Source organism: Curtobacterium sp. NPDC086286, assembly GCF_044746255.1.
In the GTDB taxonomy this organism is placed as follows: Bacteria; Actinomycetota; Actinomycetes; order Actinomycetales; family Microbacteriaceae; genus Curtobacterium.
Genome location: NZ_JBIVBW010000002.1, coordinates 438,521 through 484,156, shown reverse-complemented (window position 1 = coordinate 484,156; position 45,636 = coordinate 438,521). Strand labels below are relative to the sequence as shown.

The following is a 45,636-nucleotide window of genomic DNA, read 5'->3' as shown; positions in this document are numbered from 1 at the left end:
CCGCGCGCCCGGCCAGCCCCGCCTCCACCGCCACCAGCGTCCCCGGCCCGGCCCCGGGGGGGGCCCGGGCCCCCCCCCGCCCCGCGCCCCCCCCCCCCCCCCCCGGCCGGCGGCGGGGGCCCCGCGGCCCCCCCGCCTCCTGTCCGTCGGGTTGTTCGGAACCACGAAACCGACATCGAACCAGCATCCAGGGCCGGTTCGACGTCGGTTTCGTGGTTCGACGCGCAGCGTGCCGCGCGGACCCGCTAGACCAGGTCGGGCGAGTCGAGCATCTCCGTCACCAGCGCCGCGATCGCGGACCGCTCCGAGCGCGTCAGCGTCACGTGCGCGAACAGCGGGTGCCCCTTGAGCCGCTCGATCACCGAGGCGACCCCGTCGTGCCGACCGACCCGCAGGTTGTCGCGCTGCGCCACGTCGTGCGTGAGGACCACCCGCGAGTTCTGCCCGATCCGGGACAGCATCGTGAGCAGCACGTTCCGCTCGAGCGACTGCGCCTCGTCCACGATCACGAACGCGTCGTGCAGCGAGCGCCCGCGGATGTGCGTCAGCGGGAGCACCTCGAGCATGCCCCGCTCGACGACCTCGTCGAGGACGTTGTCGGAGACCAGGGCGCCGAGCGTGTCGTACACCGCCTGTGCCCACGGGTTCATCTTCTCGGACGCGTCGCCCGGCAGGTACCCGAGCTCCTGGCCGCCCACCGCGTAGAGCGGCCGGAACACCATGATCTTCTTGTGCTGCTGGCGTTCGAGGACGGCCTCGAGACCGGCGCAGAGCGCGAGCGCCGACTTGCCCGTGCCGGCGCTGCCGCCGAGGGAGACGATGCCGATCTCCGGGTCGAGCAGCGCGTCGATCGCGAGCCGCTGTTCGGCGGAGCGCCCGCGGAGGCCGAAGACCTCGCGGTCGCCACGCACCAGCGCCACCGCGCCGGCGGTGTGCACCCGGCCGAGGGCCGAGCCACGCTCGGAGTGGATGACGACGCCGGTGTTGACCGGGACGCCGTCGAGCTGCGACGAGCGGATCTCCTCCTTCTCGTAGAGGTCGGACATCTGCTCGCCGGACACCTGCAGGTCGGCGATGCCCGTGTACCCGGAGTCGACCGCGAGCTCTGCGCGGTACTCCTCCGCCGCCATGCCGATCGAGGACGCCTTGACGCGCAGCGGCAGGTCCTTCGACACGACGACCACGTCGAGTCCGTCGTTCTTGAGGTTCGAGGCGACCGCAAGGATCCGCGAGTCGTTGTCGCCGAGCTGCAGCCCGGACGGGAGGACGGATTGGTTCGAGTGGTTGAGCTCGACTCGGAACGAGCCGCCGTCGCCGATCGCGATCGGGAAGTCGAGCCGCTCGTGCTCGATCCGGAGCTCGTCGAGGAGCCGGAGTGCCTGCCGGGCGAAGTACCCGATCTCCGGGTCGTTGCGCTTGGACTCCAGTTCGCTGACGACCACGACGGGCAGGACCACCGCGTGCTCCGCGAAGCGGAACAGTGCCCGCGGATCGCTGAGGAGCACCGAGGTGTCGAGCACGTACGTGCGCTGGGCGACCGATGTGGACGAGTCCGCGGTGTGCTGCTGCTGTGTTCCGCGAGAGACGTTCTGAGAGGTCACGACCACTCCATCCCCGGGCCGCGCTCGGCCCGGTCCATGTCCTCGAACGCGGCCGTGGAGCGGGTCTGCGAAGCACCGACTGTGGCCGCTTCGATCGGGCGCGGTGCCCGATGGGGACAAGCTACGTCCGACCCCCGACACGGCACCAGCGACACGCGGTTCCCCGAGTTACGGTCACGTGAACAACGCGGCCGCTACTGCATCGTGGCGTACGACAGGCAGGCGTCGCGGAACATGTCGAGCGTCTCGTCCGTGGTGGACGCGAACACCGACACCCGCGCGACCCCGAGCCGCGTCGTGACCGTCACGCCGTGGTTGTGGAACGCCGCGGACAGCGCGGTGAGCCGTCCCTGCGGCGGTCGGAGCACCACGATCCCGGCGCGCTCCCGGGGGTCGCGGCTGGACTCGACGGAGAGGCCGAACTCGTCGGCGATGTCGAACACCCGCTCGACCCGGTCGGTGACCCGCTCCTGCACGACGGCGACACCGACGGCCGTGAGCCGGTCGAGCGACACCGCCAGGCGTGCCTGCGACACCGGGTCGGTGCGGGTCATCTGGAAGCCGGCGGCACCCGGACGGACCGACGGGACCTCGGTCGGCCACCCGGTCGTGCCGTGCGGGCCGGACAGGGCGGGCCGGAGGCGGTTCAGCGCACGGTCGCTGAACGCGGTGAACCCGGTGCCCCACCCGGCGTGCAGCCACTTCTGGCCGCCGGTCGCGATGACGTCGGCGAGCTCGTACGGGGCGTCGACCACGCCGAAGCCCTGGATGGCGTCGACGATGAGGAGGCGGTCGCCGATGACCTCGCGGATGGCGGCGAGGTCGGCGAGGTAGCCGGTCTGCCAGTCGACGAGCGAGACGGCGACCGCGGTGACGTCGTCGGACAGGCGCGACTCGATGAGCGACGGCGTCATCCACCCGGCGCCGGACTCGACCACGACGGGCTGGACGCGACCGCCCGTGGCCGAGGCAGCACTCGCGAGGGCCAGCGGCAGCGAGGGGTACTCGTCGGCGGAGACGAGCACGCCGCCGGTGAGCCCGAACGCGGTGTGCAGGAGCCCTGGCGTCGTGGCGGTCTGCGAGACGACCTGGTCCTCGCGCCGGCCGACGAGCCGTGCGACGACGGTGCGGACCCGGGCGTCCTGCTCGTCGAGCGTCTCCATGGCGCCGAAGCGCATGTGCTCCTGGATCGTCCCGAGCACGCGCTGCTCCTCGAGGACCGCGGTCTGGACGGGACCGAACGCGGCGTGGTCGAGGTAGCCGGGCTCCTCGGCGAAGCCTGAGGCGTACTCGGCGATGTTCACAGGGGCAACCTTCCGTGGGACGAAAACCCTGTGAGTCTACTGGGATGAACGGCCGACAGCCGCCGCAGTGCGGGGAACGGCGCGACCCCGACCGCTCAGCCGCCGTACCGGCGGGACCGCAACCCGAAGTCGCGGACGGCGCGCAGGAAGTCGACCTCGCGCAGGTCCGGGTAGAGCGCCTCGACGAAGTAGAACTCGCTGTGCGCGCTCTGCCACAGCATGAAGTCCGACAACCGCTGCTCGCCCGACGTCCGGATGACCAGGTCGGGGTCCGGCTGCCCCTGGGTGTAGAGGTGGTCGCCGATGAGCTCGGGTGTGAGGACCTCGGCCAGGGTGTCGAGCGTGCCGCCGCCCTCGTCGTGCGCCTGCACGATGCTGCGCATGGCGTCCGCGATCTCCCGACGGCCGCCGTAGCCGACCGCGAGGTTCACGTGCAGCCCGGTGTGCTCCGCCGTGCGCTGCTCGGCGGCGGAGAGCGCGGCGACGAGGGGCTCGGGCAGGCCCTCGTTCGAGCCGACGTGCTGGACCCGCCAGTCCCGGTGGTCGGCCAGGGTGCCCGCGAGGTCGGCGATGATGCCGACGAGCTGCTCGAGCTCGTCGCCGCCACGACCCGTGAGGTTGTCGGACGACAGCAGGTAGAGCGTCACGACCTCGATGCCGAGGTCGTCGCACCACGTCAGGAACTCCGGGATCTTCGCGGCGCCCGCGCGGTGCCCGTGCGCGGCGGACTCGAGGCCGAGCTGCTTCGCCCAGCGACGGTTGCCGTCCACGATCATGGCGACGTGCTTCGGCATCGCCGAGCCGTCGATCTGCCGGCGGATCCGGTTCTGGTAGGCGCGGTAGAGGATCCCTCGTCCTGCCCATCCCACCCTGCCGGTCACGGAACGAACATAGTGCACGGTGCCTCGGAGCGAGCCGCGTTCCCCGGGCCGTCCGCCCGTGTTCGGCGTTCGTTCGGCATCGGCCCCTACGGTCGGACCATGCAGGCCGAGCACGACACCGGGACCCTCCCCCACGTCCCCTTCACCGACGAGGCCGCGAGCACCGCGACCGCCGGACGGACGACCGCCAGCGCGTCCGAACCCCGGCCCGCGTGGCGCGGTTGGATCCACCTCGGGGCGTTCCCGTTCGCCATCGCGATGGGCATCGTGCTCATCGTCCTCGCGGGCTCACCCGCGGCGAAGGTCGGCAGCGCCGTGTTCATGGCGACGTCGCTCGCGATGTTCGGCGTCTCGGCGACCTACCACCGGTTCCCCTGGGGCCCGACGGTCAAGGCGGTGCTCAAGCGCATCGACCACACGAACATCCTGCTGCTCATCGCCGGCACGTACACTCCCGTGGCGATCTGCGCCCTGCCGCACACCCTGATGGTCGTGGTGCTCTGGGTGATGTGGTCCGGCGCGGCGCTCGGCATCGCCTTCCGGGTCCTCTGGATCGGGGCGCCCCGGTGGCTCTACGTGCCGATCTACCTCGTGCTCGGCTGCGCGGCGCTCGGGTTGCTGCCGCAGTTCTTCGCCGCGAGCGTCCCGATGACGGTCCTCGTGCTCTCCGGCGGCGTGGCCTACATCCTCGGTGCGCTCGTGTACGGCTTCAAGCGGCCGAACCCGTCGCCGACGGTGTTCGGCTTCCACGAGGTCTTCCACGCACTCACGGTCGTCGCGTTCGCCGCCCAGTGGGCGGGTGTCCTCATCGTGGCGCTGGACCCGGTGCGCTGACCGCGACGGTCCGTCGGACGGGAGGCGCGGGTCGGGCCCGCACCGTGCCTCCCGTCCCGCACACACGCGGGTCCACCGCACAGATCGCGTCAGCCGCGCCGGTCGCGTCAGCCGCGCCGGTCGCGTCAGCCGCGCTCGGTGTCGTCCCCGACGTCGGCCCGGCCGTCCTCGGCCGCACGCCGCTCCGGCTCGTCCGTCGCGACGCCGTCGCGATCGATGCCGTCACGGTCGACGCCGTCACGCTCGCCACCCGCGGTGCCGTTCGCCTCGGCCTCGAGCCGCTCCCGGATCTCCGCCCGGTAGCGGGTCCGCCGGATGCGCCGGGTCATGTCGATCACGAGCAGGATCGTCACGATGGCCACGACCGCGATCGCGATGAAGCCCGCGACGCCGGGCGTCACGTCGACGTCCGGGACGCTCGAGGTCGGGCTCGGGCTGGGGGTCGCGGCGAGTGCCGCGTGGAGGGTGCTCACGCAGTGGTGTCCTTGTCGGCAGGGATCCCCGCGAACAGGTCGGACTCGGGGAGCTCGGTCGGCACGCGGGCCTCGACGAGCTGGTAGTCCTCGGTCGGCCACACCGTCGCGAGGAGGTCGTTCGGCCAGTAGAAGAAGGCGCTGTCCGGCGGCACCTGGCTCGCGTGGGCCCGGAGCGCCGCGTCACGCGCGTCGAAGTACTCGTGCACGTCGACGTGGGTCGTGGCGAGGTCGGGCCGGTCGGCGAACCGTTCGACCCACTCGCGCAGCTGCTCGACCGCCGGGCTGTCCGGGTCGCGTTCCTGCAGGGCCTCGAAGACCGTCCGGAAGCGCCGGGGGTTCATGGTGCGCTCGTAGTAGAGCTTCGCGACGGACCACGCGGGCCCGGCGTCGGGGTACTTCTCGGGGTCCGCGGCGTCGCGCCAGGCGGCCACCGAGACCTCGTGCGTCCGGATGTGGTCCGGGTGCGGGTAGCCGCCGTTCTCGTCGTAGGTGACGAGCACGTGCGGGCGGAAGCGTCGGATGACCCGCACCAGGGCCTCGGTCGAGTACTCGAGCGGCACCGTCGAGAAGGTGCCGGGGCGGACCGTCTCCCCCTTGTCGGCGTCGGGAAGGCCGGAGTCGTGGTACCCGAGCCACAGGTGGTCGATGCCGAGCGCCGCCTGGGCCCCGGCCATCTCGGTGCGGCGGTACCCGGCCATGTCGCGGTGCGCCCGGCTCGTGGCGGGCTCGCCGAGCTGGTCGTTGAGGATGTCCCCCGCCTCGCCGCCCGTGCAGGAGACCACGAGGACCTCGTTGCCCTCGGCCGCGTACTTCGCCGCGGTCGCCGCTCCCTTGCTCGACTCGTCGTCGGGATGGGCGTGGACGGCCATCAAGCGGTACGGCACTGGTCTTCCTCACTGATCGCGTGGCAGCACACAGTGTCACGTGAACTACCCTGGGATCAGGATAATCACCCCGGGAGCCCCGAACTGTCCGAACCGCAGCACCAACCGGCACCTCAGCCGTCCGCCAGCACCACCGCGACGCTGGACGACCGCTACGGCCGCACCCCCGGACGCGCTCGTCGCACGCGGCTGATCGGGATCGTCGCCGCTGCCGCCGTCGCCCTGGTGTTCATCGTCTGGGTGGTCTGGGCCGGTCCCGGGCAGACCAGCCACGGCCTCGACACCGACGACGTCGGGTACCAGGTCGTCTCCGACCACCAGGTGGTCGTGCACACGCAGATCTCCGTCGACCCCGGCACGGTCGCGAAGTGCGCCGTCCAGGTCCTCGACAAGTCGTACACGATCGTCGGCTGGCGCGAGATCCGGGTGCCGGCATCCGATCAGCGCGTCCGGAGCATCAGCACGCCCGTGAACACCGTGTCACGCGGTGTGACCGGCTTGATCCACGACTGCTGGGTTCCCTAGACTGCTGTGATTCGCGGACAAGACCGGCCACACCGGCCGGTCTTGTTCTTTGCTGAAGGGAATCACCATGAGCAACGACACCCAGGTCACGTGGCTGACGCAAGAGGCGCACGACCGCCTCACGGCCGAGCTCGAGACGCTGTCCGGTGAAGGTCGCCAGGAGATCGCGAACCGCATCGAAGCCGCTCGCGAAGAGGGCGACCTCAAGGAGAACGGCGGCTACCACGCCGCCAAGGACGAGCAGGGCAAGATCGAGGCCCGCATCCGTCAGCTCACCGAGCTCCTCAAGCACGCCACCGTCGGCGAAGCGGACTTCGACGGCACCGTCGAGCCCGGCACCGTGGTGACCGCCGTCATCGCCGGTGACGAGTCGACGTTCCTGGTCGGCAACCGCGAGATCGTCGGCGAGGGCTCGGACCTCACCGTCTACAGCCCGGTCAGCCCGGTGGGCGCGGCCATCGTCGGCCTGCGCGCCGGCGAGAAGGCCACGTACACCGCACCCAACGGCAAGGAGATCGCCGTCGAGGTGACGAAGGTCGAGCGCTACGAGCCGTAGACGCCACCCTTGACGGACAGGAGGCGCGGTGCCAGCTGGCACCGCGCCTCCTGTCCGTCTCCGGCTCGGCTCAGTGCCCGTCTCAGTGCTCGAGCAGCTCCGGCTGGAAGCCCACCTCGTGCAGGCGGTGGATGACCTCCTGCGCGTGCTCGGGACCACGTGCCTCGATCGACAGGTCGAGCGCGACCTCGTTGATGACGAGCCCCTGGCCGTGCCGGGTGTGGAGCACCTCGACGACGTTCGCGCCGGCGTCCGAGATGACCTGCGAGACGCGAGCGAGCTGACCGGGGCGGTCCGGCAGCATGATGCGGATGCCGATGTAGCGCGACGCCGCGACCAGGCCGCGGGTGATCACGCGTTCCATCATGAGCGGGTCGATGTTGCCGCCGCTGAGCAGGACGACGGTGCGACCGGTGTCGCGGACGGCACCGGACATGATCGCCGCGACGCCGACGGCTCCGGCGGGCTCGACGACGAGCTTGGCGCGTTCGAGCAGCACCAGGAGCGACCGGGCGACGTCGTCGTCGGACACGGTCACGATGTCGTCGACGAGGTCGCGGATGATCGGGAAGTTCAGGTCACCGGGTCGCGCCACGGCGATGCCGTCCGCGATCGTCGGCTTCGTGCTGACGGTGACGGGTTCGCCGGCCTCGAGCGAGCTCGGGTAGGCGGCGGCGTTCTCGGCCTGCACCCCGATGACCCGGATGGTGCGTCCGAGGCGCTCGGCGACGCCCTTGACGGCGAGGGCGATGCCGGCGATGACGCCGCCGCCACCGATCGGCACGATGACCGTGTCGGCGTCGGGCACCTGGTCGAGGATCTCGAGCCCGAGCGTGCCCTGGCCGGCGATGACAGCGGGGTGGTCGAACGGCGGGATGAAGACCGCTCCGGTCCGTGTCGCGAAGTCCTTGGCCGCGCTCAGCGCCTCTTCCACCGAGTGCCCGCGCAGGACGACCTCGGCGCCGTAGTGCCGCGTGGCCTGGAGCTTCGGCAGGGCGACGCCGACCGGCGTGAAGATCGTCGCGGGGATGCCGAGCTCGCGCGCGGCGAGGGCGACCCCCTGCGCGTGGTTGCCGGCGCTGGCGGCGACGACCCCCGCGGCCCGCTGCTCCGGGGTGAGGGTCGACAGGCGGTTGTACGCACCGCGCACCTTGTACGCACCGGTGCGCTGCAGGTTCTCGCACTTGAGGTGCACCGGCGACCCGAGGACCTCGGCGAGGAACTGCGAGGTCTCCATCGGGGTGACACGGGCGACCCCGGCGATCGTCACACGTGCCTTCTCGATGTCGTCGAGCGTGGGGATCAGCGGCGTGGTGGTGTCGGTCACGGGTCCATCATCGTCGCTCGCGGCACTCCTGACGAACCCGTGACGTCAGTTGGTGCTGGCAGTGCCCTCAGCCGCCGTCGGCTCCGGCTTGCTGCCCGGTGCGGGGACCGCGTCGCCGACCTTGTGCCGGCGGCCCCGCCGGAGCTGGAGCTGCCCGTGCTGGCCGCGCTTCGGGGTGGCCTCGAGCACGTGCTCGGAGTCGAGTCCACGCCAGCGGCCGCTCGCGATCGTCATGACCATCGTGTTCACGGTGGCGATGAGCGGCACGGCGAAGAAGGCACCGGCGATGCCCGCGAGCCCGGAGGCCGCCGTGACGCCGAGGACCACCGCGAGCGGGTGGACCTTGACCGCGTTGCCCATGACGAGCGGCTGGAGGATGTGTCCCTCGATCTGCTGCACGAGCAGCACGACCGCGAGGACGAGGACGGCCGCGAGCGGGCCGTTGAAGATGAGCGCGACGAAGACGGCCAGGAACCCGGTCACGATCGCACCGACGACGGGGATGAAGGCACCGAGGAAGACGAACGCCGCGATCGGGATCACCAGCGGCATGCCGCCGAAGAACAGCCCGACGATGAAGGCGCCGAGCCCGATGCCGACGGCGTCCACGAACGCGACGAAGATCTGCACGCGGATGAAGCTCGTCAGGGTGATCCACCCCGCGACACCGGCGCCGTCGACGGTCGCACGGGCCTTCTTCGGGAAGAGCCGCACGGCCCACCGCCACACGTTCTTGCCGTCGATGAGCAGGAAGATCGTGGTGAACAGGATGATGAAGAGCGCCTCGAACACGTGCGTGGCACCGGACCCCGCGCTCGCGACCCCGGAGAGGATCGACGCGCTGTTGTCCTGCAGCCACTTCGTGCCGTCGTCGAGCCAGCCGTTGACGTCGCCCTGCGTGATGCCCAAACCGGAGTTCAGGACGAGGTCCTTGATGTTCGCGTACTGGTCGACCGTGCGGTCGCGGAGCGACGGGTAGGACGCGATGATCTGGTCGACGACGAGCCACACCAGCGCGCCGATCGCCGCGAGTCCGCCGAGCAGGCTGATGACGACCGCGAGCCACTTCGGCACGTGGTGGCGCTGCATCCAGTTCGAGATCGGCACGAGCAGCGCCGAGACGACGATGCCGACGAGGAACGGGATGAGGATCTGGCTGAAGATCGTCATCAGCCAGATGAAGACCGCGATCACCCCGATGACGACCAGGATCCGCCACGACCACGCGCCGGCGATCCGCATGCCGGTCGGGACGGACTCCTCGACCACGGGGTCCGGATGCGTCGGTTGCTGCTTTCTGCCCCATGCCATGATCGCGAGTGTACCGATGTGCGGCCCGACAGGTACCAGATACGGCATACGTCACCGATCGCAGGGTGTCGGCGGCGATCGGTAGCCTTCGGGACATGGTCAGGACCACGCTCTCCGCTGCCGAGGCCCGCCGCGTCGCACTGGCTGCCCAGGGCTTCGGCCAGCCACCTGCCGACGCCGTGTCGACCCGGGCGCTGAACGCGGGGTTCGCGCGCCTCGGCCTGCTGCAGATCGACTCCGTGAACGTCTTCGAGCGCAGCCACTACCTGCCGCTCTTCGCCCGGCTCGGCGCCTACGACCGGTCCACCCTCGACCGTCTGACGATGTCGAAGCGCGGTCCCTACGCCGAGTACTGGGCGCACGAGGCCGCCTTCGTCGACCGCACCGACCTCCCCCTCTTCCGGTGGCGGATGGACGCGCTGCGCGAGCGCGACTCGTGGCCGAACCGGATCGACGGGGTCCGGCGGACCGAGGGGGTCCGGCGCGAGCTCCGGGCACTGCTCACGGCCGAGGGACCGATGCCGGCGAGCGCGGTCGAGCACGAGTCGAACGTCCGCCGCGGGCCGTGGTGGGGCTGGAGCGACGTGAAGCTCGGACTCGAGCAGATGTTCCGCTGGGGCGACGTCGTGAGCGCCGGACGGTCCGGCTTCGAGCGGGTCTACGCGCTCCCCGAGCAGGTCCTGCCTGCCGGCACGCTCGAGGACGCACCGGCGCGCCCGGCAGCCGTCCTCGAACTCGTCCGCCGGGCCACCCGGGCGCTCGGCGTCGGCACCCGCGCGGACATCGCCGACTACTACCGGCTCCGTTCCGACGACACCGCCGCGGCGATCGCCGAACTCGTCGCCGCCGGGGAGCTCGTGCCGGTGCGGGTCGAGTCCTGGGGCGAGCGCGCCTGGATGCACGCCGATGCCCGGGTCCCGCGGCACGTGACGGCCGACGCCGTGCTCAGTCCCTTCGACCCGGTCGTGTGGTTCCGGCGGCGGGCCGAGCGGATGTACGGCTTCCACTACCGGATCGAGATCTACACGCCGGCCCCGAAGCGGGTCTTCGGCTACTACGTCCTGCCCGTCCTGCAGGACGACCGGCTCGTCGGGCGGGTCGACCTGAAGAGCGACCGGCAACGCGGGGTCCTGCGCGTGCGGACGGCGTGGGAAGAGCCGGGCGAGCGGCTCGACGCCGGGCGGCTCGCCGAGACCCTCCGACGGACGGCCGCGTGGCAGGGGCTCGACGGGGTCGAGGTCACCGACCGCGGAACCGCCGCGACTGCGGTCGCGGGGGCGCTCGGCGTCCGGCTGGTGCGGCACGTCGCGGCCGACGACGCGGACGCGAGCGTGGCGCTGGAACCGGCCGTCTGACGGGCCGGTGGTGCGGGGCGGGGCCGACCCGCGCCTCCTGGGCCCCACCCGGTCGCCGGCGCCCGCCGTCGGGTCAGAACCGGTCGAGACTCCCGCGCAGCCGCGCGATCCGGTCCGGCAGCGGCGGGTGCGTGGAGAACAGCCGGTCCATCAGGCCGGGCCGCATCGGGTCGGCGATCCAGAGGTGCGCCATCGACGAGTTCTGCGTCTGCATCGGCCGGCCGTACGCGCCGAGCTTCTCGAGCGCACGGGCGAGCCCCTCGGGGTGGCGGGTGGTCATCGCGCCGGTCGCGTCCGCCAGGTACTCCCGCTGCCGGGACACCGCGGCCTGCACGCCCGCTGCGGCGATCGGTGCCACGATGACCGCCACGAGGCCGGCGATGAGCAGGATCGGGTTGGTGCCGCCGTTGTCGTTGTTCCGGTTCCGACCGCCGGCGAGCCCGCTGAAGATCGAGATGCGGAGGAGCACGTCGGCGATGAGACCGACCGCGACCACGAGCCCGAACACCATCGTGGAGACGCGGATGTCGTAGTTCCGGACGTGCCCGAGCTCGTGGGCCATGACGCCCTGGAGCTCCTGGTCGTCCATGATCGCCAGCAGCCCGGTCGTCGCGGCGACGATCGCGTGGTCGGGGTCACGGCCGGTGGCGAAGGCGTTCGGCGACGGGTCCTCGATCACGAAGACGCGCGGCATCGGCATCCCGGTGGCGATCGCGAGGTTCTCGACCGTGCGCCAGAGTCGTGGCTCGGTGTTCCGGTCGATCTCGATGCCGCCCGCGATCGCCGTGGCCTGGCGACCCGCGGCGAAGTACTGCACCAGCGCGTACCCGAGGGCGACCACGAGGACGATCACGCCGATCGACACATTGCCGGCGAGGTAGCCGCCGAGGAACCCGAGCGCCCCGATGATCAGCAGGAAGACCAGGACGATGAGGACCGTGTTGCGCTTGTTGCGCGCGATCGCGCTGTACACGTCGCAGCCGTCGTCGGGCGGGTCAGAACTGGACGCGCGGCGGTTCGGCGATCGCCGCGGGCTCGGCGGTCTCGAAGAACGACGCCTCGGAGAAGCCACGGCTCTTCGCGAACGACGAGTTCGGGAAGACCCGGATCTTGGTGTTCAGCTCGCGGACGCCGCCGTTGTAGAAGCGACGGGCCGACTGGATCTTGTCCTCGGTGTCGACGAGTTCGGACTGCAGCTGCAGGAAGTTCTGGCTGGACTGCAGCTGCGGGTACCCCTCGGCCACCGCGAACACGCTCTTCAGCGCCTTCTGCATGTGCCCCTCTGCCGTGGAGGCGCTCGAGGCGTCCCCGGCGCTGAGCGTCTCGGCGCGGGCTTTCGTCACGGCCTCGAACACGGACTTCTCGTGCGTGGCGTAGCCCTTCACCGTCTCGACGATCGTCGGGATGAGGTCGGCGCGGCGCTTGAGCTGCACGGAGATGTCACTCCACGCCTCGTCGACGCGGACCTTCAGCGTGACGAGCGAGTTGTACGTGACCCACAGGTAGATCCCCACGACGACGAGGAGGACCACCACCACTCCGACGACGATCAGCGTCGTGATGAGTCCGGTGTCCATGAGGGCGTACTCCTTTGCGCGTCGGGATCGCGGTGTGACGGGGCCGTCGGGCCGGCGTCACGGCCGAGGACGATTGTATCGACCAGCGGGGTGCCCTCTCGTCCACGGCCCCGGTTCACGGGCGATTCCCGAGTCGCACACACCGCGCGCTCGGGCTGCTCGGCGTGTCGCCCGGTCCACGGACATCATCCGATCGACGTATTGACCCGAGCGGCTCGATCACGTGGGATGGACTCGGATGAACGCGCGCGGGGAGAACGTGGACGACCGGGCTGTCGGGGGCGACGGCCCCGTTCGCCGAACCCGGATCACGCTGGCCGTCGCCGCGGGGGCCGCCCTCGTCGTGGGCCTGCTCGCCCTCGCCGTGGCCCCGGCCACCGCCGTCACGTCCGCAGCCGGGACGTCCTCCGCTGCAGCCGCTGGGGCGGACCCCGATCCGGGCACGACACCCACCCCCACGCCAGCGCCCCAGGACCACCTGACCCCGGCACCCCCGACCACGTCGCCGAGCCGGCCCCCGGTGCGCCCGTCGATCGACGACCCCGGCGACATCACCAGCGGGACCGTGCGCTTCAGCGGCCGGGGCACCCCCGGGCACGCCCTGCGGGTCACCGGTCCGGCGTCGACCGGGTCGACCGGGTGCACCGCGACCGTCCACGACGACGGTGCCTGGGCCTGCCTCGCGACCGTCCGGAGCGGACCGCAGCAGGTCTTCACCGTGGCGGACCAGAGCTTCCCCGGGCTCGGCTCGGCGCGCACCCCGGCGTCCGACGTCATCGTCCCGCCGGTCGTCACCACCGCACGGCCCACGAACGGTCCGGTGACCGGCACCGGACACGCCGGGTCGAGCGTCACGCTCTCGGTGTCCGGGTCGTCGACGGACCGGACCGCCACGGTCGGTGCCGACGGCCGGTGGACGGTGTCCCTCCGCGGCGGCACCCCGGGCGGCGACGCACGGCTCTCCGTCACCGCCACGCAGACCGCGAGCACGGCCGACGGGTACCGGTCCGACCTGCGGAGCGCCGCGTCGACCCCGGTGACCGTGACGCTCGACCGGACCGCGCCGACGGCACCGCGCATCACCGCGCCCGGGTCCGGTGACCGCGTGCGCGTCCAGCCCCTCACCGTCAGCGGAACGGGCGAGGCGGGCGCCGTGCTCACCGTGTACGTGGACCGTGCGCCCGTGTGCCGGACCGAGGTGCCCGCCTCCGGCCGGTGGTCCTGCACCACGGCCGGCTCGACGCTGGGCGCCGGCACCCGGGCGGTGACGGCGACGCAGCACGACGCCGCCGGCAACTTCTCGCCGACCTCGACGGCCGTCCGGGTCGTCGTCTCCCGTGCGTCCGCGGCCCCGGGCACGCCGGGTGATGGGTCGACCGGCAGCGGCTCGCCGTCCGGGACCCCGGGTACCGGGACCGGCAGCACCGGCACGACGACGGGCCCGAACGGCCACGGCACCGCGACCGGCGGATCCACCGGTCCCGGCAGCGGTCCGGGCTCCGGTCCGGGTTCGGGTTCCGGTTCCGGTTCCGGTTCCGGTTCCGATGGAGGCTCCGGCGGCAGCACCGGCGCCGGCAGCGGCAGCGGCGGCGGCGCCGGCACCACCACGGGCGGGCACGGCCGCGGGCTCGACTGGTCCGGCCCCGCCGGCGACTGGACCGCCTCCACCGCGTACGACACCACCGTGCCGACCATCCAGGCGGCGTTCTCGTGGCGCACCGTCCTCGTCGCCACGGCCGTCGCCGCCGGGTTCCTCGTGCTCATCGCGGGTCCGCTCGCACTCGTCGCCGGCGTCGCCCGGGGCCGGATCCGGTCGCCGTTCGCCGGGCTCCTCGGTCGCAACCGTCCCCGTGACGAGCGACGCCGCGGCGAGGACGTGCTCCCGACCTGGGCCTCGATCACCGTCGCGGTGCTGGTCGTCGGGCTGTGCACGCTCCTCGGCGTCGGCATCTCCCTCGAGGCCCGCTACGTCCGCCTGGCGATCGCGGTCCTGCTCGGCGCGGCCGTCCTCACGACGACGATCGTCCTCCCCACCCGCTGGGCAGCCGGCACCGATCGCAGCACCATCGGGTTCCGGGTCTCCCCCTGGCTGGTGCTCGCCGCGCTCGTGGCGTGCGGCGTCACCCGGACCTTCGACCTCTCACCCGCCGTGATCGTCGGTGCCGTCCTCGTGCCGATCGGCCGACCGGACCTCGACACCCGGTCGCTCCGGCTCGGCTCCTCGATCGCTGCCGGCGCCCGCAGCGCCACCTGGCGGTCGATCGCGCTGCTGGTCGTGGCGGCGGCCGGCTGGGTCCTGCACTCCGTCACGCCGGGGTCCGGCTTCTGGGTGTCGTTCGTGTCCGAGTTCGCGATCACCCTGTGCGTCGGCGGCCTCGGCGCCGTCGTCGTGACGCTGCTGCCGGTGGCCGGGTCCGCCGGGCAGTCCCTGCTCGCGCGGTCCCGTGGTCGGTACGCCGCCATCGCCGCGGTCGCCGTCGCGTTGGCCGCCGCCGTGTACTCCGGATCCGGCGGAACGCACGTCTCCCCCGTCGCACTGGTGGTCGTCGCCGCGGTCTGCACCGCCGGAGCCGTCGCCGTCTGGTGCTGGCAGCGGGCGGCCCGGGTCGACCAGCGCGCCTGAACGTGGCACCGTCAGGGCTCGGATCGGGCTGCCGCCGAGGCTCGCTGCACGGATACGCTGACGAGCGGTGCGCGCGACACCACGAACGGAGCGCGCGGCACCACGGACGGTGCGTGCAGCACCACGACCGCTGCTGGGAGCGACGATGACCGAGACCCGATCCGACTACGACCCGACCCGCTTCCGCGACGTCTTCGAGCACAGCTACACGTACGCCAACGGCTTCGCCCGGAACACCCACCGCTTCGCCGGCCGCCCGGCGCTCCGCGATCCCGACACCGACCGCTCGTGGACGTACGCCGAGCTCGGCGCCGACGTCGACCGCGTCGCCGGGTGGCTCGTGCGCCACGGGGTCGGTCGCGGCTCCGTGGTCATGGTCGAGCTGTTCAACTCCCCCGAGTTCGCGATCCTGTACCTCGCGGCCCACCGCATCGGCGCGGTGTTCTCCCCCACCAACTTCCGACTCGCGTCGGACGAGGTCGCGTTCATCATCGAGGACTCCGCCCCCGTGGTCCTCGTCCACGACGCCGCCCGCTCGACCGACATCACGGCCGCGCTCGCCAGCTCCGACCACACGCCCGAGCACGTCGTCGTGGTCGGCGACGGAACCCGACCCGGCGACGTCGACTTCGCCGCGCTCCTCACCAGCGACCCCGTCACCGCCGACGAGCTCGCCGCGTCCGAGCCCCGCAGCACCTACGACGAGACGACGCGCCTGTACACGAGCGGCACGACCGGACGGCCGAAGCCCGTGCCGCTGCCGAGCCTCGTCGAGGTCCTCAGCGCCCACGACGTGATCATGCACTTCCCGCTGAGCCCGTTCGACAAGACCCTCAACATGTCGCCGCTCTTCCACCGCGGCGGTCTGTACTCCGGCGGCCCGAACCCGGTGTTCTACGTCGGCGCCGAACTCACCACGCTCCGGCACTTCGACGCCGACCGTGTGCTCGACCTGGTCGAGTCCGAGCAGCTGACGTTCCTCATCGGCGCCCCGCCGAACCTCGTGCAGCTCGCGAACGCCCAGGAGCAACGGCCCCGCGACCTGTCCTCCCTCAACGGCATCGTGACGATGGGCGCACCGCTGGACCGGGCAGCGGCGCTCCGGTACCAGGAGCTCCTGTCGCCCCGCATCTTCAACGGCTACGGCACGACCGAGACCTTCTGGAACACCTTCCTCCGCCCCGAGGACTTCCCCGACGGTGCCGGCTCGACCGGCCGGGCCTCGACCGACGACGACGTCGCCGTGGTCCGCGTCTACGAGGACCGCCTCGCCGACCCGAGCGACACCGTGCCGAAGGACGGTTCGGAGATCGGCGAGTTCGCGGTCCGCACCGTGAAGTCCGGCTACTCGTACCGCAACCCCGGGCTCGAGGCCGAGAAGTTCGCGAACGGCTGGTTCTACCCAGGCGACCTCGCCACGTGGGACGAGCACGAGCGCGTGACGATCGTCGGGCGCAAGGACGACATGATCATCTCCGGTGGCGAGAACGTCCACCCCGTGCAGGTCGAGGCCGCACTGCAGGAGCACCCGGGCGTCGCCGACGCGATCGTGGTCGGCGTCCCCGACGAGCGCTGGGGCGAGGTCGTGACGGCGTACGTCGTCCGCGCGCCCGGGCGGCTGCCGGAGGACGACGTCGAAGCCGCCGCCGCCCTCGAGGAGTGGACCGCGTCGCACCCCGGCCTCGCCCGCTACAAGCGGCCGCGGCTCTACCGGTTCGTCACCGAGCTGCCGTACAACGCCACGGGCAAGAAGGTGCACTACCTCGCGAAGGCGACGGCTGTGGACGACCAGGCTGCGGGGCGCCTGCTCGCGCCGTGACGGCCTGGAGGCGCGGTGCGGGCCGGCACCGCGCCTCCCGTCCCGCAGTGGGTCGCGTCCACGGCGACTGCCGCGCTCTCCGCGCTGCGCGCGTCTACTGGGTCGTGTCGACCCCGCGGTGCGGTGCGTTCCGCGCGAACAGCCCCGGCAGCAGGCCGCCGATCTTCGTGCCGATGCAGAGACTGACGAACGTCGCGAGCGGGTTCGCCAGCGCCTCCGGGTCGAACGTGGCGACCGCCACGAGCCCGACCGTCCCCGGCACGAGCAGCAGGAACGCCGGGAAGAACGAGACCGTCGCCGGGATCGCCGGCACCAGCCGCTCCAGCAGCCGCGTCGCGACGAACAGCAGTGCGGCGGTCGCACCGGTGGCGACGACGCTCCCCCACAGCGGCGTCGTCCCGCTCACCAGTGCGTAGGCGGTGACCATGACCGCGACGGACACGAGGGTGAGCCGCCACCCAGACCGGAAGACCAGGCCGAGGCCGACGGCCAGTCCGACCACCGCCACCCACGACACCCAGTAGGACGGCACGGCCTCCCACCCGCCGCGGTCCGTGCCGACGCCGGCGACCTCGCCGACGAGTGCCGCCGAGGACGGGTCGACGTGCAGCCCGGTCAGCGCGCTCCCCGACGCGATGCCCGCCGCCATGAACCCGAGCATGATGAGCCCCTGCACGAGCCGCGAGGACCCGGTCACGATGTCGGCCGCGGTGAGCTCGAGCAGGGCGTTGGTGATGAGGGCTCCCGGCACGAACACGGCCACGGGGGCGCACACGGCGAAGAGCGGGACGTGGTCGAACCCGGTGCCGGCGGCGACGAGCCCGACGATCGTCGTGGACACGAAGGCCGCGAGGAACGGGATGATCGCCACGGCCTCGCGGAAGCGGCGCAGCACGAGGCCGATCACGCCGACGAGGGCTCCGACGGCCAGCGCCACGAGGATCGCCCACCACGGGCAGCGGAACACCACCGCGAGTCCGGCCGAGGTCAGGGCGTTGCCGAGGATCCACGGCAGTGCCGGCGGCGGGACGGTCCCGGCGCGGATCGCTCTGACCCGTGCGGGGATCTCGGCGAGAGCGATCGAACCGCTCTCGAGGCCGAGGACGAGCCGGTTCGCCCGGGCGGCCTGGCGGCTCGAGAGCTCGACGCCCTCGGCGTTGACGATGGTGGCGGCACCGGTGGCGACCTCGCTCACCATGACGAGGGCGGGGAGGACCCCGACGGCGAGCGTCGGCCCGACCCCGGCGGCATCGCGGGCCTTCTCGAGCGCCGATCGGACGTCCGTGACCGAGCTGCCGGCGTCGAGGAGGAGGGCGCCCAGCGTGCCGAGCAGCATGCCGGTGGGGACGGTCTCGCCGTCGACCACCTCGACGTGGGCCTCGGGTCGGCCGAGGGCGTTCCGCAGGTTCGCGAGCGCGCTTCCGAATCCGACCACCCGAGAATGGTAGCGGGGGCGGGCTTTCGCGCTGCGCGACAGTTCACGCGCGGGCGAGGCCGTGAAGTGTCGCCGAGCGCGAAACGTCGGTACCCCCGGTGGGACTCGAACCCACAACTCGGCGATTTTAAGTCGCATGCCTCTACCGATTGGGCCACGGGGGCGGGCCGCAACAGCCTACCGACGAAGACGAGGCGGCCACCCCGTGGGGTGACCGCCTCGTCTGGAGCGTGTCGCTACTTGGCGTCCGCCTCGGCCTTCACCGGCTCGGCGTCGTTCGAGACGTCCTTCGCGGGCTCGCCGTACGCGGGACCGGCCGCACCGGCGGGCTTGCCCTCTTCCGGAGCGGTGGTCGGCTTCGACGCCTCGACCGGTGCCGCGGGGGCCTCGGCTGCGGGCTTCGGACGGGACGCGAACGCCTCGAACGCGGCGCGCGGGGTCTCGCGGTCGTCGAGCGACGCGATGTCGCGGCCGAGGAAGAAGCCACCGACCCAGTCGCCGATGACGCGCCACTTGCGCTCCCACGACGGCATCGCCAGGCCGTGGTAGCCACGGTGGGCGCCCCAGGCCAGGAAGCCCTTCATGGCGAACTTGCCGGACTGGAAGACGCCGATGCCGAGACCGAGGCCGGCGACGGCACCGAGGTTCTCGTGCTTGTAGTCGGTCGTCGCCTCGCCGCGGATCGTCGCGACGAGGTTCTTCGCGAGCTGCTTCGCCTGGCGGACGGCGTGCTGGGCGTTCGGCACGCAGAAGCCGCCGACGCCACCACCGGTGAGGTCCGGCACGGCCGCGACGTCACCACAGGCCCACGCGTCGGCGATCACGCCGTTGTCGTCGACCACGCGCAGGTCGGGCTGCACGCGGATGCGGCCACGCTGCTCGAGCGGGAGGTCGGTGCCCTTGACCATCGGGTTCGCCATGACACCGGCGGTCCAGATGATGAGGTCGGACTCGATCTTCTCGATCGCGCCGTCGTTGGTCTTGAGCTCGCAGACGCCGCCGACCGCCGAGGCCAGCTGCGTCTCGAGGTGCACCGTGGCGCCGCGCTGCGCGAGGTTCTTGAGCACCCAGTGCGACGTCTCGAGCGACACCTCGGGCATGATGCGGCCCATCGCCTCGACGAGGTGGAAGTGCGTGTCGTCGAACGACAGCTCGGGGTAGCTCTTGAGCAGGTCGGAGACGAACGAGCGGAGCTCGGCGAACACCTCGATGCCGGCGAAGCCACCACCGACGACGACCACGGTCAGCAGGCGATCACGCTCCGGGCCGGCCGGCAGGGTCGCTGCCTTGTGGAAGTTCGTGAGGATCTTGTCGCGGATCGCCGCGGCCTCTTCGATCGTCTTCAGGCCGATCGCCTCGTCGGCGACGCCCGGGATCGGGAAGGTACGCGAGACCGCACCGGCGGTCATGACGATCTGGTCGTAGGACTCCTCCCACGCCTCGCCCTCGGCCGGGGTGATGGTCGCCGTCTTGCTGGCGTGGTCGACCTTCGTGACCTTGGCGGTGACGACGCGCGTCTTCTTGAGGTGACGGCGGTGGGAGACGACGGCGTGACGCGGCTCGATGGAACCGGCGGCGACCTCGGGGAGGAACGGCTGGTACGTCATGTACGGCAGCGGGTCGACCATGACGACCTCGGCTTCGCCCTGACGAAGGTGCTTCTCGAGCTTCCAGGCGGTGTAGAAGCCGGCGTAACCGCCGCCGACGACGAGGATCTTGGGCACGGTGGATGATCTCCTTGGAGTGGGGTGGTTGCCGGGAGGCTGGTCAGAATTCGCCGCCACCCGCCCCGACTCCGGCGTCTGCTCCCTCATCATACGCCCGGCACTCACACCGGGCAGGCGACCAGCTCGTGCGCTCGAGCGCGAGGTCGCCGATGGGGTTGACGCCGGGTCCGGCGGCGAGGGCGTGTCCGACGAGGGCGTGCAGGCACTTCACGCGGGTGGGCATGCCACCGGCGGTGATGCCGTCGATCTCGTCGACGTGCTCGATCGACTCGCGATCGGCGAGGTAGGACTCGTGCGCCGCGCGGTACTGCTCGGCGACGGTCGGTTCCTCGAGCAGGGCTGCCAGCTCGGGCATGACCTGGTTGGCCTCGAGGGTGCTGACCGCAGCGGTGGCCGCGGGATGGCACAGGTAGTACAGCGTCGGGAACGGGGTGCCGTTCGACAGCCGGGGCTTCGTGGACACGACGGTGGGGTTGCCACAGACGCAGCGAGCAGCGATCCCGATGACGTCACGCGCCGGTCGGCCGAGCTGCGCCGAGACGACCTGGATGTCGCGTTCGGAGGGCGGGTCGAAGGGAGGGGTCGTCACGGGTACGTGAGCCTACCGGAGTCCCGCGCGTCGTCCTACTTCGTGTCGCCGGTGCCGGAGACGTCCGGTGCGACCAGCTGCTGCGTGGTCTCGTCGGTGAGCCCCGAGGTCAGCACGGACGACAGCATCGCCTGCACCCAGTCGACCTTCGGCGTCTGCACGGTCGAACTCACGGGCGTGCCGGAATCGGTCGTCGGCGTCGACTCGGCCTTCCGGTTCTCGCTGCCCATCACGAGGTAACTCTCCTCGCCCGGGTACACGTAGAGCAGTCGGTCCCGGGCCTGCGCCTCGATGTACGCGGGGTCGTCCCAGCGCGCGACGTCCTTCTTCTTCTGGGCGACGTCGGCCTTCTGGCTCGCGACCTCGCGCTGCTGCTGGGCGATCTGCTCCTGCTGCTGGATCAGGGTCCGGAGTGACGGTGCGAGCACGACGACGAACAGCACGATGATGGCCAGCATGAGCAGGCTGAACCCGGAGAACCGGATCGAGCGGTACCACGGCTGCTCGGACGAGCCGCCCTCGGGCAGCGCCACGGGGACGCGGCGGACACGGGGCTTCTGGCTGGGCACGGTCCGACGATAACCCGCCGGCGGGCCTGCTGGGGGTCGGCACGCGGCCGTTCGGCGCCCTCTCAGCGGGCGATCCAGGAGGCGCGGCGCACCCCCGGAACGCTGCCAGCGCCCGGCACGCGGTCGCGCAACACGCCGCGGGCGATCCGCTGAGGTCGCACGATCGGTCGCCCGCGTCCGGCTGAGGCGGCCGTTCGTGCGACCTCGACGGTCGGCGCGCGGCATGCCGTGCGACCTCGGCGCCCGAACGACGAGACGCCGCCCTCCCGCGGGAGGACGGCGTCTCGCGGAGGCGCTGGTTACAGGGAAGCCGAGCGCGGGAAGGCCGAGCGGCCCGCGTAGACCGCGGCGTCGCCGAGCTCTTCCTCGATGCGGAGCAGCTGGTTGTACTTCGCGACACGGTCCGAGCGGGCCGGGGCGCCGGTCTTGATCTGGCCACCGTCGACCGCGACCGCGATGTCCGCGATCGTGGTGTCCTCGGTCTCGCCGGAGCGGTGCGACAGGATCGCCGTCATGCCGTGGCGCTGCGCGAGGGAGACGGCGTCGAGGGTCTCGGTCAGGGTGCCGATCTGGTTCACCTTGACGAGGATCGAGTTCGCGGCCTTCTCGTCGATGCCCCGCTGCAGGCGCGTCGGGTTCGTGACGAACAGGTCGTCACCGACGATCTGCACCTTGTCGCCGAGCTCGGCGGTCAGGTGCGACCAGCCGGCCCAGTCGTCCTCGGCCAGCGGGTCCTCGATCGTGGCGAGCGGGTAGTCGCGGACGAGCTCGGCGAAGTAGGCCGTGAACTCCTCGCCGGAGAGCTGCTTGCCCTCGAACGCGTACTTGCCGTCGTGGAAGAACTCGGTGGAGGCGACGTCGAGGCCGAGCGCGATGTCCTTGCCCGGCGTGAAACCGGCCTTCTCGATCGCGGCGAGCAGGAAGTCCAGCGCGGCGCGGTTGGACGCGAGCTCCGGGGCGAAACCGCCCTCGTCGCCCAGGCCGGTCGCGAGGCCCTGCTTCTTCAGCTCGCCCTTGAGCGCGTGGTAGGTCTCGACGCCCCAGCGGAGCGCCTCGGAGAAGGACTCGGCGCCGTAGGGCACGAGGAAGAACTCCTGGATGTCGACGTTGGTGTCGGCGTGCGCGCCACCGTTGACGACGTTCATGAGCGGGACGGGCAGCGTGTGCGCGTTCGGGCCGCCGAGGTAGCGGAACAGCGGCAGGTCGGCCGAGTCGGCGGCCGCGCGTGCGACGGCGAGCGAGGCGCCGAGGATCGCGTTCGCACCGAGGCGCGACTTGTTCTCGGTGCCGTCGAGCTCGATGAGCGCGGCGTCGACGAGGCGCTGGTCGGTGGCGTCGAAGCCCTCGAGCGCCGGACCGATCTCGTCGAGGACCGCGTCGACGGCCTTGAGGACGCCCTTGCCGCCGTAGCGGGAAGCGTCTCCGTCACGGAGCTCGTACGCCTCGAACGCACCGGTGGAGGCGCCGGACGGGACGAGTGCGCGCGAGACGACCCCGTCGTCGAGCAGGACCTCGACCTCGACCGTCGGGTTGCCTCGGGAATCGAGGACTTCGCGTGCGCCTACGGCGTCGATCTGGGCCACGGGGTACTCCCTACACGTTCGGTTGTGGTGATTGCGGAGTCGATCCTAGCGAGGCGCGGGTGAACACGAGGCGTGCATGACGGGCGACTGTGGAGAACTCACGCCAGCGGGCGGAACTCCACACCCTCGAGCGACTGCGTGTCGGCACCCACGGAGGCGAACGCGTCGAAGCCCTGCGCGACGAGTCCCGCGAGCAGGTTCTTCATGTTCTTCGTGCGTCGCTCGAGCCGGACACGACGGTGCCCCTCGAGCGCTTCGGCCTTGAGCGCCGCGAGCCGGACCGGGTCGACGTCCTTGTCGTACACGAGCACGACTGCGTCGGACTCGGCGGACTCCGGGAGCGTGACGAGGTCGACGAGCCGCTCGAACCCGAGGGAGAACCCGACCGCGGGCACGTCCTGTCCGAGGAACCGGCCGATCATGCCGTCGTAGCGCCCGCCACCGCCGAGGCTGTAGCCGAAGTCGGGGTGCGCGACCTCGAAGATCGTGCCCGTGTAGTAGCCCATGCCGCGGACGAGTGTCGGGTCGAAGCGCAGGTCGACGCCCGGGAGCGCCGAACGGAGCCGCTGCAGGTCCTCGAACGCGTCGGCGTCGAGCCACGTGGCTCCCTCGACGGCGTCCCAGTCGGCGGTCTCGAGCGTGCGGATCGTGTCCTCGAGCCCGGGGAGCTCGACGCCGACGGTCTCGCGGAGCTCAGCCGCCACGCCGTCCGGCCCGATCTTGTCGAGCTTGTCGATCGTGATGAGCGCACGGTCGGCCGCGGTCGGGTCCGTGATCCCCCACGACCCGAGGAGCGCCAGGAGGATCCGGCGGTCGTTGATCCGGATCGTGGTGCCCTGGACCCCGAGCGCGTCGAGGGCAGCGGTCGTCGCCCGGATGAGTTCGATCTCGGCGAGCTGCCCGGGCTCACCGAGGATGTCGATGTCGCACTGCACGAACTGCCGGTAGCGCCCCTTCTGCGGGCGCTCGGCACGCCAGACCGGGGCGATCTGCACCGACCGGAACACCGACGGCAACTCGGCCCGGTGCGTGGCGTAGAAGCGCGCGAGGGGCACGGTGAGGTCGAACCGCAGCCCGAGGTCGGCGAGGTCGAGCGGCGCACCGGCGTGCTGCAGGTCCTCGGTGGAGAGCCCGCGCTTCATGACCGCGAACGCGAGCTTCTCGTTGTCGCCGCCGAGGCCCGAGTGCAGGCGGGCGGCGTCCTCGACGACCGGGGTCTCGATCTCGTCGAACCCGTGGCGCGCGTACACGTCGCGGATCACGCCCAGGACGTGCTCGCGCCGGGCCTTGTCTGCCGGGAGGAAGTCACGCATGCCACGGGGAGCCGTCACGGTCGGAGCCATGGATCGATTCTGGCAGATCGACCTTCCCGGCTTGCACACGTTCCAACCGGCTGATATTCTTCATCCAGAACCTCGGTTCGACGGGTGCCTGATCCATCCGACGAACCGATCGCGTGGGCAACGTGCTGCAGTGTGCCCCGCGGTTCGAGTGGGCTGCTCCATCGGCACCGCATCCCTGGTGGTGCCGTCGGCCCACTCGCGGGCGTCCTCCTTTTTTCGGGTTGGGAGGACGCCCGCACTCCCCTCGCCCGCGCCCCCCGCACCCCGCACCCCGCACCCGCACCCGCACCGAGCATCCGCACCCGCACCGCTCGGGCGCGGCAGGTCGCCTCACTCTCCGACGCGGCCGGCCGCCTCCAGCTCCGCGACCGCGGCACGCAGACTGGCGATCGGGTCGATCCCGGTGCCACGCGCCTCCGCGATCATCGCGAGCACGGCGGTCCCCCACCCGGCATCCACGACGGCACCACCGGCGCCTTCCACCCGCACCTCCCGACCAGGACCCGTGTCCGGAACCGCACCCGCGTCCGGAACCGCACCCCCGGCCCTCGATCGCGCCCCCGCACCCGCAGCACCGGCGTCCGGGACGCCACCCGCGCCTCCCGACCGCGCCCCCGCGCCCGCCGCCGCGACGACGGAGGCGACGACCGCGTCGGAGTCCCCCCGTTCCTCCAGGCGTTCGAGCAGCTTCACGGCCCGCTCCATCGGCGGCATCGCCCGAGGGACCCCGTCGAAGACGCTCCGCCGCGAGGACTTCTCCGCAGCCTTGGCCGCCCGCCAGACGCGCACGACGTCCTCCACGGTGTCCGCCCGCTCGTCCCCGAACACGTGCGGGTGCCGGCGCACCATCTTGTCCCGGGCGCCGGCGGCCACGTCCTCGAGGTCGAACGACTCCGCGAGTCCCGCGTGGAGGACCACCTGGTAGAGCACGTCACCGAGCTCCTCGCGGAGTTCGTCGTCGTCCCCGGAGTCGATCGCGTCGACCAGCTCGTACGACTCCTCGACCGCGTAGCGCGCCAGCGAGGCATGGGTCTGGGCGCGGTTCCAGACGCACCCTCCGGCGGGGTCGAGCAGGCGGTCGACGACGGTGACGAGGTCCGAGACGGCGGTCATGCGGTCATCGTGCCACGCAGCACACCGTGGACGCCGCGGAGGGTCGGCCGGTATGCTGTACGTGGCGTGTCGGGAAGTCTGGTCGACGATCTCCCACCCGACCCTTCTCCGACGGAGCTCCATGCCGGCAATCGTCCGTTCCCCCCGCTTCAGCGCCATCGCACTCCTCACCGCGGCCGTCCTCGGGCTCGTCGTGGCGAACTCGCCGCTCGGCCCCGGCCTCGAGCACCTCCTGCACGTGCAGGCCCCGTGGGGCGCGGTCGGACTCGACCTCTCGGTGTCGCACTGGATCAGTGACGGGCTGCTCGCGGTGTTCTTCCTGCTCGTGGCGATCGAGCTGAAGCACGAGCTCGTCGCCGGTGAGCTGTCGAACCCGAAGACGGCGGTCATCCCCGCCATCGCGGCGGTCGGCGGCGTGCTCGTCCCGGCCGGGATCTACCTCCTCGTGACCGCGGGGACGCCGTACGGCCACGGGTGGCCGATCCCGACCGCGACGGACATCGCCTTCGCACTCGGCGTCCTGGCGATGTTCGGTCGTGGGCTGCCCTCGACGCTCCGGGTGTTCCTGCTGGCCCTGGCGGTGCTCGACGACCTCATCGCGATCATCATCATCGCCGTCGTGTTCGCGCACGACACCGACTTCCTCGCGCTGGCCGGCGCCGTCGTCGTGCTCGCGCTCTTCTGGCTGCTCGGCAAGGCCTTACGCCCCGGGCGTCCCGGCCAGGCCTGGGTCATCGCGGGCATGGTCGTGCTCGGTGTCCTCACGTGGTGGCTCGTCTACCACTCGGGCGTGCACGCGACGATCGCGGGCGTTGCGCTCGGGCTCGTCCTGCCGCGCCGCCCCGGGCACACGCTGCACGGCAACGTCGAGCCGTGGTCGAACGCGATCGTCCTGCCGGTGTTCGCCTTCGCGTCGGCCGCGGTGGTGGTGCCCGCCGTCGGCATCGGGGAGCTCTCGCCGACCTTCTGGGCGGTGGTGCTCGCGCTGCCGGTCGGCAAGGTGATCGGCATCACGCTGTTCGGGGCTGTCGCGACCCGGATCTTCCGGGCGCCCGGCCGCTCGACGCTGTCGTTCTGGTCGATCGTCACGGTGGGCGTGCTCGGCGGGATCGGGTTCACGGTCTCGCTGCTCATGAACGAGCTCGCCTTCGCCCGCAACGAGGAGATCCTCGACGAGGGTGTGCTCGCCGTCCTCGTCGGCTCGGGCATCGCGATCGTGGCGTCCGCCGTCGTGGTCAGCCTGCGGGCGCGTCGGTACCGGGCGCGGCGGGAGCTCTCCGAGGCCGAGGCGACCGAGTAGCGGGGTCGCGCGGGGTCCGTGCGCGTCCCTGTTCCGACATTGCACGCGTCGATCGACTGGCGGAACGTCGGATGATGCTCGCGCAAGAGATGCGCGCGCACGTTCCGACATTGCACGCGTCGATCGACCGGCGGAACGTCGGATGATGCGCACGTACGCAAGCGTCCCGCGCACACCGGCACGCGCGCGCCCACGACGCGACCACCGACGAACGGGAGGCGCGGCGCCAGCTGGCACCGCGCCTCCCGTCCGTCGGCACACACGCGCGCGACGGCAGCCCACCCGACTACGCCGCCGGCGTCTCCGCCGGCGCCTTCGACGCCCCGTACACGGCCGTCAGGATGCTCTCCACCCACTGGATGAGCGCAGCGTCCGGCAGGGTCTCACCGTGCGGCTTCGGCAGTGGGATGCTCGCCGCGTCCTGCTGCGGGAACCACCGGGCTCCGGGGAACATCCGCTTGAGCCGCACCTGCGCCGAGTCGGCGAGCTCCTTGCCCGCGACGCGCAGGTTCGACCCCATGACGACGACGTCGGAGAGTCCGACCTGCTGCGCCATCCGGCGGAGGCGCGAGACCTCGACCAGGGTGAGCACGGCCTGCGGCGGCTGGCCGTACCGGTCGGTGAGCTCGTCGAGGACCATGTCGATCCCCTCGGCCTGCGCCGCGGGGGCGGAGGCGGCGGAGAGCTTCTGGTACGCCTCGAGCCGGAGCCGCTCGGACTCGACGTAGTCGTCCGGGATGTGCGCGTCGACGGGGATCTCGAGCCGGAGCTCGGTCTGCCCCTCGGCGACGTCCCCGCGGAACTGCGAGACGGCCTCGCCGATCATGCGCAGGTAGAGGTCGAACCCGACGCCCGCGATGTGGCCGGACTGCTCCCCGCCGAGCAAGTTGCCCGCCCCGCGGAGCTCGAGGTCCTTCATGGCGACCTGCATGCCCGCGCCGAGCTCGTTGTTCGCGGCGATGGTCTCGAGGCGGTCCTGGGCGGTCTCGGACAGGGGCTTCTCGGCGTCGTAGAGGAAGTACGCGTACCCGCGCTCACGCCCTCGGCCGACACGACCGCGCAGCTGGTGCAGCTGCGACAGCCCGTACTTGTCCGCCTTGTCGATGATGAGCGTGTTCGCGTTCGCGATGTCGAGGCCGGTCTCGATGATGGTGGTCGAGACGAGGACGTCGAACCGGCGCTCCCAGAAGTCGACCATCACCTGCTCGAGCGTCGACTCGGACATCTGTCCGTGCGCGACGGCGATGCGGGCGTCCGGGACGATCTCGGCGAGGTGCGCGGCGACGGACTGGATGTCCTTCACGCGGTTGTGCACGTAGAACACCTGCCCCTCGCGCAGGAGCTCGCGGCGGATGGCGGCGGCGACCTGCAGGTCGGACTGCGGCCCGACGAAGGTGAGGATCGGGTGGCGGTCCTCGGGTGGGGTGGCGAGGGTGGACATCTCGCGGATGCCGGTGACCGCCATCTCGAGCGAGCGCGGGATGGGCGTCGCGGACATCGCCAGGACGTCGACGTTCGTCTTGAGCTTCTTGAGCTGGTCCTTGTGCTCGACGCCGAACCGCTGTTCCTCGTCGATGATGACCAGGCCGACGTCCTTGAACTGGATGCCCTGCGACAGGATCCGGTGGGTGCCGATGACGATGTCGACCGTGCCGTCGGCGAGGCCGGCGATGGTCTCCTTCGACTCCTTCTCGGTCTGGAACCGGCTGAGGGCGCGCAGGTGCACGGGGAAGCCGGCGAAGCGCTCCTGGAAGGTCTCCATGTGCTGGCGCACGAGGAGTGTCGTGGGGACGAGCACGGCGACCTGCTTGCCGTCCTGCACGGCCTTGAACGCGGCGCGGATCGCGACCTCGGTCTTGCCGTAGCCGACGTCGCCGGAGAGCAGGCGGTCCATCGGGATCGGCCGCTCCATGTCGCGCTTGATCTCGTCGATCGTGGTGAGCTGGTCGGCCGTCTCGGCGAACGGGAACGCCTCTTCCAGCTCGCGTTGCCACGGGGTGTCCGGGCCGAAGGCGTGCCCCTTCGACGCCATCCGCGCGGAGTAGAGCTTCACGAGGTCGACGGCGATGTCGCGGACGGCCTTGCGCGCCTTCGACTTCGCCGAGGCCCAGTCCGAGCCGCCCATCTTCGACAGGGTCGGGGACTCGCCGCCGACGTACCGCGAGAGCTGGTCGAGCTGGTCGGTGGGCACGAAGAGCTTGTCGCCCGGGTACCCGCGCTTCGACGGCGCGTACTCGAGCACGAGGTACTCGCGCTGGGTCTTCACCGCGTTGCGACCGCCGGAGCTCACCTCGCGCGAGACGAGCTCGACGAACTTGCCGATGCCGTGCGTGGCGTGCACGACGACGTCCCCGGGCTTGAGCTGCAGCGGGTCGACGACGTTCTTGCGCCGGCTCGCGAGCTTCTTGACGGTGCGCGCGCCCTGCTGGACGCTGCGGCCGTAGAACTCGGCCTCGCTGAGGACCGCGATGCGCGGATCCGGGGTGGCGAAGCCGTGCTCGACGGTGGCGGTCGTGACGACGGCGACGCCGGGCTCGGGAGGCGCGGTGACGGTTTCGGCACGGGCGGCGACCCCCGCGTCGGCGAGCACCTGCACCGCCCGTTCGACCAGCCCCTGGCCCTGGGCGGTCACCACGACGGCCCACCCGTCGTCGGTGAGTTGCTTCACGTGCGCGATGGCGCCGTCCGCGCTGCCGGCGAAGCTCGGGATCGCCTCGGCCCGGACGCGGATGTAGTCGCCCGCCTCGGCCACGGCTTCGGCGTCGGTGAGCACGCGTTCGGCGTCGCCCTCGTCCAGCCCGGAGTCGAACGGGGAGACCGTCCACCAGGTGCGCTGCCCACGGCTGTTCTTGAGCTGCTGGACGGTGAGGAAGTTGCCGGCGTCGAGGTCGATCGGCGCCTGCGCACCGGCGACCGCGGCGCTCCACGCGGCCTGGAGGAACTCGGTGTTCGTCTCGGCGAGGCTGTGCGCGCGGCCGCTGACCCGTTCGGGCGAGAACACCGCGATGACCGCGTCGTCCGGCAGGTAGTTCGTGACCGGCACGAGGTCCTGCACGAGCGCGGGCGCGAGGGACTCCATGCCCTCGACCGGGATCCCCTCGGCGATCTTCGCGAGCATCTGGGAGAGGTTCGGGAACTCGTGCAGCATCTCGCGCGCCCGCTGCCGGACGTCGTCGCTCAGCAGGAGTTCGCGCGAGGCCGTGAGCTCGACCGAGCCGAGGTCGTCGTCGGTGGTGCGCTGGTCGGCGACGGAGAAGGCCTTGATCGCCTCGATCTCATCGCCGAAGAAGTCGACGCGGACCGGGTGGTCGGCCGTCGGCGGGAAGACGTCGAGGATGCCGCCGCGCACGGCGAACTCGCCACGGCGGGTGACGAGGTCGACCCGGGCGTACGCCATGTCCACAAGCTGCCCGGCGATGGTGCCGAGGTCGTTGCCACGGGACTCGGTGCGGAGGGCGATCGGCGCGAGGGAGGTGAGGTTGCCCGCGATCGGCTGCAGCGCCGCCCGGACGCTCGCCACCACCACGGTCGTGCGGCGCTCGGCCGCAGGGGCGTCCTGCCACGCGGCGAGCTTCCGGAGGGTCGCGATGCGCGTGCCGACGGTCTGCGCGCTCGGGCTGAGCCGTTCGTGCGGCAGGGTCTCCCACGCGGGGAACTCGAGGACCTCGGCATCGGGGAGGTAGCTGCCGACCGATGCGCGGACGGCCTCGGCCTCGCGCCCGGTGGCCGTGATCACGAAGACGCACTGCGGCCCGGTGCGTTCGGCCAGCAGGGCGCCGAGCAGTGGCACGCGCAGACCGTCGACGACCGAGAAGTCGGCGTCACGGGGTGCGGCACGGAGGACGCGATCGAAGGCGGAGGCGCGCGAGAGCGCAGGGATGATGCCCGAGATCGTCACTCAGGAGATGGTACCGGCCACCACTGACACCGGCCGCTGTGTGCGCGACCGGCGAACGCACGGCACCGGGAAGCGCCGCTCAGGACGGGGCGTGCACGCGCTGCTGCGCGGCGAGGAGCCCGAGGTCCGCGATCGCCTCGACCGCGTCCGCGCCGTCCGCCAGCAGGTTCGGCAGCGTCTTCTTCTCGGTCGGCGAGAAATCACGCAGCACGTAGTCGGCCGGGTCCTGGCGCCCGGGGGGTCGGCCGATGCCGATCCGCACGCGGGTGAACTCGTTGGTCCCCGTGGCCTTGATGATGTCGCGCAGGCCGTTGTGCCCGCCGTGCCCGCCACTGCCCTTCAGGCGGACGGTGTCGAACGGCAGGTCCAGCTCGTCGTGCACGACGACGAGGTCGGCCGGGGTGGCGCTGTAGAACCCGAGCACGCTCGAGACCGGGCCACCCGAGGTGTTCATGAACGACCCGGGCTTGGCGAGCACCAGGCGGGGTCCCCCGGGAACCAGGCGCCCCTCGGCGACCTGGTTCGGGGTCTTGTGCTTCTTGAACGTCGCGCCCATGCGGGCGGCGAGTTCGTCGAGGACCATCTGGCCGACGTTGTGACGGTTGCCCGCGTAGCCGGGCCCGGGGTTCCCGAGCCCGACCACGACGAGCGTCTTGCCTGTCATCAGCGTCGGCCAGATGTCCGCGAAGGGGTGTTACTCGCCGTCGACCGGGGCGGAGCCGCCCTCGGCACCGGCCTCGGCGCCCGCCTCGGCAGCGGCCTCGTCGGCGGCGTCGTCGTCGGCGGTGCCACGCGGCGTGACGATCGCGACGACGAGTGCCTCGGCGTCGGTCTCGAGCTCGGCGCCCTCGGGGAGCTGGAGCTGCGAGGCGTGGATCTGCGTGCCGTCCTCGAGGCCCTCGACGTCGACGACGACGTGCTCGGGGATGGAGGTGGCGAGCACCAGGAGCGAGACCGTGTTGAGGTCCTGCACGTGGATGGTGCCGGAGAAGGACTCGCCCTCGACGACGACGGGCACGTCGACCGTGACCTTCTCGCCGCGGCGCAGGACCACGAGGTCGATGTGCTCGATGATCTGGCGCACCGGGTCACGCTGGACGTCCTTGACGAGCGCGAGCTGGGCCGCACCCTCGATGTCGAGGTCGACGACCGCGTTGGCGGTACGGACGAGCAGCATGGTCTCGTGGCCGGGCAGCGTGATGTGCTTCGGCTCGGTGCCGTGGCCGTAGACGACCGCGGGGATCTTGTCGGCGGCACGGAGCTTGCGAGCAGCGCCCTTGCCGAACTTGGTGCGGACTTCCGCTGCGAGCTTGGTGTAGTCGGCCATGGTGTCTCCTGGTCTCGGGGACGACACCGGGGTGCCGGCATCGTGGGGGTCTGTGGTGTTGCAACTCGAACGCGTGCACGCGTGAGGAACGTTCCCAAGCTGGGCCGGGTCTCCCACCGCGTCGATCACGGCCGCGCATGCGCGGCCCTCGCCGAAGTCAGTCACCGAGTCTAGCAGGACCGATCCGGGCGTGTCGCACCGTGCCCTGGACGTCAGTACAGGCGGCCTGGAGGCGCGGTGCGGGCCCGCACCGCACCTCCAGGCCGCAGGTGGTCGCGTCAGTGGCCCGCCGCTTCGGCGCCCTCCGGCACCTTGAGGAAGGACAGCACCACGAACGCGAGCACGTAGAGGCCGACGAACGTCCAGACGACGCCGCCGGGGCCGCCCCAGGGCAGCACGGCGCTGACGACGGCGTTGCCGAGGAACGTCGCACCACCCGCTGCGGTGGCGTACATGGCCATCGCGGCGCCACGGCGCTCCTCGCCGGCGAAGGCGGGGACGATCGCGCCCATCGGCGTGAACCCGGCGAGCATGATGCCGAACACGGTGCCGGCGGCGGTCGCCAGCCAGAAGCCCCACTCGGAGCCGGCCGGCACGAGGTGCGGGACGTACCACCAGGCGAGCAGGCCGATCGCCGAGGCGCCGATGCCGAACCACTTCACGGTGCGGATCCACCCGATGCGGTCGCCGAGGGCGCCGAAGAACGCGTTGAACAGGATGTTGCCGGCGTAGACGATCACGGTCATCGTCAGCCACTTCGACTGGCCCCAACCGAGCTCGGTGCCGATGATCGCGGGCATGATCACGAACATGCCGAACTCCGGGGCGGTGTTCACGAGCCGGATGAGGACCGCGAGCAGGACCTTCGGGCGCTTGACGCAGACCTCGATGCCGCTCGCGATCACCCGGGCGGCGGAGTGCGAGCGCGGCGCGATCCGACCGAGGCCGGTGGGCTCGTGCACGCCGAACCGGACGATCGCCCAGCCGACCGCGACGAGGAGCAGCGACAGCGCCATCGACCAGGTCTCCCCGGTGTGGCCGCCGCCGAACGCGGGGATGGTGCCGATCGCGATGAGCGAGCCGAGCGTCGGCAGGCCGCCGGTGAACACGACGTAGAACCAGCCGACGGCGGTGGCGTTCCGCTCGCGGGCGACCGTGTGGTTCACCCAGCAGAGGAACGAGAACGCGAACAGCGGGAAGCCGAGGCCCCGCAGGAAGTACGTCAGCGCGATGAGGCCGACCGACCCGGTGGGCAGTGCCGCGAGGAACGCGACCTGGAACACGACCCAGAGCACGGCGCCGATGGTCATCACCCGGCGCGGGCCCCAGAGCTCCGACAGCACGCCGGCGAAGTACGACGCGACGAGGACCGCGACGCCGTAGAGGCCGATCACCATCGCGGCGCTGTCGACCCCGCCGGAGCCGAGCGCCGCCGCGATGTGCGGGGAGATGAAGTTCGACTCGATGCCGTCGCCGGTCATGAAGACCAGGACGCCGAGGAAGCCCCAGCGCAGCGGGTGCGGGATACCGAGGCGGGCGAGGAGTCCCTCGCGGGCGGCGGCGGCCGGCGGTGGCGCGGCGGTGCCGGACTCGGGAGCGGTGACGCCGTTCGGCGGCGTGAGGGTGGTGGTGCGGGCGGTGCGGGGTTCCGACATGTGTCGTCTCTCCTGAAGGGGCCCCGGAGTGCTCGACCCGGCATCGCGGCATGTCTCCGGGGTGCGCCGCGCGCCGCGCAGCACCTCGCCCGCGCAGTGGCTGCGGGTGGGGTGCTGCGTCGGCGATGATGCGAGTCCTGTACCCGGGCCGCCCGGTGCTGTCGTCGGGGCGGACCCGGCGGACCATCGCCGGCCCGAAGCATGGTGCCCGAGATTAGACCGCTCCAACGCAGTCCGTCAAGAACGACAACTGTTGGGTAACGATGTGGGCTCCGGGGCCGCTCGAGGGGTACTGGTCAGTCCACGTCGGAGGGGCTCCGGTCAGCGGCCGACCTCGCGTCGGTGGTGCTGGGCGGCCGCGAGGAGCTCGCGGGCTCGGTCGCTCGTGGTCTCGGCATCGTCGCGGGCGTGTTCGAGTCGCGTGACCTCGGCGGTGGCCTCGGCGAGCTGGCGTTCGAGGTCGGTCCGGCGGGCCTCGGCGGTCGCGAGGGCGTCCTCGGCCGCGTCGAGTGCGGCGTCGGCGTCGCGGGACTCCGTCCGTGCGGCCGTCTCGGCCTCGCGCGCTGCGCGGCGTTCGGCGGCCGGGTCGGGCTCGCGGTCCGGCTCGCGGCCCGGCTCGCGGTCCGGCTTACGGTCCGGCTTGCGTTCGGGCTCGCGGTCCGGCGTACGGTCCGGCTCGCTGTCCGGCTTGCGGTCGGGCTCGCGGTCGGGCTTCCGGGAGGCGCGGGTCGTCCCCGCCGCGCGTCTCCCCTCCGTGATGGGGATCGGCGCCGCGCCGCTCCCCGACCACGCATCGGGCACCGCATCGGGATCGGCGAGCGCCTCGTCGAGGTCCACGTCGTCGAACCCGGCGCTCTCGAGCGCGCGGACGAGGAGCCCGGAGCGCACCGCGGCACCGGCGTGCGGGTCCGCCATCGCGGCCTCGATCGTCGCCCGCACCTGGTCGAGCACGGCCGGCGTCACCGGGTGCCCGGCATCGGACGCGAGGTCGGCACCGGCCTGCGTGAGCGCGTCGACCACGCCCGCTCGCTGACGCCGGAGCTTCCGGATGACGGCCGGGTCGGCGTCCGCCTGTGCCTGCCGGATGGCCGGTCCGAGGTCGACCGCTTCGTCCAGGGCACCCTCGTGCGCCAGCAGGTCGATGACCCACGCGGCCGGCGCCGGCTTCCGGAGGCCGCCGATCGCCGTCGCGAGCGCACGGTCGTCCTTCCGGACAGCCCGCTGACGCGCGGTCCGCTCAGCGACGAAGTCCGCGGGCGCGACGAGGAGCAGTTCCCTCGCCACGTCCGCGAACCCCATGCGGCCCAGCTTGCCCGCTACCAGTCGTGGACGGTGCCGTCGGCGAGTCGGTTGAAGGGCAGGTACGCCTGCTCGTAGGGGTACTTGCCGGCTTCGTCGACGTCGAGCGAGACCCCGAGGCCCGGCTCGTCGCCGGGGTGCAGGTACCCGTCGGTGAAGGTGAAGGTCTGCCGGAACACCTGGTTCGTCTTCGGGCCGTGCTGCATGTACTCCTGGATGCCGAAGTTGTGGATCGCCAACCCGAGGTGCATCTGCGCCGCGAGGCCCACCGGCGAGATGTCGGTCGGCCCGTGGAACCCGGACTTGATCTGGTACATCGCGGCGTAGTCCATCGTCTTCTTCAGCGGAGAGATGCCGCCCATGTGGGTCACGGCGCCGCGGACGTAGTCGATGAGCTGGTCGCGGATGATGTCCTTGAAGTCCCAGATCGTGTTGAAGACCTCGCCGATCGCGAGCGGCGTCGTGGTGTGCTGCCGGACGAGCTTCAGGGCCTCTTGGTTCTCGGCCGGGGTGCAGTCCTCGAGCCAGAACAGGTCGTACGGCTCGAGCGACTTGCCGAGCTTCGCTGCCTGCAGCGGGGTCATCCGGTGGTGGCCGTCGTGCAGCAGGGGCAGTTCGGGGCCGAACTCGTTCCGGACGGCCTCGAACACGGTGGGCACGTGGCGCAGGTACGCCCGGGTGTCCCAGTCCTCCATCGCGGGGAACGCACCGCGCTGCGCGGGCTCGAAGTCGTAGCGGACGCCCTCGTTCCCCGTCGTCGTCTTGTTCGACGCGATGCCGTAGATCGACTCGAGGCCGGGGACGCCCGTCTGCACGCGGATCGAGCGGTAGCCCTCGGACTGGTGCTCACGGATGGAGTCGAACAACTCCGGCAACTCCTTGCCCGAGGCGTGGCCGTACGCCATCAGCCCGGTCCGGGAGGCGCCGCCGAGCAGCTGGTACACGGGCATCCCCGCGACCTTGCCCTTGATGTCCCAGAGCGCCATGTCCACCGCGGCGATCGCGGCCATGGTGACCGGACCCCGCCGCCAGTACGACGAGCGGTAGAGGAACTGCCAGGCGTCCTCGATCCGGCTCGCGTCGCGGCCGACCAGCAGCGGCACGACGTGCTCGGACAGGTAGGTGGCGACGGCGAGCTCACGACCGTTCAGGGTGGCGTCGCCCAGCCCGGTGACGCCGTCGGCGGTGGTGAGCTTCAGCGTCACGAAGTTGCGGTTCGGGCTCGTGACGATGACCTCGGCGCGGTCGATCAGTTGCCCACGGTCGGCCGACGCCCACGTGTCCGGACGTCCGGCGGTGGGATCGGTCGCCGCTCCGGCGTCGGTCGCACCCGGCACCGGGGCCGCGGGGTTCGTCGTGGTGTCGGTCATGCGTGGACTCCTTCGTCGGTTCTCGTGCGCTCCGCGGTGTCCCGCGCGGCACGGATGCGGTCGGCCGCGGCGGTGATCGCCGCGACGACGGGGGTGGTGTCGAGGTCGGGGGCGATGACGCGCAGCACGTCGTGCACGTCCGAGTCTGCCCCGGGGGCTCCGTCGTCGCTCACCAGGTCGGGCTGCTCGGTCAGGTGCAGCCACCACGCCGCGATGGCGGTCGCGGCACCGGGACCGATGCCCGCGGACGGGTCGCGGTCCAGCCGGTGCCGGAGCACGTCGACCACGCGGACGGGGAGCTTCTCGGAGCCGCCGGCGGCGATCTGCCGGAGGGTGTGCCGGATCCGGGGGTTCGCGAACCGGTCGACGAGGGCGTCGCGTGCCGCGGCGACCTCGGCCGCGGGCAGCGGGAGTTCGAGCGCCGCTTCGTCCCAGAGCTGGTCGACGGCCGCACGGCAGACGGGGTCGCCCATCGCGGACGCGACCGTGTCGTGGCCGAGCTGCAGGCCGAGGTACGCCAGCAATGAGTGGGACCCGTTCAGGAGCCAGAGCTTCCGCTGCTCGTACGGGGTGACGTCGTCGACGATGCGGACGCCGGCGGTCTCCCACGCCGGACGGTCGATCCCCGCGAAGCCGTCCTCGAGCACCCACTCCGCGAAGGGTTCGGTGACCACGGGCACCCGGTCGCCGTCGAGCGCACCGGGGAGCTCCGCCAGCGCCGCCACGTCGTCGTCGGTCGTGGCCGGGGTGATCCGGTCGACCATCGACGAGGGGAACGAGACGTTCGCGTCGACCCATTCCAGCAGCGCCGGGTCGGACACGGCGGACGTCACCGCGTCACGGAGCACGTCACCGTTGTGGGTCAGGTTGTCGAGGCTGACGAGCGCGATGCGCCCCGACCCCGCGGCGCGGCGGGCCTCGAGCCCCTCGACCAGGCGGGCCGGGACGTCGGAACCGGACCGGTAGCCCTGCTCGGTGACCGTCAGCGTGACGACGGTGGTCGCCGGGGACGCGACCACGTGCCGCCAGGTCGAGGAGTCGCTGCCCGGGTGGGCGGCCACGATCGTGTCGACCACCTCGGCGTCGTCGCCCGAGGCGGCCCGGGTGACGAGCGTGTACCGGCATCCCTGGGCGTCCAGCGCATCGGCCGTGTCCGGCGAGCGTCCGGTGAAGGCGGTGATGCCCCACGGCTCGCCGTCGGCGTGCGCCGTGTACCAGGCGAGGTGGGCGCGCGCGAACGCACCCACCCCGAGGTGCACGATGCCGGGTCGGCGATCGGTCATGCCGACACCGGTACGAGGGACCGCAGGTACGCCAGGTTGTCGGCGGTGCGGGCCTCGAGCGGGAGGTCGGTGGAGAAGTCCTCGATCGTGACCCAGCCGTCGTAGCCGACCTGGCGGAGCGCGTCGAGGTACTCGGAGACGGACGCCTGGCCGGTGCGCAGCGGTGCCCACTCGTTCTGCCAGATCGTGCTGCCGTCGGCCCGGGTGTCGCCGGTGTCGACCCAGCGGGCGTTCTTCACGTGCGCGTGGGCGAGGTACGGGCCGAGGAGCTCGAACGCGGCGAGGTGGTCCTCGTGTCCCTCGATCACGAGGTTGCCGAGGTCGTGGATGACGCCGACGTGCTCCGGGTCGAGGCCGTCGACGAGCCGGAGCGCCGCCGACGCCGAGGGCGTGATCGTCATGTGGTGCAGCTCGACGAGCGCCTTCACGCCCAGCTCCGTCGCACGGGAGACGGCCCACTCGAGGTCCGCCCGGGTGCGGTCGAAGATCTGGGTGTAGGTCTCGCCGGTGCGCTCCTTCTCCTGCCGGTACATCGGCATCGAGACGCGGACCTGCCGGGCGCCGAGCTCGCTCGTGACGCGGAGCATGGTGTCGACGCCGTCACGGTTCGACGCCTGCTGGTACCCGCCGATGCCGGAGTAGTCCAGCCCGGCGGCGTCGGTGGTGCGGGCGATCTCGCCGACCTGGTCCTCGATGCCGGTGAACTGCCACGTGGAGTTGTTGCCGGCCCAGAACGAGCGCCCGGCGGGCACGGCCTCGCCGGAGGCCGGACGGTCGTCGACGATGCGCCACTCGATGCCGTCCCAGCCCTGCTCGGCGAGCGTCTGCGCGGCCTGTGACGGGGTCCAGTCGGGGGTGGAGGCGGTGAACACGGAGAACTTCATCGGGTGGCTCCTTCTGCTGCGTGTGCGCCGACGACGGGGACGACGTCGTCGTACGCGCCCTCGATCACGTCGTCGATCCGGACGGGCTTGCCGAGCGTCGCGCTGACGTAGAGGCCGCGGACGGTCGCGAGTGACACGAGGGCCGCGTCGACCGTGACGCCGGGTTCGCGGCCGTCGCGGATCGCCTCGACGATGTCGGTGTACTGCCGGGCGTGACCGGCGGCGAAGTGGTCGGGTTCGGCCGGACCGCCGACGACGTGCTCCGGCGGGACGACCTCGTCCTTCTGGTCGACCGCACCGGCGACCGCCGTGGCGTTCGCGGTGGTGGACGCGGACTCGAGCGTCGCCGCGTCGGGGGCGATGTGGAAGTACGCCAGGCGGTCGTCGTCGACGATCGCGGACCCGTGCGTGCCGTACACGGCGTACCGGGCGGAGAGGCCCGGGTACGCGGCGGTCGTGCAGTGGATGACGCCGAGCGCTCCCCCGGCGAACCGGACGGTGGCGACCGCGGTGTCCTCGACCTCGATCCGGTCGTGCGCGAGCAGGCCGGTCTGCGCCGAGATCTCGACCGGACGTCCGAGCGCCCAGACGAGCAGGTCGACGGTGTGCACGCCCTGGTTCATCACCGCGCCGCCGCCGTCGAGCGCCCAGGTGCCGCGCCAGTCGCCGGAGTCGTAGTAGCCCTGCGAGCGGTACCAGGCGACGCTCGCGAGGCCGGAGGTCACGGTGCCGAACCCGCCGTCGTGGGCGGCTGCTGCGACGGCGGCGGAGGCCGGGTCGAAGCGGTGCTGGCTGATGACGCTCGTCACCAGTCCGCGCGCTCGTGCGGAGGCGGCGAGCGCGGCGATCTGCCGTGCGCGGGGCATCGTGGTGTCGAGGGGCTTCTCGATGACGACGTGCTTGCCGGCGGCGAGGGCGGCCTCGGCCAGCTGGACGTGCATGCCGGACGGCGAGCAGATCGCGACGACGTCGATGTCGGTCTGCGCGATCGCTTCCTCGATGGTGGACGTCGTGATGGGGCGGGTGACGCCCATCGCCTCGATCTCGTCGGCGGCGCTCGTGGCCGCTGCGGGGATCGCGTCGACGAGGGCGACGACCTGCAGGTCCGGGTGGTGGACGGCGACCTTGGCGTGGTGGCGTCCGATGACGCCGGCGCCGACGACAGCGAGCTTGAGCGGGGTGGGTTCGGTCATCGCAGGGTGACTCCGATCTGGTCGGTGAGCTTCCGGAGGGCACGACCGGCGCGGCCGAACGCCGCGGGGCCGGAGAACCCGCCGAGGTGGGTGAAGTCGCTGAGGTGCGGCTCGAGCGAGGCGTAGCCGGAGTACCCGGCGTCGCGCAGCGCGGTGAGTGTCTGCAGCAGTTCGCCGTCGCCCTCACCCGCGGGGACGACCGACGAGTCGGCGGCGAGGGCGTCCTTGACCTGCAGGTAGTCGACGTACGGCGCGAGCTGCGCCCATCCGTCGGTGAACGGCTTGACGCCGCACTGCACGTAGTTCGCGTTGTCCCAGGCGAGGCGGAGCGCGGGCGAGCCGACGCTCTCGACGATGTCGAGCACGCGCGAGGGGACGTCGCCGTAGATGTCCTTCTCGTTCTCGTGCAGCAGGGTGACGCCCTCGCGCTCGGCGAGGTCGGCCAGGGCCCGCATCCGCACGAGGACGTCGTCGCGGACGTCCTCGGGCTGCCGGCCCTCGAAGTAGAACGAGAAGATCCGGATGTTCGTGGTGCCGAGGGCGTGCGCGGCGGCGATCGCGCGGCCGAGTCGTCCGACCTCGTGCTCGACGGGCTCGTCGACCGACACCTTGCCGATCGGCGAGGCGATGGCGGACACGGTCTGCCCGCGTTCCTCGAACAGGCGGTGCAGGCCGGCGAGCTGGTCCTCGTCGAGGTCGACGACGTTCACCCCCCACGCGCTGCGGACCTCGATGGCGCTGGCGCCGAGCGCCTGCAGCACCGCGACCTGGATCGCCGGATCGGCGTCGATCTCGTCGCCGAAACCGGAGAGTTCCCAACTGGGCTGGGTCATTGCATTCCCTTCATGCGACCAGCCTGGAGGCGCGGGGCGGGCTGGCACCGCGCCTCCAGGCAGTCTGTGGACAAGTCGGCAGACTGCACAGCGCTACTTGACGGAGCCGGCGGTGAGACCGCCGACCAGGTAGCGCTGGAAGATCAGGTAGAGCGCCACGACCGGGACCGCACAGACGATCGAGGCGGCCATCATCTGGCCGTAGATCGGGACGGCGCCGCCCTCCTGCGTGGTGCCGAGGACCTGCAGGACGACCGCCACCGTGCGGGTGTTGGGGGTCGTCATGATCGTCGAGAACAGGACGTCGTTCCAGCCGAGCAGGAAGGCGAAGATCGCCGACACGACGATGCCGGGCCACGAGAGCGGCAGGACGATCTTCGTGAGGATCTTGGTGCTGGACGCGCCGTCGATGCGAGCGGCCTCCTCGAGTTCCTTCGGCAGGCCGCGCAGGTACGTGACCATCACCCACGTCGAGAACGGCAGGGCGAACGTCAGGTAGGTGACGAACAGGCCCCAGCGGGTGCCGATGATCTGCACGCCGGTGGCGCTCGCGATGTTCGAGAACACCACGAACACGGGCAGGAGCAGGAGCGTGCCGGGGATCGACTGCAGCGCGAGCAGACCGCGGAGGAACGTCAGGCGTCCGAGGAAGCGGAACCGGACGAGCACGTACGCGGTGGAGACGGCGAGCGCCGCACTCGCGACGGCGACGGCACCGGCGGTGAGCATCGAGTTCACGAGCCCCTCGCCGAGTGCGACCGTCGACCAGATGTCCACGTAGTTCGCGAGCGTGAACTCCGAGGGGAAGTACTCGCCCCGGGCCACCGCGACGTCGGAGTTGACCGACCCGAACAGGATGTAGAGCACAGGGACGGCGATGAACGCGATGATCACCGCGATCACGAGGATGAGCAGCCAGCGCGGCAGGAGCCGGGTGACGTCGGTGTCGTACGGGCGCTTGTGCCGACGGCCGCGGTCGCCGGCGGTGATGCTCTCGGTCAGCGTCGCCGTGGGGCGGGTCCGCGTGGAGGTGGTGAAGGCGCTCATGCTCGGGCTCCGTCGATGTCGGCGGCAGCGGCCGGGGTCGCTGCCGCGAGGGTGCGCCGGTCGGCGCGACGCTGCTTGCGGTTGGGGCCCGCGTCGTCACCGGTGTCGAGCTTCACGGCCCGCAGGTAGACGAACAGCGGGATCGCGACGATCACGAGGGAGCAGATCGCCATCGCCGCGGACAGGCCGAAGCGGAACGACTGGAAGCTCGCGATGTACGTGAGGACGGGCATGACCTCGACGCTCGACGGCAGCGGGATGCCGAACAGCACGAACGGGAGGGTGAAGTTGTTGATGTTGTGCAGGATCGCGATGATCACCGCGAGGCTCAGGGGTCCGCGCAGGTACGGGAAGATGATGTAGCGGAGCTTCGCCCACCAGGTCACCCCGTCGAGTGCGGCGGCCTCGTGCACCTCGTTGTCGACCGCCTGCAGTCCGGCGAGGGAGAGCAGGTAGACGAAGGGCCAGCTCGTCCAGATCATCACGCCGGCGAGCGCCCAGTACGACGCGGAGCCGTTCAACCAGAGCACGTCGGTGTGCAGGATCGAGTTCACGACGCCCTGCGGCTGGAGCATGGTCCGGAAGAACGTGCCGACGACGAAGGCGGGGAGCACGTACGGGATGAGGTAGATCGACCGGACGAGTCCGCGACCGGGGAACCGGTTCTGCGTCGAGATCGCCGCGGCGACGCCGATCGGGACGGTGACCGCGGTGACGAGCACCGAGATGGACACCGAGATCCAGATCGAGTGGAGCAGGGGCGAGTCCGTGAACGCCTCGGCGAAGTTCGCGAACCCGACGAACGGGGCGCTGAACCACTGGCGGAGCGTGTACTGGTCGAGGTCGAGCATCGCGATGTAGAAGCCCACGAGGAGCGGCACCACGATGACGGCGAGCATGAGGACGCCGCCGGGCAGGAGCATCCAGAGGGGACGCTCCCGCTTGTAGAGCGGGGTCGTGCCGTGCGGACGGACCTCGAGGTCACGCGACTCGGTCGCGCGCGGCGCGGGGGTCTGGACCTGCGTCATCACAGGCCTCCGTTCTTCTGCCGGTCGAGCGTGGACTGGGCGTCCTCCTGGGCGTCCTGCAGACGCTTCCGGAGCTGGTCGTCGGTGACCTCACCGCTCTTGAGCGACGGGATGGACTGCACGACGACGTCCACGAGGGAGAGTTGGATGTCCGACCAGGCACCGGTGAAGGCGGTCGGCTTCGAGAGCTTGCCGGCGTCGATGATCGGCTTGAGCTGGGGGTTCGCCGCTGCGAGTTCGGCCGCGGCGTCGGAGTTCGTCGGCAGGTTGCCGAAGAGCTTGTAGTACTCGAGCTGCGCCTTCGGCGTGCTGAGCTGCTTGATGAAGTCGAACGACAGGTCCTGCTTCTTGCCGTAGTCGGCCACGACCCAGTTGTCGCCGGAGAGGATGCTCGCCGCCTCGATGCCGCCGGACGGACGCGACGTCGCTCCCGGGGGCACCGTCGGCAGGAGTGCGAACTCGTACTTGCCGTCCACGGGGGTGTTCTTGAACGAGTTGATCGCGGTGGTGGTCGTCATCGGGAAGAACGCCGCCTTGCCCTCGGTGAACTGCGCGAGGGCCTGGGCGTTGTTCCACCCGATCGCGGCCTTGTCGACGACGCCGTCCTTGGTGACCCAGTCGAAGTAGGTGCGGTAGGCGTTCTCGACGGCCTTCGAGTCGATCTCCGCCTTGCCGTCCTTCGAGACGATCGTGTTGCCGGCGTTCTGCGCCATGCCCCAGACGAACTTCCACGGGTCGAAGCCGTCGGCGTAGGCGATCGCCAGGCCGTGCCGGCCACCCGTGGTGGTGGCCTTGGCGTCCTCGGTCAGCTGGTCCCAGGTCGTGGGCATCTCCGTGATGCCCGCGTCGGCGAGCAGGTCCTTGTTCACCGCCATCACGAACGGTCGGCTGGCGAACGGGATGCCGATCTGCTTCGAGGTGCTCGGTCCGGAGATCCCGAACGACGCGGGGTCGAACTGGTCCTTGCCCCCGACGGCCTTCCACTCCTTCGAGCCCATCTCGACGAAGGCGCCGGTGGCGTACGCGGTCGGCGTGAACGTGCTGCCGATCGCGTACACGTCCGGACCCTGCCCCGAGATGACGCTGGTCTGGATGGCGGTGAGCTCCTCCTGGGCGGACGAGTACGTCTCCCACTGGACGTTCGCACCGGTGGTGCGCTTGAACTCAGCGGCGACGTCCTGCTGCCACTGCTTGCGTTCCTTGGGGTAGGTGGTGTCCGCGCCCATCATGACGCGGAGGGTGTTCGGGTCGTCGCCGCTGCCGTTCACCACGGCGCATCCCTGGAGGGACAGCGCGGCGAGGGCGACCACGGCCGCGGCACCGATCACGGTGCGGGCATGAAGTCTTCGCGTGTTCACGGGGGTTTCCTCCTCGAGACCTCCTCCGGGCGGCACTGCCCGGTCGATCCACTGTCCCGCGGTTGGCAACATGCGGCAATCGGTTGCCACTTGTTGCCAGACCGGTTTACGTTCGCTGCACCGGCGCACCGAGGCACCGGCAGACCGCACCGGCGCACCGACGCGCAGGCCGGACGACGGAGGAACCGTGACCGACACCGACACCGCCCGGCGGGTGACCATCCGCGACATCGCCGACGCCACCGGTGTGGCGCCGTCCACGGTGTCCCGGGCGCTCTCCCTGCCCGACCGCGTGAACCAGGCGACGCAACAGCGCATCCAGCAGGCCGCCCGGGAACTCGGCTACGTCCCGAACTCGCAGGCCCGGGCGCTCACGTCCGGCCGGACCCGCGCGGTCGCTGTGCTCGTGTCCGACATCACGAACCCCTTCTACTTCGACGTCATCCGCGGGACGCAGCACCAGCTCGCCGGTGCCGGGTGGACGCAGCTCCTCGTCGACACCGAGGAGTCCGCCGACGCCGAGATGGCCGCCCTCAGCGCGATCGCCGGGAAGGCCGACGGGGCCGTGCTCACCGCGTCGCGACTGTCCGACGCGCAGATCGCCCGGTTCGCCGAACGCACCCCGCTCGTCGTGGTGAACCGCCGGCCCGCCGGGGTCCCCTCCGTGCTCATCGACACCCCCGGCGGGGTCGAGCAGGCCGTGCAGCACCTGGTGTCCCTCGGCCACCGGGACATCCTCTACGTCGCCGGCCCGGACAGCTCGTGGTCGAACGAACGCCGGTGGAAGGCCCTCGTCCGCGTCGCCAAGCGCCTCGGCGTGCGGGTCGGCCGCGTCGGGCCGCACGCGCCGTTCGTCGATTCCGGAGCAGCGGCCGCCGACGCCGCCGTGCACGCCGGTGCCACCGCCTGCATCGCGTTCAACGACCTCATCGCGATCGGCATGCTCGCCAGACTCCGGGAGCGGGGCGTCCGCGTCCCCGAGGACATGAGCATCGTCGGCTGCGACGACATCTTCGGCGCGGACTTCTGCAACCCACCGCTCACCACGATGACGTCGCCGATCGAGCGCGCCGGCCGGGTCGCGATCCGGATGCTCCTCGGACGGCTCGGCGCGATCCCCGCCGACGAACTGCCCGGCGAGCACATGAGCGGCGCGGTCGCGCTGCCGACCCACCTCACCGTCCGCGAGTCCACCGGTCCCGCACCCGTCCCCCACGCGTCATGAAGGAGTCGACGATGACCCAGACCACCACCGCCACACCGCTCGCCCCGCACCCGGACCGGCTCTTCGCAGCCGACCCGGGAGCGCGAGCGGTCGCCCGCACGGTCTACGACGCCGTCAAGGACGCGCCGATCATCTCCCCCCACGGGCACGTCGACGCCGCCCTCATCGCGGACGACCAGCCCTTCGAGGACCCCGCGTCGCTGCTCATCACGCCGGACCACTACGTCCTGCGGCTCCTGCACGCGAACGGTGTCGGACTGGAGGCGCTGGGTCGCGTCGACCTGTCGGGAACCGGCACCGTGCCTCCAGGACGATCCATCTGGCGGAACCTGGCCGAGCACTGGGACGACTTCCTCGGCACCCCCGTCCGCTACTGGTTCGAGACGGAGCTGCACGACGTCTTCGGACTGACGGAACAGCCGTCGGCCGCGAACGCGGACGCCCAGTACGACCACATCGCCGAGCTCCTCACCACGTCCGCGTTCCGTCCGCGCGCCCTGTTCG

General features: G+C 71.5%; 38 protein-coding genes and 1 tRNA gene (1 of these 39 running past the window's edge). 9 read left to right on the top strand and 30 right to left on the bottom strand.

The window, feature by feature from the left end; translation table 11 throughout:
* Positions 1 to 245 precede the first annotated feature (245 nt).
* The 3 genes from ACIPKM_RS05770 to ACIPKM_RS05760 form a co-directional block, all read right to left on the bottom strand.
* Positions 246 to 1,607 (bottom strand): PhoH family protein, encoded by a 1,362-nt coding sequence (locus ACIPKM_RS05770; protein ID WP_175473660.1) that lies wholly within the window; start codon positions 1,605 to 1,607, stop codon positions 246 to 248.
* A 188-nt stretch (positions 1,608 to 1,795) separates the two neighbouring features.
* On the bottom strand, positions 1,796 to 2,905 hold the full coding sequence (locus ACIPKM_RS05765; protein ID WP_402736352.1) for an aminotransferase class V-fold PLP-dependent enzyme: 1,110 nt from the start codon (positions 2,903 to 2,905) through the stop codon (positions 1,796 to 1,798).
* A gap of 95 nt (positions 2,906 to 3,000) precedes the next feature.
* Positions 3,001 to 3,786: an isoprenyl transferase gene (locus ACIPKM_RS05760; RefSeq protein WP_402736351.1), complete on the bottom strand. Its 786-nt coding sequence runs from the start codon at positions 3,784 to 3,786 to the stop codon at positions 3,001 to 3,003.
* A 99-nt stretch (positions 3,787 to 3,885) separates the two neighbouring features.
* On the opposite strand from ACIPKM_RS05760, the gene ACIPKM_RS05755 reads away from it, so the two are divergent.
* Positions 3,886 to 4,620: a hemolysin III family protein gene (locus ACIPKM_RS05755; RefSeq protein ID WP_070419188.1), complete on the top strand. Its 735-nt coding sequence runs from the start codon at positions 3,886 to 3,888 to the stop codon at positions 4,618 to 4,620.
* Between the two features lie 125 nt (positions 4,621 to 4,745).
* Here ACIPKM_RS05755 and ACIPKM_RS05750 read toward each other — a convergent pair whose 3' ends face one another.
* Together ACIPKM_RS05750 and mca are read right to left on the bottom strand one after the other, a co-directional pair.
* Positions 4,746 to 5,093, bottom strand: a complete 348-nt coding sequence (locus tag ACIPKM_RS05750) for a hypothetical protein (protein WP_070416761.1) — start codon at positions 5,091 to 5,093, stop codon at positions 4,746 to 4,748.
* Positions 5,090 to 5,980: a mycothiol conjugate amidase Mca gene (mca, locus tag ACIPKM_RS05745; RefSeq protein WP_139201848.1), complete on the bottom strand. Its 891-nt coding sequence runs from the start codon at positions 5,978 to 5,980 to the stop codon at positions 5,090 to 5,092. Before mca ends, ACIPKM_RS05750 begins: the two co-directional genes overlap by 4 nt.
* Between mca and ACIPKM_RS05740 the strand changes: the two genes are divergently transcribed.
* Both ACIPKM_RS05740 and greA read left to right on the top strand, forming a co-directional pair.
* The gene (locus ACIPKM_RS05740) at positions 5,948 to 6,505 is read left to right on the top strand and encodes a DUF4307 domain-containing protein (RefSeq protein ID WP_139199253.1); all 558 of its coding nucleotides are present in this window, start codon (positions 5,948 to 5,950) and stop codon (positions 6,503 to 6,505) included. The genes mca and ACIPKM_RS05740 overlap by 33 nt on opposite strands.
* Positions 6,506 to 6,572: 67 nt before the next feature.
* Positions 6,573 to 7,061 (top strand): transcription elongation factor GreA, encoded by a 489-nt coding sequence (gene greA, locus ACIPKM_RS05735; RefSeq protein WP_070416763.1) that lies wholly within the window; start codon positions 6,573 to 6,575, stop codon positions 7,059 to 7,061.
* 82 nt (positions 7,062 to 7,143) lie between these two features.
* On the opposite strand, the gene ilvA is transcribed toward greA, so the two are convergent.
* Together ilvA and ACIPKM_RS05725 are read right to left on the bottom strand one after the other, a co-directional pair.
* Positions 7,144 to 8,388: a threonine ammonia-lyase gene (gene ilvA / locus ACIPKM_RS05730; protein ID WP_070416764.1), complete on the bottom strand. Its 1,245-nt coding sequence runs from the start codon at positions 8,386 to 8,388 to the stop codon at positions 7,144 to 7,146.
* A 45-nt stretch (positions 8,389 to 8,433) separates the two neighbouring features.
* Positions 8,434 to 9,699, bottom strand: coding sequence for an AI-2E family transporter (locus ACIPKM_RS05725; RefSeq protein WP_254790711.1), 1,266 nt, complete (start codon positions 9,697 to 9,699; stop codon positions 8,434 to 8,436).
* A gap of 95 nt (positions 9,700 to 9,794) precedes the next feature.
* Here ACIPKM_RS05725 and ACIPKM_RS05720 point away from each other — a divergent pair, with 95 nt between their 5' ends.
* On the top strand, positions 9,795 to 11,054 hold the full coding sequence (locus ACIPKM_RS05720; RefSeq protein ID WP_402736350.1) for a winged helix-turn-helix domain-containing protein: 1,260 nt from the start codon (positions 9,795 to 9,797) through the stop codon (positions 11,052 to 11,054).
* Between the two features lie 73 nt (positions 11,055 to 11,127).
* Here the strand turns inward: ACIPKM_RS05720 and ACIPKM_RS05715 are convergent, their stop codons facing one another.
* Together ACIPKM_RS05715 and ACIPKM_RS05710 are read right to left on the bottom strand one after the other, a co-directional pair.
* Positions 11,128 to 12,027, bottom strand: coding sequence for a M48 family metalloprotease (locus tag ACIPKM_RS05715; RefSeq protein WP_402717150.1), 900 nt, complete (start codon positions 12,025 to 12,027; stop codon positions 11,128 to 11,130).
* Positions 12,028 to 12,049: 22 nt separating this feature from the next.
* A complete protein-coding gene (locus ACIPKM_RS05710; RefSeq protein WP_402264661.1) occupies positions 12,050 to 12,631 on the bottom strand; it encodes a LemA family protein in 582 nt (193 codons plus the stop codon).
* Between the two features lie 238 nt (positions 12,632 to 12,869).
* Between ACIPKM_RS05710 and ACIPKM_RS05705 the strand changes: the two genes are divergently transcribed.
* Complete coding sequence (locus tag ACIPKM_RS05705; RefSeq protein ID WP_402736349.1) at positions 12,870 to 15,254, top strand: hypothetical protein; 2,385 nt, start codon at positions 12,870 to 12,872, stop codon at positions 15,252 to 15,254.
* A 145-nt stretch (positions 15,255 to 15,399) separates the two neighbouring features.
* A complete protein-coding gene (locus tag ACIPKM_RS05700) occupies positions 15,400 to 17,073 on the top strand; it encodes a class I adenylate-forming enzyme family protein (protein WP_336698965.1) in 1,674 nt (557 codons plus the stop codon).
* 94 nt (positions 17,074 to 17,167) lie between these two features.
* Here the strand turns inward: ACIPKM_RS05700 and ACIPKM_RS05695 are convergent, their stop codons facing one another.
* The 8 genes from ACIPKM_RS05695 to ACIPKM_RS05660 all read right to left on the bottom strand — a co-directional run bounded on the left by ACIPKM_RS05695 (position 17,168) and on the right by ACIPKM_RS05660 (position 25,432).
* Positions 17,168 to 18,508, bottom strand: coding sequence for a threonine/serine exporter family protein (locus ACIPKM_RS05695; protein ID WP_402736348.1), 1,341 nt, complete (start codon positions 18,506 to 18,508; stop codon positions 17,168 to 17,170).
* Between the two features lie 90 nt (positions 18,509 to 18,598).
* Positions 18,599 to 18,672, bottom strand: a tRNA-Leu gene (locus tag ACIPKM_RS05690).
* A 72-nt stretch (positions 18,673 to 18,744) separates the two neighbouring features.
* The gene (locus ACIPKM_RS05685) at positions 18,745 to 20,232 is read right to left on the bottom strand and encodes an NAD(P)/FAD-dependent oxidoreductase (protein WP_070416771.1); all 1,488 of its coding nucleotides are present in this window, start codon (positions 20,230 to 20,232) and stop codon (positions 18,745 to 18,747) included.
* Between the two features lie 43 nt (positions 20,233 to 20,275).
* Complete coding sequence (locus tag ACIPKM_RS05680; protein ID WP_402736347.1) at positions 20,276 to 20,824, bottom strand: DUF501 domain-containing protein; 549 nt, start codon at positions 20,822 to 20,824, stop codon at positions 20,276 to 20,278.
* A gap of 35 nt (positions 20,825 to 20,859) precedes the next feature.
* Entirely contained in the window at positions 20,860 to 21,393 is a 534-nt protein-coding gene (locus tag ACIPKM_RS05675) for a septum formation initiator family protein (RefSeq protein ID WP_070416773.1), read from the bottom strand.
* 299 nt (positions 21,394 to 21,692) lie between these two features.
* Positions 21,693 to 22,976: a phosphopyruvate hydratase gene (gene eno, locus ACIPKM_RS05670; protein WP_071294716.1), complete on the bottom strand. Its 1,284-nt coding sequence runs from the start codon at positions 22,974 to 22,976 to the stop codon at positions 21,693 to 21,695.
* Between the two features lie 98 nt (positions 22,977 to 23,074).
* Complete coding sequence (gene hisS / locus ACIPKM_RS05665) at positions 23,075 to 24,319, bottom strand: histidine--tRNA ligase (protein ID WP_402736346.1); 1,245 nt, start codon at positions 24,317 to 24,319, stop codon at positions 23,075 to 23,077.
* A 330-nt stretch (positions 24,320 to 24,649) separates the two neighbouring features.
* Positions 24,650 to 25,432 (bottom strand): MazG family protein, encoded by a 783-nt coding sequence (locus tag ACIPKM_RS05660; RefSeq protein WP_071294718.1) that lies wholly within the window; start codon positions 25,430 to 25,432, stop codon positions 24,650 to 24,652.
* Positions 25,433 to 25,553: 121 nt separating this feature from the next.
* Between ACIPKM_RS05660 and nhaA the strand changes: the two genes are divergently transcribed.
* A complete protein-coding gene (nhaA, locus tag ACIPKM_RS05655; RefSeq protein ID WP_071302393.1) occupies positions 25,554 to 26,732 on the top strand; it encodes a Na+/H+ antiporter NhaA in 1,179 nt (392 codons plus the stop codon).
* A 286-nt stretch (positions 26,733 to 27,018) separates the two neighbouring features.
* Here the strand turns inward: nhaA and mfd are convergent, their stop codons facing one another.
* From mfd to ACIPKM_RS05590, 13 genes are all read right to left on the bottom strand, one after another.
* Entirely contained in the window at positions 27,019 to 30,630 is a 3,612-nt protein-coding gene (gene mfd, locus ACIPKM_RS05650) for a transcription-repair coupling factor (protein WP_402736345.1), read from the bottom strand.
* Between the two features lie 79 nt (positions 30,631 to 30,709).
* Positions 30,710 to 31,294, bottom strand: a complete 585-nt coding sequence (gene pth, locus ACIPKM_RS05645; RefSeq protein ID WP_070416779.1) for an aminoacyl-tRNA hydrolase — start codon at positions 31,292 to 31,294, stop codon at positions 30,710 to 30,712.
* 30 nt (positions 31,295 to 31,324) lie between these two features.
* On the bottom strand, positions 31,325 to 31,957 hold the full coding sequence (locus ACIPKM_RS05640; RefSeq protein ID WP_070416780.1) for a 50S ribosomal protein L25/general stress protein Ctc: 633 nt from the start codon (positions 31,955 to 31,957) through the stop codon (positions 31,325 to 31,327).
* Positions 31,958 to 32,235: 278 nt separating this feature from the next.
* The gene (locus ACIPKM_RS05635) at positions 32,236 to 33,612 is read right to left on the bottom strand and encodes an RbtT/DalT/CsbX family MFS transporter (protein ID WP_402736344.1); all 1,377 of its coding nucleotides are present in this window, start codon (positions 33,610 to 33,612) and stop codon (positions 32,236 to 32,238) included.
* A gap of 321 nt (positions 33,613 to 33,933) precedes the next feature.
* Positions 33,934 to 34,911 carry a hypothetical protein gene (locus ACIPKM_RS05630; RefSeq protein ID WP_402736343.1) on the bottom strand — a complete coding sequence of 326 codons (978 nt, stop codon included), beginning with the start codon at positions 34,909 to 34,911 and terminating at the stop codon, positions 33,934 to 33,936.
* 17 nt (positions 34,912 to 34,928) lie between these two features.
* Entirely contained in the window at positions 34,929 to 36,281 is a 1,353-nt protein-coding gene (gene manD / locus ACIPKM_RS05625; protein ID WP_229086823.1) for a D-mannonate dehydratase ManD, read from the bottom strand.
* Positions 36,278 to 37,564, bottom strand: coding sequence for a mannitol dehydrogenase family protein (locus ACIPKM_RS05620; RefSeq protein ID WP_402736342.1), 1,287 nt, complete (start codon positions 37,562 to 37,564; stop codon positions 36,278 to 36,280). Before ACIPKM_RS05620 ends, manD begins: the two co-directional genes overlap by 4 nt.
* Positions 37,561 to 38,448, bottom strand: coding sequence for a sugar phosphate isomerase/epimerase family protein (locus tag ACIPKM_RS05615; RefSeq protein ID WP_402736341.1), 888 nt, complete (start codon positions 38,446 to 38,448; stop codon positions 37,561 to 37,563). The genes ACIPKM_RS05620 and ACIPKM_RS05615 overlap by 4 nt, the downstream gene beginning before the upstream one ends.
* Positions 38,445 to 39,641: a Gfo/Idh/MocA family protein gene (locus tag ACIPKM_RS05610; protein WP_071303149.1), complete on the bottom strand. Its 1,197-nt coding sequence runs from the start codon at positions 39,639 to 39,641 to the stop codon at positions 38,445 to 38,447. Before ACIPKM_RS05610 ends, ACIPKM_RS05615 begins: the two co-directional genes overlap by 4 nt.
* Positions 39,638 to 40,474, bottom strand: a complete 837-nt coding sequence (locus tag ACIPKM_RS05605) for a sugar phosphate isomerase/epimerase (RefSeq protein WP_092384318.1) — start codon at positions 40,472 to 40,474, stop codon at positions 39,638 to 39,640. Before ACIPKM_RS05605 ends, ACIPKM_RS05610 begins: the two co-directional genes overlap by 4 nt.
* Positions 40,475 to 40,567: 93 nt before the next feature.
* Positions 40,568 to 41,521 (bottom strand): carbohydrate ABC transporter permease, encoded by a 954-nt coding sequence (locus ACIPKM_RS05600; RefSeq protein ID WP_071303147.1) that lies wholly within the window; start codon positions 41,519 to 41,521, stop codon positions 40,568 to 40,570.
* A complete protein-coding gene (locus ACIPKM_RS05595) occupies positions 41,518 to 42,549 on the bottom strand; it encodes a carbohydrate ABC transporter permease (protein WP_402736340.1) in 1,032 nt (343 codons plus the stop codon). The genes ACIPKM_RS05600 and ACIPKM_RS05595 overlap by 4 nt, the downstream gene beginning before the upstream one ends.
* Positions 42,549 to 43,907: an ABC transporter substrate-binding protein gene (locus ACIPKM_RS05590; protein WP_402736339.1), complete on the bottom strand. Its 1,359-nt coding sequence runs from the start codon at positions 43,905 to 43,907 to the stop codon at positions 42,549 to 42,551. Before ACIPKM_RS05590 ends, ACIPKM_RS05595 begins: the two co-directional genes overlap by 1 nt.
* A 187-nt stretch (positions 43,908 to 44,094) precedes the next feature.
* Here ACIPKM_RS05590 and ACIPKM_RS05585 point away from each other — a divergent pair, with 187 nt between their 5' ends.
* Complete coding sequence (locus tag ACIPKM_RS05585) at positions 44,095 to 45,132, top strand: LacI family DNA-binding transcriptional regulator (protein ID WP_070416787.1); 1,038 nt, start codon at positions 44,095 to 44,097, stop codon at positions 45,130 to 45,132.
* A gap of 11 nt (positions 45,133 to 45,143) precedes the next feature.
* Positions 45,144 to 45,636, top strand: the 5' portion of a protein-coding gene (uxaC, locus tag ACIPKM_RS05580; RefSeq protein WP_261645674.1) for a glucuronate isomerase. The gene runs 947 nt beyond the window's last position; the window shows 493 of its 1,440 coding nt (coding positions 1-493); its start codon is at positions 45,144 to 45,146; the stop codon falls past the right edge of the window.

Bases quoted from the DNA above. Each gene is read 5' to 3' on its own strand.
- pth (WP_070416779.1), bottom strand. From the start codon at position 31,294: ATGACAGGCAAGACGCTCGTCGTGGTCGGGCTCGGGAACCCCGGGCCC.
- ACIPKM_RS05740 (WP_139199253.1), top strand. From the start codon at position 5,948: ATGGGCGTGGACGGCCATCAAGCGGTACGGCACTGGTCTTCCTCACTG.
- ACIPKM_RS05660 (WP_071294718.1), bottom strand. From the start codon at position 25,432: ATGACCGCCGTCTCGGACCTCGTCACCGTCGTCGACCGCCTGCTCGAC.
- ACIPKM_RS05635 (WP_402736344.1), bottom strand. From the start codon at position 33,612: ATGTCGGAACCCCGCACCGCCCGCACCACCACCCTCACGCCGCCGAAC.
- ACIPKM_RS05615 (WP_402736341.1), bottom strand. From the start codon at position 38,448: ATGAAGTTCTCCGTGTTCACCGCCTCCACCCCCGACTGGACCCCGTCA.
- ACIPKM_RS05720 (WP_402736350.1), top strand. From the start codon at position 9,795: ATGGTCAGGACCACGCTCTCCGCTGCCGAGGCCCGCCGCGTCGCACTG.
- ACIPKM_RS05630 (WP_402736343.1), bottom strand. From the start codon at position 34,911: ATGGGGTTCGCGGACGTGGCGAGGGAACTGCTCCTCGTCGCGCCCGCG.
- ACIPKM_RS05595 (WP_402736340.1), bottom strand. From the start codon at position 42,549: ATGACGCAGGTCCAGACCCCCGCGCCGCGCGCGACCGAGTCGCGTGAC.
- ACIPKM_RS05725 (WP_254790711.1), bottom strand. From the start codon at position 9,699: ATGGCATGGGGCAGAAAGCAGCAACCGACGCATCCGGACCCCGTGGTC.
- hisS (WP_402736346.1), bottom strand. From the start codon at position 24,319: ATGGCTCCGACCGTGACGGCTCCCCGTGGCATGCGTGACTTCCTCCCG.
- greA (WP_070416763.1), top strand. From the start codon at position 6,573: ATGAGCAACGACACCCAGGTCACGTGGCTGACGCAAGAGGCGCACGAC.
- ACIPKM_RS05700 (WP_336698965.1), top strand. From the start codon at position 15,400: ATGACCGAGACCCGATCCGACTACGACCCGACCCGCTTCCGCGACGTC.
- ACIPKM_RS05640 (WP_070416780.1), bottom strand. From the start codon at position 31,957: ATGGCCGACTACACCAAGCTCGCAGCGGAAGTCCGCACCAAGTTCGGC.
- ACIPKM_RS05605 (WP_092384318.1), bottom strand. From the start codon at position 40,474: ATGACCCAGCCCAGTTGGGAACTCTCCGGTTTCGGCGACGAGATCGAC.
- ACIPKM_RS05755 (WP_070419188.1), top strand. From the start codon at position 3,886: ATGCAGGCCGAGCACGACACCGGGACCCTCCCCCACGTCCCCTTCACC.
- ACIPKM_RS05705 (WP_402736349.1), top strand. From the start codon at position 12,870: ATGAACGCGCGCGGGGAGAACGTGGACGACCGGGCTGTCGGGGGCGAC.
- ACIPKM_RS05600 (WP_071303147.1), bottom strand. From the start codon at position 41,521: ATGAGCGCCTTCACCACCTCCACGCGGACCCGCCCCACGGCGACGCTG.
- ACIPKM_RS05620 (WP_402736342.1), bottom strand. From the start codon at position 37,564: ATGACCGATCGCCGACCCGGCATCGTGCACCTCGGGGTGGGTGCGTTC.
- manD (WP_229086823.1), bottom strand. From the start codon at position 36,281: ATGACCGACACCACGACGAACCCCGCGGCCCCGGTGCCGGGTGCGACC.
- nhaA (WP_071302393.1), top strand. From the start codon at position 25,554: ATGCCGGCAATCGTCCGTTCCCCCCGCTTCAGCGCCATCGCACTCCTC.
- ACIPKM_RS05710 (WP_402264661.1), bottom strand. From the start codon at position 12,631: ATGGACACCGGACTCATCACGACGCTGATCGTCGTCGGAGTGGTGGTG.
- ACIPKM_RS05610 (WP_071303149.1), bottom strand. From the start codon at position 39,641: ATGACCGAACCCACCCCGCTCAAGCTCGCTGTCGTCGGCGCCGGCGTC.